54 protein-coding genes and 1 riboswitch (2 of these 55 only partly in view) are annotated in these 57,671 nt (G+C 54.5%); of the genes, 53 read left to right on the forward strand and 1 reads right to left on the reverse strand.

Features of this window, described 5'->3' with window-relative positions:
* From nusA to GT003_RS09630, 44 genes are all read left to right on the forward strand, one after another.
* A protein-coding gene (gene nusA / locus GT003_RS09415) for a transcription termination factor NusA (RefSeq protein ID WP_161696821.1) crosses the window boundary here: on the forward strand, positions 1–401 show its 3' end. Its footprint begins 697 nt before the window's first position; 401 of the gene's 1,098 nt are visible here — the last part of the coding sequence; its start codon lies beyond the left edge, outside the window; it ends in the stop codon at positions 399–401.
* 31 nt (positions 402–432) lie between these two features.
* A complete protein-coding gene (gene rnpM / locus GT003_RS09420; protein WP_161696823.1) occupies positions 433–750 on the forward strand; it encodes an RNase P modulator RnpM in 318 nt (105 codons plus the stop codon).
* Complete coding sequence (locus tag GT003_RS09425; RefSeq protein ID WP_161696824.1) at positions 737–1,066, forward strand: L7Ae/L30e/S12e/Gadd45 family ribosomal protein; 330 nt, start codon at positions 737–739, stop codon at positions 1,064–1,066. Before rnpM ends, GT003_RS09425 begins: the two co-directional genes overlap by 14 nt.
* Positions 1,059–4,040, forward strand: coding sequence for a translation initiation factor IF-2 (gene infB / locus GT003_RS09430; RefSeq protein WP_161696826.1), 2,982 nt, complete (start codon positions 1,059–1,061; stop codon positions 4,038–4,040). The genes GT003_RS09425 and infB overlap by 8 nt, the downstream gene beginning before the upstream one ends.
* A 7-nt stretch (positions 4,041–4,047) precedes the next feature.
* On the forward strand, positions 4,048–4,410 hold the full coding sequence (gene rbfA, locus GT003_RS09435; protein WP_161696828.1) for a 30S ribosome-binding factor RbfA: 363 nt from the start codon (positions 4,048–4,050) through the stop codon (positions 4,408–4,410).
* Positions 4,407–5,414, forward strand: a complete 1,008-nt coding sequence (locus GT003_RS09440) for a DHH family phosphoesterase (RefSeq protein WP_161696830.1) — start codon at positions 4,407–4,409, stop codon at positions 5,412–5,414. Before rbfA ends, GT003_RS09440 begins: the two co-directional genes overlap by 4 nt.
* On the forward strand, positions 5,411–6,334 hold the full coding sequence (gene truB, locus GT003_RS09445; RefSeq protein WP_338045881.1) for a tRNA pseudouridine(55) synthase TruB: 924 nt from the start codon (positions 5,411–5,413) through the stop codon (positions 6,332–6,334). Before GT003_RS09440 ends, truB begins: the two co-directional genes overlap by 4 nt.
* A gap of 90 nt (positions 6,335–6,424) precedes the next feature.
* Positions 6,425–7,381 (forward strand): bifunctional riboflavin kinase/FAD synthetase, encoded by a 957-nt coding sequence (locus tag GT003_RS09450; RefSeq protein ID WP_161696832.1) that lies wholly within the window; start codon positions 6,425–6,427, stop codon positions 7,379–7,381.
* A gap of 163 nt (positions 7,382–7,544) precedes the next feature.
* A complete protein-coding gene (gene rpsO / locus GT003_RS09455; protein ID WP_161696834.1) occupies positions 7,545–7,814 on the forward strand; it encodes a 30S ribosomal protein S15 in 270 nt (89 codons plus the stop codon).
* Between the two features lie 217 nt (positions 7,815–8,031).
* A complete protein-coding gene (pnp, locus tag GT003_RS09460; protein ID WP_161696836.1) occupies positions 8,032–10,137 on the forward strand; it encodes a polyribonucleotide nucleotidyltransferase in 2,106 nt (701 codons plus the stop codon).
* Positions 10,138–10,257: 120 nt separating this feature from the next.
* The gene (locus GT003_RS09465) at positions 10,258–11,256 is read left to right on the forward strand and encodes a polysaccharide deacetylase family protein (protein ID WP_161696838.1); all 999 of its coding nucleotides are present in this window, start codon (positions 10,258–10,260) and stop codon (positions 11,254–11,256) included.
* 54 nt (positions 11,257–11,310) lie between these two features.
* Entirely contained in the window at positions 11,311–12,576 is a 1,266-nt protein-coding gene (locus tag GT003_RS09470) for a M16 family metallopeptidase (RefSeq protein WP_161696840.1), read from the forward strand.
* A 4-nt stretch (positions 12,577–12,580) separates the two neighbouring features.
* The gene (gene dut, locus GT003_RS09475) at positions 12,581–13,000 is read left to right on the forward strand and encodes a dUTP diphosphatase (RefSeq protein ID WP_161697301.1); all 420 of its coding nucleotides are present in this window, start codon (positions 12,581–12,583) and stop codon (positions 12,998–13,000) included.
* Between the two features lie 274 nt (positions 13,001–13,274).
* Entirely contained in the window at positions 13,275–14,174 is a 900-nt protein-coding gene (dpsA, locus tag GT003_RS09480) for a dipicolinate synthase subunit DpsA (RefSeq protein ID WP_161696842.1), read from the forward strand.
* The gene (locus GT003_RS09485) at positions 14,171–14,758 is read left to right on the forward strand and encodes a dipicolinate synthase subunit B (protein WP_161696844.1); all 588 of its coding nucleotides are present in this window, start codon (positions 14,171–14,173) and stop codon (positions 14,756–14,758) included. The genes dpsA and GT003_RS09485 overlap by 4 nt, the downstream gene beginning before the upstream one ends.
* Before the next feature lie 87 nt (positions 14,759–14,845).
* A complete protein-coding gene (locus tag GT003_RS09490; RefSeq protein ID WP_161696846.1) occupies positions 14,846–15,871 on the forward strand; it encodes an aspartate-semialdehyde dehydrogenase in 1,026 nt (341 codons plus the stop codon).
* 72 nt (positions 15,872–15,943) lie between these two features.
* Complete coding sequence (dapG, locus tag GT003_RS09495; RefSeq protein ID WP_161696848.1) at positions 15,944–17,158, forward strand: aspartate kinase; 1,215 nt, start codon at positions 15,944–15,946, stop codon at positions 17,156–17,158.
* Between the two features lie 149 nt (positions 17,159–17,307).
* Positions 17,308–18,174 (forward strand): 4-hydroxy-tetrahydrodipicolinate synthase, encoded by an 867-nt coding sequence (gene dapA / locus GT003_RS09500; RefSeq protein ID WP_161696850.1) that lies wholly within the window; start codon positions 17,308–17,310, stop codon positions 18,172–18,174.
* Between the two features lie 456 nt (positions 18,175–18,630).
* Entirely contained in the window at positions 18,631–20,310 is a 1,680-nt protein-coding gene (locus GT003_RS09505; RefSeq protein WP_161696852.1) for a ribonuclease J, read from the forward strand.
* Positions 20,311–20,511: 201 nt separating this feature from the next.
* Positions 20,512–21,282: a ClpP family protease gene (locus GT003_RS09510; protein ID WP_161696854.1), complete on the forward strand. Its 771-nt coding sequence runs from the start codon at positions 20,512–20,514 to the stop codon at positions 21,280–21,282.
* Complete coding sequence (locus GT003_RS09515; RefSeq protein WP_161696856.1) at positions 21,279–21,503, forward strand: YlzJ-like family protein; 225 nt, start codon at positions 21,279–21,281, stop codon at positions 21,501–21,503. The genes GT003_RS09510 and GT003_RS09515 overlap by 4 nt, the downstream gene beginning before the upstream one ends.
* A gap of 282 nt (positions 21,504–21,785) precedes the next feature.
* Complete coding sequence (locus GT003_RS09520) at positions 21,786–24,212, forward strand: FtsK/SpoIIIE family DNA translocase (protein WP_420831424.1); 2,427 nt, start codon at positions 21,786–21,788, stop codon at positions 24,210–24,212.
* Positions 24,213–24,309: 97 nt separating this feature from the next.
* Positions 24,310–25,104 (forward strand): spore cortex-lytic enzyme, encoded by a 795-nt coding sequence (gene sleB, locus GT003_RS09525; protein WP_161696858.1) that lies wholly within the window; start codon positions 24,310–24,312, stop codon positions 25,102–25,104.
* A gap of 131 nt (positions 25,105–25,235) precedes the next feature.
* Positions 25,236–26,516 (forward strand): EF-P 5-aminopentanol modification-associated protein YfmF, encoded by a 1,281-nt coding sequence (gene yfmF, locus GT003_RS09530; RefSeq protein ID WP_161696860.1) that lies wholly within the window; start codon positions 25,236–25,238, stop codon positions 26,514–26,516.
* A 4-nt stretch (positions 26,517–26,520) separates the two neighbouring features.
* Entirely contained in the window at positions 26,521–27,807 is a 1,287-nt protein-coding gene (gene yfmH, locus GT003_RS09535) for an EF-P 5-aminopentanol modification-associated protein YfmH (RefSeq protein WP_161696862.1), read from the forward strand.
* Positions 27,808–27,821: 14 nt separating this feature from the next.
* Positions 27,822–28,553: an elongation factor P 5-aminopentanone reductase gene (ymfI, locus tag GT003_RS09540; protein WP_161697305.1), complete on the forward strand. Its 732-nt coding sequence runs from the start codon at positions 27,822–27,824 to the stop codon at positions 28,551–28,553.
* A gap of 130 nt (positions 28,554–28,683) precedes the next feature.
* Positions 28,684–28,935, forward strand: a complete 252-nt coding sequence (locus tag GT003_RS09545; protein WP_161696864.1) for a DUF3243 domain-containing protein — start codon at positions 28,684–28,686, stop codon at positions 28,933–28,935.
* A gap of 193 nt (positions 28,936–29,128) precedes the next feature.
* Positions 29,129–29,893 (forward strand): DUF3388 domain-containing protein, encoded by a 765-nt coding sequence (locus tag GT003_RS09550; RefSeq protein WP_161696866.1) that lies wholly within the window; start codon positions 29,129–29,131, stop codon positions 29,891–29,893.
* Between the two features lie 39 nt (positions 29,894–29,932).
* Positions 29,933–30,928 carry a helix-turn-helix domain-containing protein gene (locus tag GT003_RS09555; RefSeq protein WP_161696868.1) on the forward strand — a complete coding sequence of 332 codons (996 nt, stop codon included), beginning with the start codon at positions 29,933–29,935 and terminating at the stop codon, positions 30,926–30,928.
* Positions 30,929–31,052: 124 nt separating this feature from the next.
* Positions 31,053–31,541, forward strand: a complete 489-nt coding sequence (locus GT003_RS09560) for a YajQ family cyclic di-GMP-binding protein (RefSeq protein ID WP_161696870.1) — start codon at positions 31,053–31,055, stop codon at positions 31,539–31,541.
* 150 nt (positions 31,542–31,691) lie between these two features.
* Positions 31,692–33,017, forward strand: coding sequence for a 30S ribosomal protein S12 methylthiotransferase RimO (gene rimO / locus GT003_RS09565; RefSeq protein WP_161696872.1), 1,326 nt, complete (start codon positions 31,692–31,694; stop codon positions 33,015–33,017).
* Positions 33,018–33,602: a CDP-diacylglycerol--glycerol-3-phosphate 3-phosphatidyltransferase gene (gene pgsA, locus GT003_RS09570; RefSeq protein WP_161696874.1), complete on the forward strand. Its 585-nt coding sequence runs from the start codon at positions 33,018–33,020 to the stop codon at positions 33,600–33,602.
* Positions 33,603–33,729: 127 nt separating this feature from the next.
* Entirely contained in the window at positions 33,730–34,989 is a 1,260-nt protein-coding gene (locus GT003_RS09575; protein WP_161696876.1) for a competence/damage-inducible protein A, read from the forward strand.
* Between the two features lie 212 nt (positions 34,990–35,201).
* Positions 35,202–36,260 (forward strand): recombinase RecA, encoded by a 1,059-nt coding sequence (recA, locus tag GT003_RS09580; RefSeq protein ID WP_161696878.1) that lies wholly within the window; start codon positions 35,202–35,204, stop codon positions 36,258–36,260.
* Between the two features lie 85 nt (positions 36,261–36,345).
* Positions 36,346–37,011: a RecX family transcriptional regulator gene (locus GT003_RS09585; protein ID WP_161696880.1), complete on the forward strand. Its 666-nt coding sequence runs from the start codon at positions 36,346–36,348 to the stop codon at positions 37,009–37,011.
* A gap of 173 nt (positions 37,012–37,184) precedes the next feature.
* On the forward strand, positions 37,185–38,726 hold the full coding sequence (rny, locus tag GT003_RS09590) for a ribonuclease Y (RefSeq protein WP_161696882.1): 1,542 nt from the start codon (positions 37,185–37,187) through the stop codon (positions 38,724–38,726).
* A gap of 77 nt (positions 38,727–38,803) precedes the next feature.
* Entirely contained in the window at positions 38,804–39,598 is a 795-nt protein-coding gene (locus GT003_RS09595; protein ID WP_161696884.1) for a TIGR00282 family metallophosphoesterase, read from the forward strand.
* A gap of 267 nt (positions 39,599–39,865) precedes the next feature.
* Complete coding sequence (locus GT003_RS09600) at positions 39,866–40,126, forward strand: stage V sporulation protein S (RefSeq protein ID WP_028597363.1); 261 nt, start codon at positions 39,866–39,868, stop codon at positions 40,124–40,126.
* Between the two features lie 103 nt (positions 40,127–40,229).
* Positions 40,230–41,180, forward strand: a complete 951-nt coding sequence (locus tag GT003_RS09605; protein WP_161696886.1) for a dipeptidase — start codon at positions 40,230–40,232, stop codon at positions 41,178–41,180.
* A gap of 193 nt (positions 41,181–41,373) precedes the next feature.
* Positions 41,374–43,113 (forward strand): 2-oxoacid:acceptor oxidoreductase subunit alpha, encoded by a 1,740-nt coding sequence (locus tag GT003_RS09610; RefSeq protein WP_161696888.1) that lies wholly within the window; start codon positions 41,374–41,376, stop codon positions 43,111–43,113.
* Between the two features lies 1 nt (position 43,114).
* Positions 43,115–43,981, forward strand: coding sequence for a 2-oxoacid:ferredoxin oxidoreductase subunit beta (locus GT003_RS09615; RefSeq protein WP_161696890.1), 867 nt, complete (start codon positions 43,115–43,117; stop codon positions 43,979–43,981).
* A gap of 94 nt (positions 43,982–44,075) precedes the next feature.
* Positions 44,076–44,648 (forward strand): phosphate propanoyltransferase, encoded by a 573-nt coding sequence (locus GT003_RS09620; RefSeq protein ID WP_161696891.1) that lies wholly within the window; start codon positions 44,076–44,078, stop codon positions 44,646–44,648.
* Between the two features lie 189 nt (positions 44,649–44,837).
* The gene (miaB, locus tag GT003_RS09625; protein ID WP_161696893.1) at positions 44,838–46,436 is read left to right on the forward strand and encodes a tRNA (N6-isopentenyl adenosine(37)-C2)-methylthiotransferase MiaB; all 1,599 of its coding nucleotides are present in this window, start codon (positions 44,838–44,840) and stop codon (positions 46,434–46,436) included.
* 21 nt (positions 46,437–46,457) lie between these two features.
* Complete coding sequence (locus GT003_RS09630; protein ID WP_161696896.1) at positions 46,458–46,934, forward strand: YlbF/YmcA family competence regulator; 477 nt, start codon at positions 46,458–46,460, stop codon at positions 46,932–46,934.
* Positions 46,935–47,020: 86 nt separating this feature from the next.
* On the opposite strand, the gene GT003_RS09635 is transcribed toward GT003_RS09630, so the two are convergent.
* Positions 47,021–48,235: an MFS transporter gene (locus GT003_RS09635; protein WP_161696898.1), complete on the reverse strand. Its 1,215-nt coding sequence runs from the start codon at positions 48,233–48,235 to the stop codon at positions 47,021–47,023.
* A gap of 190 nt (positions 48,236–48,425) precedes the next feature.
* Between GT003_RS09635 and lepB the strand changes: the two genes are divergently transcribed.
* From lepB to cobT, 9 genes are all read left to right on the forward strand, one after another.
* The gene (lepB, locus tag GT003_RS09640) at positions 48,426–48,950 is read left to right on the forward strand and encodes a signal peptidase I (protein WP_161696900.1); all 525 of its coding nucleotides are present in this window, start codon (positions 48,426–48,428) and stop codon (positions 48,948–48,950) included.
* Between the two features lie 4 nt (positions 48,951–48,954).
* A complete protein-coding gene (locus GT003_RS09645; RefSeq protein ID WP_161696902.1) occupies positions 48,955–49,980 on the forward strand; it encodes a DUF4184 family protein in 1,026 nt (341 codons plus the stop codon).
* 210 nt (positions 49,981–50,190) lie between these two features.
* On the forward strand, positions 50,191–50,502 hold the full coding sequence (locus tag GT003_RS09650; protein ID WP_161696904.1) for a heavy metal-binding domain-containing protein: 312 nt from the start codon (positions 50,191–50,193) through the stop codon (positions 50,500–50,502).
* 176 nt (positions 50,503–50,678) lie between these two features.
* The gene (locus GT003_RS09655; RefSeq protein ID WP_161696906.1) at positions 50,679–50,987 is read left to right on the forward strand and encodes a rhodanese-like domain-containing protein; all 309 of its coding nucleotides are present in this window, start codon (positions 50,679–50,681) and stop codon (positions 50,985–50,987) included.
* A 157-nt stretch (positions 50,988–51,144) separates the two neighbouring features.
* Positions 51,145–53,355 (forward strand): heavy metal translocating P-type ATPase, encoded by a 2,211-nt coding sequence (locus GT003_RS09660; protein ID WP_161696908.1) that lies wholly within the window; start codon positions 51,145–51,147, stop codon positions 53,353–53,355.
* Between the two features lie 117 nt (positions 53,356–53,472).
* Positions 53,473–53,695, forward strand: a riboswitch (cobalamin riboswitch).
* 218 nt (positions 53,696–53,913) lie between these two features.
* The gene (locus GT003_RS09665) at positions 53,914–54,981 is read left to right on the forward strand and encodes an ABC transporter substrate-binding protein (protein WP_161696910.1); all 1,068 of its coding nucleotides are present in this window, start codon (positions 53,914–53,916) and stop codon (positions 54,979–54,981) included.
* The gene (locus GT003_RS09670) at positions 54,981–56,018 is read left to right on the forward strand and encodes a FecCD family ABC transporter permease (protein ID WP_161696912.1); all 1,038 of its coding nucleotides are present in this window, start codon (positions 54,981–54,983) and stop codon (positions 56,016–56,018) included. The genes GT003_RS09665 and GT003_RS09670 overlap by 1 nt, the downstream gene beginning before the upstream one ends.
* A complete protein-coding gene (locus GT003_RS09675) occupies positions 56,015–56,830 on the forward strand; it encodes a heme ABC transporter ATP-binding protein (protein ID WP_161696914.1) in 816 nt (271 codons plus the stop codon). The genes GT003_RS09670 and GT003_RS09675 overlap by 4 nt, the downstream gene beginning before the upstream one ends.
* Positions 56,827–57,671, forward strand: the 5' portion of a protein-coding gene (gene cobT / locus GT003_RS09680; protein WP_161696916.1) for a nicotinate-nucleotide--dimethylbenzimidazole phosphoribosyltransferase. 211 nt of this gene lie beyond the right edge of the window; 845 of the gene's 1,056 nt are visible here — the first part of the coding sequence; it begins with the start codon at positions 56,827–56,829; its stop codon lies beyond the right edge, outside the window. The genes GT003_RS09675 and cobT overlap by 4 nt, the downstream gene beginning before the upstream one ends.

The raw sequence follows: 57,671 nt of genomic DNA on the forward strand, positions 1-57,671 counted from the left end.
CCAAGATCGCCGTCCACTCCCGCAATCCGGAAGTGGATCCGGTTGGATCCTGCGTAGGCCAGAAGGGCATGCGCGTCCAAACGATCGTGACCGAGTTGAAGGGCGAGAAGATCGATATCGTTCGCTGGTCCGAGAGCGTGGAAGAGTACGTAGCGAATGCGCTGAGTCCATCCAAAGTCATCGAGGTCATCGTATACGAGCAAGAGAAAATGGCGCGCGTCATCGTTCCGGATTATCAACTTTCGCTCGCGATCGGCATCAAAGGACAGAATGCGCGCTTGGCCGCCAAGCTGACGGGCTGGAAAATCGATATTAAGAGCGAAACGCAGGCGGAGCAGGAGTACGGCCGCCCGAAATCTGCAATGAGCACCATGCATCAGGATTCCGTCTCCATCGACTAAGAGCGGGGAAGCGTTCAGGGAGGGATGAATGGTGAGACCGAGAAAAATTCCGCTGCGCAAATGCGTGGCTTGTCAGGAAATGAAGCCCAAGAAGGAATTGATCCGTGTCGTCCGCACGCCGGACGAGGCCGTCCTTATCGACTTAACGGGCAAGAAAGCCGGCCGGGGCGCTTATCTTTGCGGCAAAGTGGAATGCTTTAGGCTGGCAAAGAAGAGCAGAGCGTTGGACCGGGCACTGAAACAAACAGTGGGTACGGAAATATACGATCAGCTCGCGCAGGACTTCATTGCAGTCGAGGACGAGTGGGGCGCAGGCAAGGATGAGATGGATGACGATGAAGAAGCATAAAGCGCTCTCCATGCTCGGGATGTCCATGCGCGCGGGCAAACTGGTGACCGGGGACGAAACCGTGCTGAAAGCCGTCAGGCAAGGAAAGGCGAAACTCGTCATAGTTGCGGCGGATGCATCAGATAATACGAAGAAGAAGTTTCGTGACAAGTGCGCGACGTATAACGTGAATTGCTTGGAGGTATTTGACCGGATTGCGCTGGGAGAGGCGATCGGCAAATCGGAACGCGTCATCCTGGCCTTAACGGATGCGGGCTTCGCCAAGAGCATCGTTCATAGCTTAACTGAACCTTCGGAGGTGGAGTATATTGACTAAACAACAAGACAAAGACAACAAAGACAAATTGCGAGTCTACGAATATGCAAAGTCGCTCAGCATGAGCAGCAAAGAAATCATTACCATTCTCAAACGGCTCAATTTGCCTGTTAATAATCATATGAGCGTCATGGAGAATGAAATGGTTTCGAAAGTGGAAGGCTTCTTCCGTGATATTAAAGCGAATGCGGCAGCCAAACGCGCGCAGGAGAACGCGACAGTTTCGGCAGCACAATCGTCTGGCCGTCCTCAGCAGGGACAACAGGAGCGTAAGCCACAACCAACGCTCAATGCGTCCGTGCAGCAAGGACAAGGCAACAAAAATCCGATAGAAAAACAGGGGAATACGACCATAACACATACAAACGCACCTACAAATACGTCTACAACGACCGCGGCATCATCCGCCAACTCAACGACCAGTCAAGCGCCAGCCTCGAGCTCGGCTTCCAGCACGCCAGCATCAAGTGCATCTTCGCAAGGAACGGAAAACAGAACGAATCAGCCTTCGCAAGGTCAAGGCAGCCAAAACGGCCGTCCGCAAGGCCAAGGCAGCGGTTATCAAGGCAACCGTCCGCAAGGCCAAGGCAGCGGTTATCAAGGCAGCCGTCCGCAGGGCCAAGGCGGCGGCTATCAAGGCAATCGTCCGCAAGGTCAAGGCGGCAGCGGCCAAGGCAGCCGTCCGCAAGGCCAAGGCACGGGATATCAAGGCAACCGCCCGCAAGGCCAAGGCACCGGCTATCAAGGCAGCCGTCCGCAAGGTCAAGGCGGCAGCGGTCAAGGCGGTTATCAAGGCAACCGTCCGGCAGGCGGAACCGGCAGCAGCCAAGGCGGTCAAAGCAGCCGTCCGCAAGGCCAAGGCGGCGGCTATCAAGGCAATCGTCCGGCAGGCGGAGGCCAAGGCGGTTATCAAGGCAACCGTCCGGCAGGCGGAGGCACTGGCGGAGGCCAAGGCGGTTTCCGTTCGTCCGCGCCAGCGCAGGGCGGCCAATCGTCCAACCGCGGGGGCAGCAGCCCGGCTCCGGCACGTACGTTCGATAACAATCGTCCGGCATCCGACGATCGGAGAAGAAACAATCCGAAAGCATCGAACAATACGTATGGCGGCAACAAGCGTTTCGAAGACAACAACCGTTCCGGCAACTTCAGAAATAACAACCGCGGCGGCAAAAACAACCGCAAAGGCGGACAACAACAAGAGCGCCGCGAGAAAGTCGACAATACGCCGAAGAAAATCATCGTTCGCGGTACGGTAACCGTCGGTGATTTGGCTAAGCTGCTGCATAAGGATGCTTCGGAAGTCATCAAGAAGCTCATTATGCTCGGCGTAATGGCGACGATCAACCAAGAGGTGGATTTGGATACGGTTCAACTGATCGCTTCCGAATACGGCGTCGAGGTTGAAGTGAAGATCCCGGTCGAAGAAGATCAATTCGAGACCTTCGAAGAGAAGGACGAAGAAGAACTTCTGGAAGCACGTCCGCCGGTTGTTACGATCATGGGTCACGTCGACCATGGTAAAACGACCCTGCTTGATTCCATTCGCCAAACGAGCGTCACGAGCGGCGAAGCAGGCGGCATTACGCAGCATATCGGTGCGTATCAAGTCGAGATCAACCACAAGAAAATCACGTTCCTCGATACGCCGGGCCACGAAGCGTTCACGCTCATGCGTGCCCGCGGCGCGCAAGTAACGGATATCACGATCATCGTCGTGGCTGCGGATGACGGCGTCATGCCGCAAACGGTTGAAGCCATCAACCATGCAAAAGCGGCTAACGTACCGATCATCGTAGCTGTCAATAAGATCGATAAGCCGGGTTCCGATCCGGACAAAATCAAGCAAAGCTTGACGGAATACGGCCTGGTTCCGGAAGAGTGGGGCGGTGACACGATCTTCGTCAACGTATCCGCTAAGCAGCGCATCGGCTTGGAAGAACTGCTCGAAATGATTCTGCTCGTTGCCGAAATGAACGACTACAAAGCGAACCCGAACAAACGGGCCCGCGGTACCGTCATCGAAGCCGAGCTTGATAAAGGCAAAGGGCCGGTTGCGCGTATCCTCGTTCAACACGGCACGCTGAAGATCGGCGACGCCTTCGTTGCCGGCAATTGCTTCGGCCGCGTCCGCGCCATGGTGAACGACAAGGGCCGCCGCTTAAAAGAAGCAGGTCCGAGCACGCCGATCGAAATCACCGGCTTGACGGAAGTTCCGCAAGCAGGCGATCCGTTCCTGGTGTTCGAAGACGAACGCAAAGCCCGCGCCATTGCGGATCGTCGCGCCATTAAGCATCGTCAAACCGAACTTGGTGCGAATTCGCGCGTAACGCTCGAGGATTTGTACAATCATATTAAAGACGGCGAGATCAAGGATCTTAATGTCATCATCAAAGCCGACGTTCAAGGCTCTTCCGAAGCGCTCAAGGGCTCCCTCGCGAAGATCGATATCGAAGGCGTTCGCGTCAAAATCATTCACAGCGGAGCAGGCGCGATCACGGAATCGGATATCAACCTCGCTGCAGCTTCCAGCGCGATCGTCATCGGCTTTAACGTACGTCCTGAACCGCAGGCGCTCGCGACGGCGGAGCAGGAGAAAGTCGATATCCGTCTCCACAGCATCATTTACAACGTCATCGATGAGATCGAACATGCGATGAAAGGGATGCTGGATCCGGTATTCAAGGAAGTGATCATCGGCCAAGCCGAAGTCCGGAACCTGTTCAAAGTGACCAAAGTTGGCGTAATCGCCGGCTGTATGGTTACTTCCGGCAAGATCACGCGCAACGCGAAAGCCCGTTTGATCCGCAGCAGCGTCGTCGTGTTCGAAGGCGAGATCGAGTCGCTCAAACGGTTCAAGGACGATGCCAAAGAAGTGGCCCAAGGCTACGAATGCGGCATTACGCTCGATAAGTTTAACGACCTCAAAGAAGGCGACGTAATCGAAGCCTTCATCATGGAGTCCGTGGAGAGGTGATTGACCGATGGCCAAAGTCCGCGTAGGACGTGTAGGTGAACAGATCAAGAAAGAGCTCAGCACGATTATTCAAACGGAGCTGAAGGATCCGCGCATCGGTTTCATTACGGTGACAGGTGTTGAAATCACGAACGACCTGTCCCAGGCGCGGGTGTACCTTAGCGTGCTTGGCAGCGATGAGCAGAAGGAAGAAACGCTCAAAGCGCTGGGTCGCGGCACTGGCTTTATCCGTTCGGAGCTGGGCAAGCGCATTCGATTCCGCCATACGCCGGAGCTGATCTTCAAATTCGACAGTAGTATCGAATACGGCAGCCGGATCGAATCGCTGCTTAACGATATCAATGCCGGCGGCGGCAGAGGCGTCAAATGATTGCGGCAAACGAAGCCTTTTCTGCCTCCTATCGGAAGCAGTTGCAGGCAGCGCTGGACTTCATGCGAGACGGCAGTAAGTTTCTTGTTGTCTCGCATGTCCAACCGGACGGAGACGCCATCAGTTCGACGCTTGTCGTCGGCTGGTTCCTTCGTCAGCTGGGCAAAGAGGCCGTACTGATCAATGAAGGCGCGGTCCCTGTCCGTCTCAACTATCTGGAAGGCTCGGATCGCGTTATCCATTACGGCAAGCAGCCTCCTGAAGAGAAGTTTGATCGTATTATTGCGGTAGATTGTGCGGATTTTCGCCGGATCGGTCTCGTACAGGGCAGCTTCGCCGACCAAGCGCAGCTGCTTAATATTGACCACCATCCGACGAACGATGCTTTCGGGACTCATAACATCATCCGGCCGGATGCTGCGGCAACGGTCGAAATTTTATATGATTTGATTGCATTCGCCGGCATTCCGTTCGATTACGAATCGGCGACGGCGATATATACCGGCTTGCTGACGGACACAGGCGGATTCCGGTATTCCAATACCAGTCCGTATGTGATGCAAATCGCATCGCGCATGCTGGAAGAGAACGTAAATGGGCCTTGGATTGCAAATCACCTGCTCGAGCGCATGACGAAACCGCAGCTGCTTCTGCTGCAGCGCGGGCTGAATCGGTTGACCTTCTCGGATGATAATCAGATTGCTTGGCTGTACGTGTCTTTTGCTGATATGGCGGAGACGGGAGCTGTCGGGGACGATCTGGAAGGGCTTGTCAACTATGCGCTCAACGTCGACGGCGTGGAAGTCGGAATCTTGTTCAAAGAAACCGAGAATGGCGATGTGAAAGTCAGTATGCGGTCCTCGGGCAAAGCAGATGTTTCGGCGATCGCGCAATCGTTCGGCGGCGGCGGACATGTGCGTGCCGCAGGCTGTCGGCTGCAGCAAGGCATCCAAGAATGTTCCGTATCCGTCATTCAAGCCGTAAGAGAGGCGCTGGATCAATGATGGATGGCATTTTGGCAGTTTGGAAGCCCGCAGGCTGGACTTCTCATGATGTGGTAGCAAAAGTCAGAGGTATCTTGAAGGTGAAGCGGATCGGACATACAGGTACGCTCGATCCTCAAGTGACAGGCGTTCTTCCGCTCTGTATTGGAAGGGCGACGAGGGTAGTGGAGTACGTGCAGGAGCGTCCCAAGTCGTATGAAGCCGTCATGCAGTTCGGCCTTGCGACGGATACCGAGGATTTGACGGGCACGATTACGGAAGAGCTGCCTTCGGTCCTGCTAGACGAGGCGCAAATTCGCGAGGTGTTGGCGTCCTTCATCGGTGAAATCGATCAGGTGCCACCGATGTTCTCGGCGGTACGCGTCGACGGCAAACGGTTGTACGAGCTGGCTAGGGAAGGGCAAGTGATTGAACGGCAGGCCCGTAAAGTAACGATCTACGGGCTTGAACTTCTCGAAGTTCAACTGAATCAGCCTCATCCCGTCATTCGTTTCTCCGTCGTCTGTTCGAAAGGGACGTATATCCGCACGTTATGCGTCGATATCGGCCAAGCTCTGCATGTACCAGCCGTCATGGTGAAGCTTACAAGAACCATGTCGGGCGGATTCACGCAGGAGGATTGCCTGACCCTGGAGCAAATTGCGGAGCTGAAAGCTTCCGGTGCGATAGCGGACAAGCTGACGGCTGCAAGCGAAGCGTTGGATCATTTTCCGCGGATCACGATTAGCGCGGCGGACGTTCAGCGAGCATTTCAAGGAAAACGGGTTTCGCTTGCTAATATAGTGGCGCAAGATCCGTTTGCGAACCATTCCTTGCTTCGTGTATATGGCGAAGACGGAATGTTCGCTGGTGTATTCCAACCGGATGAAGATTCCGGCACTTTGAAAGCCGTTAAGGTGTTTACGCCAACGGCAGACTAGGCTGGTCGTACCAGGTGCGAGATGATCTCTCGCATTTGGGTTACCGCTCGCCTATGCATCCAAGCAAGATGATAAAGCAGGTGTGGCTGCGTGGAAATCATATCTTTACAGTACCCGATCGCAGATTCGGAAGCCGTCCTTCGGGCAAAGCCCAAGACGCTGGCCATAGGACATTTCGACGGCGTTCATCGCGGTCATCAGAATGTCATTTCGCAAGCGATTGCGTCTGCGCGCGCTTCCGGTCTTCAAGGGGCTGTGATGACGTTTCATCCCCATCCCAAAGAAGTGCTCGGACGAAACGGACAATACCAGTCCAGTCTGACTCCGCTTACCGACAAGGTAGAGTGCTTCCGCAAGCTGGGGGTGGAGGTCGTTTATATCGTTCAATTTGATTTGGACTTCGCCGGAGTGACGCCGGCCGAGTTTGTCGACCGCGTTCTGCGGCCGCTGCAGGTGAAACGGGCCATTGTCGGCTTCGATTTTACATTCGGCGCCAGAGGGGCAGGCAAACCGGAAACGTTAGGAGCGCTTGGCGAACCGGATATCGGGGTGGAAATTGTGGAACCATTCATGCAAGACGGCGATAAAGTGAGCAGCACGCGTATCCGCGAAGCCCTTCTCGGGGGACGTCCCGAGGAAGCCGCGGAACTGCTGGGTGAACCTTATGAGGTTCGCGGAGTTGTGGTACAAGGAGAAGGCAGGGGGCGGAAGCTCGGCTACCCTACGGCGAACATTCAACAGGAAGCGGGGTTCTTCATTCCGCGGCAAGGCGTATACGCGATCATGGCAAAGGTTGAAGGCCAGCGTATTCCGGGCGTGTTGAACATCGGCGTGAAGCCGACGTTTCACGACCATTTGCCCGAGCCGGTCATGGAAGCGCATCTGTTTGATTTCAACGGCGATTTGTACGGCAAGACGGTATCCATTCAATTTATTGCATTTTTGCGGATGGAGAAGAAATTCGGTTCTATCGAAGAGCTAGTTGCCCAGATTCATTCCGACGGGGATGAGGCGCGCGCCTTGCTCACGACTTACAATAAGAAATAGCAACCGCATTTACTTCTTGCGTCCAGATATGTTATACTCTTAGACGTTGCGTAGTCATCGCCTAGATCCAGCACGCGCAACGCGAACCTTAGCTTGGCCTGTCCGTCATTCACCGGGCGGTGGCGAGGCTAACGGCGATTAAGATACAAGGAGGTGAACACGGATGGCACTTACGCAAGAACGCAAACATCAATTGATCGATGAGCACAAAACCCACGCGAACGATACGGGATCCCCGGAAGTTCAAATCGCTATCCTGACGCAAAACATCGTCAATTTGACAGATCATCTTCGGACGCACAAGAAAGATCACCACTCGCGCCGCGGTCTGCTCAAAATGGTCGGTCAACGCCGTAAATTGTTGGCTTACCTGAAAAACAAAGACGTACGACGTTACAGCGCATTGATCGAAAAACTCGGCCTTCGCCGATAATAGATGCGGGGATAAAAGCAACCTGGTTGTTACGCCGCCCGGGAATCACGGGCATGGCTGCGCCGGGTTGCTTTTTATAAATCCGCATCGATTGGATACATAATTGCAGTAAAAGCTCCAGGAGACTCGGGTTTTTTCTGTCCAACATATGAGAAATAGAATGCTGACGATGGGGCATTTTTTCTAGATTGCCGCCATTGCAATGAGGAGGAATTATATGCTGCAACGCGTAGAAACAACATTGGGCGGCCGTCCGTTCATTATGGAAATCGGGCGTTTGGCGAAACAAGCCAACGCGGCGGTAACGGTCAAATACGGCGAAACCGTCGTGCTTTGTACCGTCGTTTCGTCCACGGAACCGAAAAATCTCGATTTCTTCCCGCTTACGGTCAATTACGAAGAGCGTTTGTATGCCGTAGGCAAAATTCCAGGCGGCTTCATCAAACGCGAAGGACGTCCGAGCGAGAAGGCCATTTTGGCCAGCCGCCTGACCGACCGTCCGATTCGTCCGCTTTTCCCTGAAGGATTCCGTAATGAAGTGCAAATCGCCAATATCGTCATGAGCGTCGATCAGGATTGCACGCCCGAAATCGCGGCCATGATCGGCACGTCGGCTGCGCTGACGCTGTCGGACATTCCGTTTAACGGACCGATCGGCGGCGTTATCGTCGGCCGCATCGATGGTCAATTCATCATTAACCCAACCGTTGAGCAAGAAACGAAGAGTGACATTCATCTGGTTGTTGCCGGTACGAAAGATGCCATCATGATGGTAGAAGCGGAAGCCGACGAAGTATCGGAAGAAGTGATCTTGGAAGCCATCATGTTCGGGCATGACGAGATCCGCCGAATCGTTGCTTCGATCGAAGAGCTTCAAGGACTTGCCGGCAAACCGAAAATCGAAGTCAAGTTGCACGCCGTTAACGAAGCCGTTAATGCAGCGGTTCGCGCTTTTGCGCAGCCGCGATTGGTTGAAGCGGTCCGCGTGATGGAGAAACATGCGCGCCAAGAAGCAATCGATGCCGTGAACAGCGACGCCGTTGCTCACTTCGAGATCGAATATGCAGAGAATCCTGAACTGCTCGGCGATGTCAAAGAAGTGCTGTACGATATTGTCAAAGAAGAAGTTCGCCGCCTGATTACGCACGATAAAGTTCGTCCTGATGGACGAGCACTCGGCGAAATCCGTCCGATCGAGTGCGATGTCGCTCTTCTGCCGCGTACGCACGGCTCCGGTTTGTTCACGCGCGGTCAGACGCAGGCGCTCAGCATCTGTACGCTTGGCGCGCTTGGCGACGTGCAAATTCTCGACGGTATCGATTTGACGGAAACGAAGCGCTTCATGCATCATTATAACTTCCCGCCGTTCAGCGTAGGCGAAGCTAGACCGCTGCGTCCTCCGGGCCGCCGCGAAATCGGCCATGGCGCACTTGGCGAGCGGGCGCTTTCGAAAGTCATTCCGAGCGAAGCGGAATTCCCGTATACGATTCGTCTGGTATCCGAAGTATTGGAATCCAACGGTTCAACGAGCCAAGCTAGTATTTGCGCGAGCACGCTGGCGATGATGGATGCGGGCGTACCGATCAAAGCACCGGTTGCTGGGATCGCAATGGGCTTGATCAAGGACGGCGATCACTTCTCCATCCTTTCGGATATTCAAGGCATGGAAGATCACCTTGGCGATATGGACTTTAAGGTTGCGGGAACGGCAGCAGGCGTGACAGCGATCCAAATGGACATCAAGATCGACGGTATCGACCGTGCGATTCTGTCGCAATCGCTGGAGCAGGCACGTGAAGGCCGTTTGCATATCCTCGGCAAAATGAACGAAGTCATGCAAACGCCTCGTACAAGCTTGTCGAAGTATGCGCCGAAAATCGTCATCATGAAAATCAACCCGGATAAAATCCGCGACGTTATCGGCTCCGGCGGTAAAATCATCAACAAGATCATCGATGAGACCGGCGTGAAAATCGATATCGAGCAGGATGGTACGGTCTTCATCGCGTCTTCGAACGCGGAAGCGAACGAACGCGCAAAACAAATCATCGAAGGCATCGTTCGCGAAGTCATCGTCGGCGAAGTTTACCTGGGTACCGTTAAGCGCATCGAGAAATTCGGCTGCTTCGTTGAGATTCTGCCGAACAAAGACGGACTCGTCCACATATCGCAAGTCTCCACGGAGCGTGTTGCGAAGGTCGAAGACGTGCTCAAAATCGGCGATCAAATTACGGTTAAAGTTACGGAAATCGATGGGCAAGGCCGGATTAACTTGTCTCGCAAAGCGGTACTGGCTCCAGAAGTACCTGCGCAGCAATCTTAATCGCATACGGTCAAACAAGGAGGCAGGGGATCCTGTCTCTTTTTTTATTGGCCGTATTTTTTCTTCTTCTCATATTGTGGGCCGAGCCATAATAAGATGAAGGAGAAGGAGGGGCTTGCCATGAGGTTGAAGAAAGGAATCGTCATGCTGCTCGTCATGAGCGCGCTGCTGATCGCGATTAAGCTTAACGGTCCGCTGTCGGCATATGTGTTCGCGATGAAGCAAGGGGATGCGGCCGTTCTGGCGATATCAAGGCTGGAGCCCTCCGCACAAGGGAAAGCGTCGCTGCTTGAGATGATACAAGCCGAAGCCGCAAAGAAACGAGTTGCCCCCGTAGATGCACGCGTCGACAGGGTATGGAAGGCCATCCCCGGCTACAACGGACTTGAAGTGGATGTCGATCGTACCTATCGGCTCATGCTGCATGCCCCGGTAAACGAGCCGATCCGCTGGATGTATCGGGAAGTGGCGCCGAAGGTCGGCTTGGACGATCTCGGCCGCGTACCGATATATAAGGGTAACCCGAACAAACCGATGGTGGCATTGATGATCAATGTCGCTTGGGGAAATGAGTACATTCCGTTCATGCTGCAAACGCTGAAGAAGGAGAATGTGAAGGCGACGTTCTTCTTTGACGGTTCCTGGCTGAAGAAAAACACGACGCTCGCCAAAGAGATTCAAGCCGAAGGCCACGAATTATCGAACCATGCTTACACGCATCCGAATATGAGTCAACTCGATCGCAATGCGGCATTCAATCAAATTGCCAAGACGGAAGCGCTGCTGAAGTCCACGCTGCATGTCACGAATCATTGGTTTGCGCCTCCTTCAGGCGATTTTAACCAAATGACGGTCGACGTTGCGGCCGAGCAGGGGTTGAAGACCGTCCTCTGGACGCTCGATACGGTCGATTGGAAACATCCGCCGGCGTATTCCATCATTCAGAAGGTGCGCACGCGCGTGGAGCCGGGTTCGCTGATTCTCATGCATCCGACGGATTCGTCCAGTTCGGCGCTTAAGGGAATAATCGCGGCAATCAAAGGAAAAGGACTCTTGCTCGGCACCGTCAGCGAGACGCTTTCATCCGACAGAGCCTCCTTAGTTGAGGCGCAACCATAATTTTGTTATAGTGAAGTCATTAATTTCATGCTGTTGCTTTAGGAGGAGTCAGGATTGAATAACTATACGCTAAGTAACGGCCTGAGGGTGGTTGTGGAATACATTCCGACCTGTCGTTCCGTGTCTTTCGGAATATGGGTAAAGACCGGTTCGCGCAACGAAACTCCAGAGAACAACGGCATCTCGCATTTTATCGAGCACATGCTGTTCAAGGGGACAGAGCGTCACAGCGCGAAGGATATTGCCGATTTGTTCGACGGTATCGGCGGCAACGTAAATGCGTTTACGGCGAAAGAGTACACGTGTTATTTTGCCAAGGTGCTGGATCAGCATCTGCCGATTGCGGTGGATGCACTCGCGGATATGTTTTTTAATTCGAAGATGGATCCGACGGAGCTGGGAAAAGAAAAAAACGTGATTTTGGAAGAAATCTCGATGTATGAAGACACGCCGGACGATAAAGTGCATGATGAAGCGTCCAGAGCTGCTTATGGCGATCATCCGCTGGCCTACTCCATTCTCGGCTTGGAAGAACGGCTTAACGCGATGGACGGCGATACGCTCCGGAGATATATGAATGGTCATTACCGGATCGACAATACGGTGATTGCTGTTGCAGGCAATGTGGAGGAAGCGCCGCTGCTCGAGCTGCTGGAGAAGCATTTCGGCGCATTCAAGACGACCGGTTCCGAGCCGGCGCTTGCGTCTCCTGCCTTCAACGGGAATTATTTGTTTCATAAGAAGAAGACCGAACAGAATCACATCTGCATTTCCTTCCCGGGCTGTTCCATTGCGGATCCCTTGCAGTATGCGATGATTCTGCTGAACAATGCGATCGGCGGCGGAATGAGCTCGCGGCTGTTTCAAGAGATTCGGGAGAAGCGGGGACTTGCTTATTCCGTCTATTCGTATCACACCTCGTATGCGGACAGCGGCTTGTTTACGGTCTATGCGGGAACAGCGCCGAAGCAGACGAAAGAGGTGCTGGACCTGACGCTTGAGCAATTACACGATCTTGCCGTGCAAGGCTTGACGGACGTTGAGCTGAGCCGCGGAAAAGAGCAGCTGAAAGGCAGCTTGATCCTCAGCTTGGAGAGCACGAGCAGCCGAATGAACCGATTGGGCAAGAACGAGCTGATGCTTGGCCGTCACTATACGCTGGATCAAATGCTGGAGCGGATCGATGCGGTTCAAATGGCCGACATCCGCGAAGTGACCAAACGCATGTTGGCCGTCCCGTTCGCGGTTGCGATGGTTGGCAGCAACGACAAAGCGGCAGCGGCCATCGGGAGGGACTCGCTTGTTTCAAGTAGCATTTAAGCGCATGCCCGGCAACGAGGACATTCAGCTTCCGCGCAAAATGTCGGAGCTGGCTGCCGGCTTCGATCTTCATGCGGCCGTAACCGAACCCGAGACGCTTCAACCCGGCGAGCGCAAGCTGATCCCGACGGGCTTCGCGATGGCAATGCCCGCTGAGCTCGAAGCGCAGATTCGCCCGCGAAGCGGATTGGCATTCAAACATGGCGTTACATGTTTGAACTCGCCGGGAACGATCGATGCCGATTATCGCGGCGAGGTCAAAGTCCTGCTGATTAATCATGGTCAGCAGCCGTTCGTTATTGAACGCGGCGAGCGCATCGCGCAAATGCTCTTCCAAATCGTTCCGGATGTCGAGATTGCGGAGACGGAGGAATTGCCCGAGACGGTGCGCGGAGCCGGCGGCTTCGGACATACGGGCGTATAATTGAGGAATGGAAACAGACCGATTACCATTGTACCAAGTAAATAGATCTAGCAGCACCGGGGCTTATGCTCCGGTGCTTTTTCATTTTGCTCAAAAGGGCGATTTCATTTTCACCACGACCTGGGCGGATGCATAAGATGGTCTATAACCAAGAGCGCACACTGTTCAATCGGGCGGCCCATACAAGGCTGACGGTTTCAGTTTGTACTGCCGACCGAACCGCCGGACTGCACCGGCGTGAATCGGTCTGCTGTTAAAAAGGAGTGATACCCTTATGCTGACAGGAGTTCAGGTCGTGCTGCTCGGCGGCGACGCTCGGGGACTGGAGGTCATCCGGAAGCTGACCGAGCTCGATGCAACGGTTACCGTCGCTGGATTCGACCAGCTGCATTCGTCCTTGGACGGCGCAGTCAGGGCCGAAATGAGCGATGAACTGTTCGCCAGTGCCGATGCGCTAATATTGCCGGCGGTCGGAACCGACGACGAAGGCCGAATCTTAGCCGTTTTCAGCGACCGCGAGCTGGTGTTAACCGACGAATACGTTTCTAAGCTGCCGAAGCATTGCAAGGTTTACGCGGGCATGGCCAAACCTTTTTTACGTGATCTTTGCCAGAAGCACGCCATTGAATTGGTAGAACTGTTCGACCGCGATGACGTAGCGATTTATAACTCGATACCGACCGCGGAGGGCGCCGTCATGATGGCGATTCAGAACACGGATATTACGATACACGGATCTTCCTGCATGGTGCTCGGAATCGGTCGGACCGGTCTTACTTTAGCTCGGACTCTGCAGGGTCTTGGGGCGAAAGTGAAGGTCGGCGTGCGTCGTGAAGAGCATTTCGCGAGGTCCTTCGAGATGGGCTTCGAGCCCTTCTACATCAAGCATTTGCTGCAGTATGTGGGCAATATTGACTTGCTTTTTAATACAATTCCGACTATGATAGTCACAGCGCAAATTATAGCAAATTTGCCCTCGCGAGCGGTCATTATCGACCTTGCATCCAAGCCCGGCGGAACGGATTTTCGCTTTGCCGAGAAGCGCGGAATCAAGGCTCTGCTTGCCCCCGGCCTCCCAGGAATCGTCGCACCCAAAACAGCTGGACGCATCATAGCGGATTGCTTAAGTCGATTGATTATGGAAGATACCAGGTTACGGGGGAATGAGCAATGAAATGGCAAGGCAAAACGGTGGGCTATGCGCTCTCCGGTTCTCACTGTACGTTTGCAGAGGTTATGCCGGTCATCCAGCGGTTTGTGGACGAGGGAGCGAATGTGGTTCCGATCGTAACGCAGACGCTCATTACAACGGATACCCGGTTCGGAACCGCAGAAGAATGGCAACGACAGCTGAAATCCATTACGGGAAACAACATCATTTCGACAATTGTCGACGCAGAGCCCCTGGGGCCATCGAAACTGCTCGACGTACTCGTCATTGCTCCCTGCACGGGCAATACGACCAGCAAGCTTGCGAATGCCATGACGGACAGTCCTGTTCTCATGGCGGCCAAATCGCAAATGCGGAATCAACGTCCGCTTGTGCTGGCCATCTCGACGAATGACGGGCTTGGCTTGAATGCGGCAAATATCGCGAAGCTGCTTGTTTGCAAAAACGTATATTTCGTTCCGTTCGGCCAGGATAATCCGATTCAAAAGCCGAATTCGCTTGTCGCCAGAATGGATCTCATTCCTGAGGCTTGCGAGGCTGCTTTAACCGGCCAACAGCTTCAACCGATGCTGGTCGAACGCGCTTAACCAATTCCAATCCTTCGCAATATGCAAATGGAGCTATCCTTGACATAAGCTTTTGAGGGGAGACGACAACCAATTTCACAGCAGAAGATGTTTAACGTCGCCGTTGTCGGTGCGACAGGCGCAGTAGGGGAACAGATTATCGGGTTGCTCGAGAAGCGCGATTTTCCGATCGCAGCGCTTAAATTACTTTCCTCGGCACGTTCGGCAGGGAAGAAAATCACGTTTAAAGGCAAGGAATATACAGTCGAAGAAGCAACACCGGAAAGCTTCAAAGGCGTTGAGATCGCTTTGTTCAGCGCGGGCGGCGATGTGACTCGTGCACTTGCCCCCCATGCTGTGGAGCATGGGGCGGTTTGCATCGATAATACGAACGCTTACCGCATGGATCCGGACACGCCGCTTGTCGTCCCGGAATTGAACATCGACAAGGTCAGCGAACATAGGGGCATAATTGCGAATCCGAACTGCTCCACGATCCAATTGGTTGCAGCATTGAAGCCGATTCAGGTTCGATACGGCATTTCCCGGATTATCGTTTCTACGTATCAAGCCGTATCGGGTGCAGGCAGCCGCGCGATTGACGAGCTGCTTCGCCAAACCCGAGCCGTGCTTGACGGCAATGACGTCAATCCTGAACTTTTGCCCGTCGGAGCCCTGCCGGTCAAACATCAGATCGCGTTTAATGCCATTCCCCAAATCGATAAATTCCAAGAGAACGGCTATACGTTGGAAGAAATGAAAATGGTTCGCGAAACGAAAAAGATCTTGGACGACGAGTCCATTGACGTCACCGCGACCTGTGTTCGAATTCCAGTCGTATACGGCCATTCGGAATCGGTATATGTAGAACTTCAAAACGATTACGAACTGGAAGACGTCAAGAAACTGCTTGCTGAAGCGCCAGGCGTTGTGCTGGCCGACGACCCTGAAGGGCAATTGTACCCGCTCGCAACAGAAGCGGCCGGCAAGCCCGAAGTTTTCGTTGGTCGACTGCGCCGTGACCTGGGTCATGCACGCGGCCTCAACTTATGGATCGTATCGGATAATCTGCTCAAAGGCGCAGCATGGAATGCTGTCCAAATCGCAGAATATATCGCAATCGAGAAGCAGTAATCTTCACAGCATGAGCAGGTTGTCAAGCGTGACGATTCGGCGGGCTTCACAGTCGGATACGGAGGTTTGACAATGCGCATCCTCGTACAAAAGTTCGGCGGCACTTCGTTGTCATCGGATGAAGGCAGGCAACTGGTCATCAAGCATATCCAACGAGAACGGCAACGACAGTACGGACTAGTCGTTGTCGTCTCTGCAATGGGGCGGAAGGGCGATCCGTACGCAACGGACACGCTGCTGGCGCTCATCGCGCAGCACGGCGATTCTTTGCCTGCCAAGGAGAAGGATATGCTCCAAGGCTGCGGCGAAATCATATCCGCCTCGGTTCTTTGCAGCCTGCTGCGTGCCCGTGATATACCTGCCGTTGCCCTTACGGGCGGCGGAGCGGGAATCATAACGGATCACCAGTTCGGCAAGGCGCGAATATTGGAAATCCGCACGGAGCGCATGCATCAGGCGCTGCGGGAAGGTCATGTCGTTATCGTGACCGGTTTCCAAGGGGTTACGGAATCAGGAGATTTCACAACTCTAGGCAGAGGCGGGAGCGACACGTCGGCGACGGCGCTGGGCGCGGCGCTGCATGCGGAGCGAGTTGATATCTATACAGACGTGAACGGGATTCTTACCGCGGATCCCCGAATCGTCAAGGATGCTAGGGCATTATCCGTCATCAGTTATTCGGAAGTGGGCAATATGGCTAGGCAAGGCGCGAAGGTCATTCACCCGAGGGCCGTTGAAATCGCACAGCAGGCGCGTATTCCGATTCGCGTTCGTTCTACCTTCTCCGAGGATGAAGGTACGCTCGTAACGGATTTGGCGGACGTGTTGAACGCGTCATCGGTACGAGACAGGCATGTGACGGGCGTCGCGCATGTCAGCGGCGTGACTCAAATTACCGTTCAAGCGCAAGAGGGACCTTCCGATGTACAGTTGCAGGTGTTTCAAGCCATGGCCAAACATCATATCAGCGTCGACTTTATTAACGTGAATCCAGGCGGAGCGGTGTATACCGTTTTCGACCATGATGCGGACAAAGCCGTTACGGTACTGCAAGAGATCGGCTACATGCCGAAAGCCGTGAACGGATGCGCCAAAATATCCGTGATCGGCGGAGGCATGAACGGCGTTCCCGGCATCATGGCGCGAATCGTTGAAGCGTTGACTGAACAAGGGATACCGATACTTCAGTCCGCGGATTCGAATACGACCATCTGGGTCTTGGTGCAGGAAAGCGATATGGCGATTGCGCTTCAGGCGCTGCATGCCAAGTTTTCGCTGCATGAATAAGGATAGGCTGTTCTTTTTACATGCTTGCGATGTTGAATGCTGCTTCGCAAAATGGAGATTATGCTTACGATACGAATTTTGCTGCGCAAAATTCAAGATTATGCTTACGATGAGAATTTTGCTACGTAAAATTCGGAGGAGGAATCGTTTTGGATTTCGGACGTTTAGTCACTGCCATGGTTACCCCGTTCTCTGCGGACGGTTCGATCGACTGGGACACGACAGGACGGTTAGTGGAATATTTAATCGAGGATCAACTGAGCGATAGTATCGTAGTTTGCGGTACGACGGGCGAATCTCCGACTTTGAACGACGAAGAGAAGCAGGCCATGTTCTCGTTCGTGGTCAAACAGGCCGGGGGCCGCTGCAAGGTCATTGCGGGTACGGGCAGCAACGATACGGCCCATTCCGTGCATTTGACGAAAGTCGCCGAACAATGCGGCGTGGATGCGATACTGCTTGTTGCACCGTATTATAACAAACCGACGCAAGAAGGACTTTATCAGCATTTTAAAGCGATTGCGGAATCGACCGCTTTGCCGGTCATGCTATATAACGTGCCGGGCCGGACAATCGTGAGCCTATCGGCGGCGACGACGCTTCGTTTGGCTCAGCTGCCTAACGTCATTGCAACCAAAGAATGTGCTTCGCTGGATCAAGTGGCGGAAATCGTTGCAGGTGCGCCTGATGGTTTCCTCGTATACAGCGGAGATGACAGCGCTGGGCTGCCGGCTATGTCCGTCGGAGCTTACGGCATCGTGAGCGTTGCCAGCCATGTCGTAGGCAAACCGATGAAAGCGATGATTCAGGCTTATTTGGAAGGTCAGGTTGCCCAAGCAGCGAAGCTGCATGGCGAGAATCTTCCGATTTTCAAAGGTCTGTTTGAATTGCCGAATCCCGTTCTCGTAAAGGCGGCACTAGCGCTCCGCGGATTACCTGTAGGCGGCGTGCGTCTTCCATTAGTAGCCGCGGATGAGAGTGAAGTTGCAGCGCTTCGTCATTTATTGACCCTTTGATGATTGCCGCTTCTCAGCAAATAGCAGCTGCGTTTACCAAAAACCGGTGCGCTTGCATCGGTTTTTTGTTTGAGTTTTTGCTTTTTCGTGCAAGCCCTTATTAAGCCAATATGGACAAGCCTTACCTGTATATCAAGAGGAAAGCGTTCACACTTCGCGTGTCGTCTCAAAGCGTTGATCGTAACCGTTACTTGTGTTTCTTAATTTCAATCATGTATAATGGATGCAAGTGACGGTGTGCGGCAAAATTTAGAAAAAGTGTAACGCCTAGGATTGGCGTTCGACATGCACTAGTTATGAATTACATGCAGCGGCGTTCCCGAGGGTGGAAACAGCTGCCATGTAATTTGCGTTCGGACTATAAAAAACAGATGAAACGTAGTGTCTCTACCTGCTATTTTTTGAGCAGGCGGGGTACATCTTGTTTCGTACTACGATTAGGAGGTATGGATTCACTTGTCTAAGAAGAATATCCAGGATAAGCTGCTTGTTTTTGCACTAGGCGGCGTTGGTGAAATCGGAAAGAACATGTACGTCGTTCAATACGCAAATGATATCGTTGTGGTAGATGCAGGCCTTAAATTCCCTGAAGAAGATATGCTCGGTATCGATATTGTCATCCCAGACATTACGTATTTGACAGAGAATCGCGATAAAGTAAGAGGCATTCTGATTACGCATGGCCACGAGGATCACATCGGTGGACTGCCTTACGTTCTGAAGCATCTAAATGTGCCGCTGTATGCGACGAAGCTGACGCTTGGTCTCATTGAAGGCAAATTGAAAGAAGCGGGACTCCTCGGAGAGACGAAGCGTATTCTGATCAATGCAGAGAGCGAAGTACAACTCGGCGCGATCAAAGCTTCCTTCTTCAAAACGAACCACAGTATTCCGGATTCGGTCGGCGTTTGTTTGGACACGCCCGAGGGCACGGTCGTGCATACGGGCGACTTTAAGTTCGATCATACGCCGGTTAATAATCAATACGCGGACTTGCAGCGGATTGCCGATATCGGCCGCCGCGGCGTGTTGGCGCTTCTGTCGGACAGCACCAACGCGGAACGCGCGGGCTTTACGCCGTCCGAGAGCAATATCGGTTCGGAGCTGGAGGATATCTTCCGCAAAGCGACGCAGCGTGTCGTAGTGGCAACGTTCGCTTCCAACGTGCATCGTATTCAGCAAGTCGTGAATGCGGCAACCGCAACGAAGCGCAAGATCGCCGTCGTCGGACGCAGCATGGTCAACGTCGTAACGATAGCTTCCGAGCTGGGTTATTTGAACATTCCGGAAGGCACGATTATCGAGCCTGAAGAGATTAATAAGATGGCAGCCGACCGTGTAGCCGTGCTTTGTACGGGCAGCCAAGGCGAGCCGATGTCCGCACTGACGCGTATGGCACGCTCTACGCACCGGAAGATCGATATTATGCCGGGTGATACCGTTATCATCGCAGCGACGCCGATCCCTGGTAATGAGCGCTATGTAGGACGTACGGTGGATGAACTTTTCCGTCTGGGCGCGAAAGTCATTTACGGTCCAGGTTCTGTTTCCGGCGTTCACGTTTCCGGTCACGGCAGCCAGGAAGAGCTCAAACTGATGCTTAACCTGATCCGTCCGAAGTACTTCATTCCGATTCACGGTGAATACCGGATGCTCCGCCAGCATGCTTTGCTCGGTGAGGCTGTAGGCATTGAACGCGAAAATATTTTCGTCATCGATAATGGCGATACCGTGGAGTTCCAAAGCGGAGCGGCGCGTAAAGGCAGCAAGGTGCCTGCAGGCAATGTTCTGATCGATGGCTTGGGGGTCGGTGACGTAGGCAATATCGTCCTTCGCGACCGGAAGCTGTTGTCGCAGGACGGCATTCTAGTGGTTGTTGTTACGCTCAGCAAGCAAGACGGCGCGATATTGTCCGGTCCGGATATCATTTCCCGCGGTTTCGTCTATGTGCGCGAATCGGAAGGCCTGCTTGAAGAGGCGAACCGGATCGTAACCTCGACGCTGCATAAACTGATGAACGATAAAGTCAATGAATGGGCGTCGCTCAAGACGAACGTGAAGGATGCGCTCGGCCGTTTCTTGTACGAGCAGACTCGCCGCCGTCCGATGATTTTGCCGATTATCATGGAAGTTTAATAGTCCCGACTACGTAAATTAGACGGTCTTTGGCTAAGCGCAAGCTTACGCCGAAGGCCGTTTTTTGGTGCGCAATTCGGAAGTGTCGACCGAGAGAGCATGCCGTTCTTTCTAGACCCTGCATAAATCCCTAGACAGATTCCATACTATGCAGAGCCAGCCATGGCAATGCATAACAAGCAGAACGAAGGAGGTCAGGAAATGTGGGAAGAAACTTTCAAATCCGAGCAGCCGGAGCCGCCGGCCGGAGAGCGTAAAGTGCAGATCGGCAACCCCGTCGTTGAAGCGATACAGCAGCTGGGAACGACGCAGACGCCGACAGCGGAATCCAATATATTTTGCATGACGATCATCGGTCAGGTAGAGGGCCATCTCGTGCTGCCGCCGCAAAATAAAACGACCAAGTACGAGCATTTGATTCCTCAACTGGTAGCCGCGGAGCAAAACGCAAAAATAGAAGGCATCATGATCGTCCTGAATACGGTCGGCGGAGACGTAGAGGCGGGTCTTGCCATCGCAGAGATGATCTCTTCGTTGACGAAACCGACGGTGACGCTCGTATTGGGCGGCGGGCATTCCATCGGCGTACCGATCGCGGTTGCCGGCAATACGTCCTTTATCGCCGAAACCGCAACGATGACCATTCACCCGATTCGGTTGAACGGCCTCGTCATCGGCGTTCCGCAGACGTTTGAATACTTGGATAAAATGCAGGAGCGGGTCGTGAGGTTCGTGACATCGCATTCCAATGTGACCGAGGAGACATTCAAGGAGCTCATGTTCAAAACAGGCGAGCTGACGCGCGATATCGGCACGACGGTCATCGGCACCGACGCGGTTAAGCATGGGCTGATCGATAAGGTTGGCGGAATCGGACAGGCGCTTCGCGAGCTTAACCTCCTGATCGAGGCGAGGAGGCAATCGATGGGAACGGCAGCGGCGACGGCGGCAGCGGGAGGGCTGACGCAATGACGATTTATACAACGATGCCCATGGAGCTTGTATTCGAAGGCATTCATGAGCAGCCTGGCCCTTATGTATCCGTTCAAGTCGGGGATGTTCGCCTGCAAATCGAAGCATTATCGCCGGGCATAGGACGGATCGTGAGGCTGATGGATGGGCCGTTGGATGCCTATTTGCGGCCGGAACTCACGCCCGGAACGGTGGTAGCTTACGGCCCTTCGGCGCCGTAAGCGGCGCCGCTGCTGGATAATAGTAACACATCGTACCCTGCTCCTATGGTATAATAAGGACCAGAGGTGACGATTTTGGCTAAGAAAAAGAAGAGAAGAAAGAGCTCAGTCGGGACGAGCCTTAAATACGAAGTATACGGAATCTTGCTTATTACGGTCTCTGTTATCGCACTGTCGGGGGAAGCAACGGTCGGCCGTGCATTATCGAAGTTATTCGGACTTGTATTAGGCAAGTTCTATTTTGTATTGGCGTTAGTCGGGATTTACGTCGGATTAGCCGTGATGATTAAGCGTACGTGGCCTTCGGGCTGGTCGAGCCGCAAGACGGGCGTGCTCCTGCTTGTCCTGGCATGCACGTTATGGAGCTCGATGGCTGTCATGGATCAGAAGACGGAGCCGACGGGGGGCTTATCGTCCTCGTTCATTTTATCGCAGCTCGGAAGCGATATTCGCGGTTCGCTCATGGAGCCATCCGCGGAAGATCAGCTGAACGGGGTCGTGCACTCGGCGAGCGGCGGTTATGCAGGCGCGATTCAATACACCCTGCTGTACTGGCTGTTCGGTTATTTCGGCGCGAAATTCATTATGATCGTCATGTTTGCCATCTCGGTCATGTTGATGACGGGCAAATCCTACGTGGATTTGCTGCGGTCCATGCGTGTCCGCGGCGGCAGATTCTGGTCCCTGCTTCGAATGAAATTCGCTTCTAGACGCCAAGCGTTGGCGACATCGGGATCTAGGGCGGCAGTCAAGCCCGTCGTGGCCATGGACGATTTGGACGATGATGACGATGACGATTACGCAGTGACGATGAACGCTCGCGCGCGGAAGAAGCGCTCCCCGATATTTTCCTGGTTTAATGACGTTTCGAAGCCGAATGAGCACGAACAAAGCGACGGCGATAACGAATGGCAGCTCGTAGACGACAATGCCGGCGAAGCCTTCGACGGCAAATCAGATCGTTCTTCGGCTGTATGGCAGAGCGACGAGGAAGATGAGCCGACTTCCGAAGCATGGCAGACTTCTGTTCATAACGGAGATACGGCGGTTGACGAGTTCCCCGCTTCCAACCCGCAGTGGACGCCAATGGAACCCGATCCTACTCTTCGACATGCAGGCGAGACGCCGGTCGATTTGGGCGATGAAGGGGATGACGCCGATAACGATCCTGACGAATTCGCAGAAGCAAACGTACAGTCGCCTCCGCGCAGTCCGGCCATCGCTTCTCCCGACGAAGAAGACGGAGTAGACGGTCCGGGAAGCATCGTCAAGCCTCCGACGGAGAAGCCGTATCTGCTCCCGTCACTCGCACTGCTGCAGAAACCGAGCGGCGGGGGCAAGTCGGGGGACAGTGCGGATTCCGTTGAATCGCGGCGCAAGCTGGAAGCTACGTTGGAAAGCTTCGGCGTTCGCGCGAAAGTGCTGGATGTCGTACGCGGTCCGGCAGTGACGCGCTATGAAGTGCAGCCGGCAACCGGCGTCAAGGTCAGCCGCATCGTCGGCCTCACGGACGATATCGCGCTTGCGCTCGCCGCGAAGGATATCCGGATGGAGGCGCCGATTCCCGGCAAATCCGCGATCGGCATAGAGGTGCCGAATACGGAGGTATCCATCGTCACGATGCGCGAAGTGATGGAGACGCCTTCGTTTCAGAATGCAACGTCACGGATGTCCATTGCGTTCGGCCGCGACATTTCCGGACAGCCGATCGTCGGCAATTTGGCCAAGATGCCCCATTTGCTCGTTGCCGGAGCGACGGGTTCGGGGAAATCCGTTTGCATTAACGGGATCATTACGAGCATCTTGTACAAAGCAAGACCGGATGAAGTGAAGCTGCTCATGATCGATCCGAAGATGGTAGAGCTGAACATGTATAACGGGATTCCTCATCTATTGGCACCGGTCGTTACGGATCCTAGGCGCGCATCGCTAGCGCTTAAGAAGATCGTCGTGGAGATGGAGAAACGGTACGAATTGTTCTCGAAATCGGGTACGCGTAACATCGAAGGCTACAATACGCTCATGGCAGAGAACCCTTCCGCCGTCCTGCCGTATATCGTCGTCATCGTCGACGAGCTAGCCGACCTGATGATGGTTGCGGCCAACGACGTGGAAGACGCCATCTGTCGACTCGCTCAAATGGCGCGTGCTTCGGGCATTCATCTGATCATCGCTACGCAGCGGCCATCCGTCGATGTCATTACGGGCGTCATTAAGGCCAATATTCCTTCCCGCATCGCTTTCGGCGTCTCCTCGCAGGTCGATTCCCGTACGATCCTGGATATGGCTGGCGCGGAGAAGCTGCTGGGTCGCGGAGACATGCTCTTCCTGCCTGTGGGCATGTCCAAGCCGATCCGGGTCCAAGGCGCGTTCCTCTCCGATCAAGAGGTAGAGGCTATCGTAAACTATGCCCGCGGACAAGGAGAAGCGGAATACAAGGAAGATCTCGTTCCGGAGATCGATGACTCGGTTAACGAGAACGAAGAGATATTGGACGAACTGTACGAACAAGCCGTCCGTATCGTCATCGAAGCGAAGCAAGCGTCGGTATCGCTGCTCCAGCGCCGCATGCGCATCGGTTATACGCGCGCCGCAAGGTTGATCGACCAGATGGAGGCGCGTAGCATCGTCGGACCGTACGAAGGCAGCAAACCGCGTGAAGTGCTTCTGACGATGGACCAGTACGAGGCCGGAAGGATCAGCTCATAATCCAAATGCATGCATAGTTGTTCCCTCGTTTTCTCATAATAGGAATATGCTTCGCTTGCTTTGCAAATCCAATTGCAAGAGAAAGGCAGATCCTAAGATGAGAAATCGTTTGATCGCGGTGACGATGGTCATCGTTCTTCTGTTGTTCGGCGCATTCACACTCAAGAACGCGCATTTCGGCAAAACGACCGAGACGTTCAGCAGCGCAATTCTGAAGGTCGGTTCCTCGGGCAAAGACGTGACGGAGCTTCAAGGACGGCTCAAATTCCTGGGCTATTTCGACGGGAAGATCGACGGACAGTTCGGTTCCGGCACTAAGCAAGCCGTGACGTGGTTTCAGTGGAAATTCGGCCTGAAATCCGATGGCATCGTCGGTGCGAAGACGAAGTTGAAGCTATGGGAGGCGACCAAGAACTGGGCGCCGTCCGCAGCCGATAACGCCGGTTCGACTAACGCAGGCGGAGGGACGGCATCCGGCGGATCTACATCCGGCGGGAACGCATCCTCGGACGTAACCAAGTCCAACAACCTCGGGCTATCCGCCAATGATCTGAAGTTGATGGCCAATGCCGTGTATGGCGAGTCCCGCGGCGAACCGTACATAGGTCAGGTGGCGGTCGCGGCCGTTATTCTGAACCGCGTGAAGTCGCCAAGCTTTCCGAATACGGTATCCGGCGTTATTTTTCAGCCGGGAGCTTTCACGGCCGTCGCCGACGGGCAAATTTGGCTGACGCCGAACGAGAATGCCAAACGAGCGGTGCAGGACGCACTGAACGGGATGGATCCGACCGGCGGATGCATCTACTACTTCAATCCGGAGACGGCGACATCCAAATGGATTTGGTCGCGCCCGCAGGTGAAGACGATCGGAAAACATATTTTCTGCATGTAGCATTCGGCCGAAGCAGCCCGCCAATGAGCGCGGGTTGCTTCTTCCATTTCCGATCGGGTAGAATGTGAATAGATCGATGGGAATTGGAATAGATTGACTTTATATATTAGAGCGGAAGGGGACGTGAACGCGTGAGCAACACGTCATTTCAACGAGGTCAGTTGAATCGCATTCGACTGCATGTGCTGCCGACCAAACGTTTCAAAACCTTTTCTATTTCTTTGTATGCGGGACTGCCGCTTCATGAGTCGACCGTTACATCGGCGGCATTAATTCCTTTCGTGCTGCGAAGAGGGACCGCTTCCACGCCGGAGACGATCGCATTCCGCGAACGATTGGACGAATTGTACGGCGCGGGCTTCGGCTTTGACGTCTACAAACGCGGGGACGCCCAAATTATCCAGTTCCGCATGGATGTCATCAATGATCGATTCGTTTCATCGGACCAACCGCTGTTGGCCGCATCGCTGAAGTTGCTTGGGGAAGTCGTTACGGATCCGGTTATGGACGACGGCAAACTCCGCAGCAAGTACGTCGAAGCGGAGAAGCAAACGCTGAGCAAACGGTTGGAAGCGATCATTAACGATAAGATCCGCTACGCGGCCGAGCGCTGTCTGGAGGTCATGTGCGAGGATGAGCCGTACAGGCTTCATCCGCTGGGTCGCATGGAAGACATCGGCGCCATTACACCGGTATCGATCACGCAAGCCTATCACGAGTGGCTCAAGACTGCCGCGTTTGATCTCTATGTCGTAGGGGACACTTCGTTGGACGAAGTAAAAGCGCTCGTTGCCGAAGCTTTCCGTCAAAATGAAGGCGAGCCGGCTGCATACAGCTTGCCGCAGGTAGGCATACCGGTCAAAGAAGTGAAGAACGTCGTCGAGCGCATGGATGTCACCCAGGGCAAATTAAATCTGGGACTCCGAATCCATGCAGCCTATGGGGACGACGATTATCCTGCCGCGCTGATGTACAACGGGATACTGGGCGGTTATCCGCATTCCAAGCTGTTCCTCAACGTTCGGGAGAAAGCGAGTCTCGCGTATTATGCGGCATCGCGCCTGGACGGCCATAAAGGGATTTGTACGATCCAATCCGGCATCGAGTTCGGCAACTACGATAAAGCGAAGACCATTATCCAAGAGCAGCTGGAAGAGATGCGCAGCGGCTCGTACAGCGAGCTTGAGATGAATCAGACCAAGGCAATGATCGCCAATCATTTGCGGGAGCTTCAGGATTCCGCGAACGAAATGATCGGCTTCGATTTTAATGCGGTTCTGTCCAAACGCGAGCGCACCGCCATGGGGCTGCTCGAAGAGGTTCAGGCCGTTACGGCCGAGCAGATCGCGGCGATCGCGCGCAAAACCGAGCTGGATACGATCTACTTCCTGCGTGATAGAAAGGAGGGCTGAGCCGATGGAAACGTTAGCTTACCCAGGCGTTCAAGAGACGTTATACCGCGAACTCATGCCGAACGGGCTAGAGGTGGTCGTACTTCCGAAGCAAGGCTTCAGCAAGACGTACGCCACGTTCTCGACCAAGTATGGATCCGTCGACAATCGTTTCGCGGTCGGCAGCCAGGAGCCCATCTCGGTACCGGACGGCATCGCCCATTTCCTGGAGCACAAAATGTTCGAAGAGCCGACGGGCGATATATTCGCAACCTTTGCTTCGCAAGGCGCGTCTGCTAATGCGTTCACGAGTTTTGACCGCACGGTGTATTTATTCTCGGCTACCGAGCAGATTGAAGCCAACTTGGAGACTTTGATCGATTTTGTCCAAAATCCTTATTTTACGGACGAAAACGTAGAAAAAGAAAAGGGCATTATCGAGCAGGAGATCAACATGTATCGCGATAATGCGGATTGGCGCGTTTATTTCGGGCTGATCGATGCGCTTTATCACAAGCATCCGATCCATATCGACATCGCAGGCACGGTGGAATCGATTCGCCAGATCGATAAAGAAACGCTTTACCGCTGCTATGAAACGTTCTATCACCCGTCCAACATGTTTCTGTTCGTTGTCGGCGGAGTAGAACCGGAAGCCGTCATGAAGCTCGTTCGCGACAATCAGGCGCGCAAGACATTCGAGCCGCAGGGCGCCATCGAGCGTTTCTTCGAACCGGAACCGGGCACCGTGAAAGAACCGATCAAGAAGACAGCGCTGCCTGTCTCGATGCCGAAATGCATGATCGGCTTCAAAGAGAGTCGCGGCTCGGACGATCCGGAAGAAATGCTGCGCACGGAATTGACCATGAAATTGATGCTGGATGCGCTTCTCGGTTCGAGCTCGCCGATTTACCACGCGTTGTACGACGATACCTTGATTACCGATTCATTCGGACATGAGTTCAACAGCAGCGAGGATTATGCGTTCTCCGTCATCGGCGGCGAAACGCGCGATCCGGACGAATTGCTGCGCAGGCTGCGCGAAGCTATCGAAGCCGCCCAAGCGAAAGGGCTGGACCAAGAAGCCTTCGAGCGGACGAAACGCAAAAAAATCGGCGGTTACCTTCGTATGCTCAATTCCCCCGAAGCGATTGCCAGCGAATTTACCCGTTACCGTTTCCGCGGTGCCGACCTGTTCAAGCTGCTTCCGGTCTATGAAGAGATCACGCTCGAAGAAGCCAATGCCCGGCTTCGCAGTCATTTTGACTGGAGCCGAATGGCCGTTTCGATCGTGGCGAAGGACGAGGTGTGAAAACATTGAAGGAAATGACGGTGCTCGTTACCGGGGGAAGCCGCGGCATCGGCGCAGCCATTGCGCGCCGATTCGCGGTGGAGAATATGAACATCGTCATTCATTATAATCAAGCGCATGAGGCTGCGAACGAAACCGCTCGCAGCTGCATGCGGCTTGGCGCCGAGAACGTGCTTACCGTATCGGCGGATATTCGCTCTCGGGAACAGCTGCTCCGCATGCGGGAGAAGCTGGAACTGCGGGGCATGCTGCCCGATATCGTCGTCAACAATGCGGGCGTCGCGCATTATTCCATGCTTGCCGACGTCACCGACGAGATATGGGATGATGTCATGAACGTCAACTTGAAGGGCATGTTCCTGTGCACGCAGATCTTTATGCCTGGCATGGTGCAGCAGCGATTTGGACGCATAATTAACGTATCTTCGATTTGGGGATTGTCCGGCGCCTCGTGCGAAGTGTTGTATTCGACGAGCAAAGGCGGCATGAACGCCTTTACGAAAGCGCTGGCAAAGGAACTCGCTCCATCCGGCGTAACCGTGAATGCGGTAGCGCCCGGCGCTGTCGATACGGTCATGTTGGACAACCTTAACGCCGAGGAGAAACAGGCGCTGGAGTCGGAAATACCGGTAGGCCGCTTCGCGCAGCCGGAAGAAATCGCTTCGCTCGTTTATTTTCTCGCCTTGCCGGAGTCTGCATATATTACAGGCCAAATCATCAGTCCGAACGGCGGCTGGCTGACTTAACGGCATAACGGAAGGCCTTATAGCTACATTTATTTGCACGACATCGCAGCGAAGAATAAATTCCGTCCCTTGCGTTAACAATACGGTTGTTGCTGATCAACAGCCAACACGCAAAGGAGGAACAACACCAATGTCAAACGTCCTTTCTAACTTCAGTTCTTGGAAAGAGTTTCTGTCGAGCCGCGTGGAACAAGCGAAAGACATGGGTTTGAACGAAGACACCATTTCAAACCTTGCTTATGAGATTGGCTCTTTCCTGGACGAGAAAGTCGATCCGAAAAACGAACAACAACGGACGCTCAAGGAACTATGGGATGTGGGCGATGAATCGGAACGCAAAGCGATTGCTGGCCTGATGGTCAAGCTTGTCCAAAAATCGTAGCCTTTCTGGAAAAGCCTCCCCCGCGGAGGCTTTTCTGTAATGTTTGCATTGGAGTTGCAGGATATTGACGAATATTGTAGAATAAACTTTTTATAGCTTCCTTCCTGTAAACTTCTTTTCGATACTTGCTGAATTCATATTCACGATCATAACCCTTTTATTCATGAAATCATTCCTCCAGCTGAGGTGGCATATGGAATTTAAACAATGGTATATGGAATACAAAATACATAAGAACCGTCCCGGCCTGCTTGGCGATATCGCGTCGCTGCTCGGTATGCTCGAAGTCAATATCCTTACCATTAACGGGGTCGAGAACCGTACGCGCGGCATGCTGCTGCAAACCAATGATGACGAGAAAATCGAAATTCTGGGGCGCATGCTCCAAAAAGTCGACAACATTACCGTGCTGAAGCTTCGCGAGCCCAAGCTCGTCGACATCCTCGCCGTGCGGCATGGACGCTACATCGAACGCGACTCCGACGACCGCAAGACGTTCCGTTTCACGCGGGATGAGCTCGGCATGCTGGTTGACTTTCTGGGCGAAGTATTCAAGCGCGACGGCAATCAGGTCATCGGCCTTCGCGGCATGCCGCGGGTCGGGAAGACGGAATCTATTATCGCCGGAAGCGTATGCTCGAATAAACGCTGGACCTTCGTATCCTCGACGCTGCTGAGACAAACGGTTCGCAGCCAGCTCTCCGAGGAAGAAATGACGCCGAACAATATTTATATCATCGACGGGATTGTCAGCACCATTCGCTCCAACGAGAAGCATCACGCGTTATTGCAGGAGATCATGGCGATGCCTTCTACCAAAGTTATCGAGCATCCGGATATTTTCGTGAAAGAATCCGCGTTCGAATACAGCGATTTTGATTATATTATCGAGCTTCGCAATACGCCCGACGAGGAAATCTCGTACGAATCGTTTACGATGGGCTTCAATGATTTCTAAATGACGAACTAGTTGGCAAAATGACAAGGAGGTGTGGTCATGTCGGATTTGGGCGCATTGCTTAAGAAAGCGAGGGAGCAGCGAAACCTGTCCTTGGACGATATCCAGGATTTGACGAAAATCCGCAAACGATATCTTGAAGCGATCGAGGAAGGCAATTACAGCGTTCTGCCGGGTTCCTTCTACGTGAGAGCTTTCGTGAAAAATTATGCCGAGTCCGTCGGGCTTGATGCCGAAGAGGTACTGCGGTTATATAATAAGGAAATTCCTTCGGGCGTGCCCGAGCAGCCAGTCATCGAACCCGTTCAGCGGCCGCGCCGAGCGCAGACGCAGACGTCCGACCGCGTCAGCAGATGGGGCTTCCGGGTATTGATATGGTCCTTTTTGCTCCTTATCATCGTGCTTGTTTATGTTTTCGCGATCAAACAGCCGAATGATAACCAAGTCGATTCCGCGGATCAAGGTAAAATGACGGATCAGACGACGCCGCCTGCAACGAACCCGGATAAGGGAACGGTGAAAGACGGGGAAGGCAATACCGCGACGGATGGAGAGAACGGAACCAACGGCACGAATGGCAACGCCGGTACGAATGGCACGAATGGAACGGACCAGACGCCTCAGGAGCCTGATGCACCGGTGGAACCGCCGCCTGCGACGACGACGTTAACGCTGGATAAAACAGTCAGAACGACGGATTTCTATAATGTTTCTCCTGGCGGCAAGCATAACCTGGAGATAAAATCGACGGGACATGCCTGGGTCGGCATCTATCAAGGGACGAGCACTCACGGCAAGATGCTGCTAAGCCAAACCATGGAGAACGGCGTGACCGCAACGGTGGAAGCGGAAGGCCAAGTGTTTATATCCATTGGTCGGGCTGATTTCGTGGATGTCACGGTTGACGGCGTGCTTATAGACGACGGCAATAAGTCTGGCGGCTCGCGGAAATTGCAATTGAACCCGGTTGAAGGCGATGCCGGAACGGCGGATCAGACTACGACCGATTCCGGAAACGCGGCCGGTACACAATAAGAGCCATTAAGATCGGGGCATCGGGACTGAAGCAATTCGGTCCTGGATGCCTTTTCTTGTGAAGCGCGATACGTTATAATACGTGACATGTAATGGATTAGGATAATTAAAGGAGCTGTTGCGCATGGCTGAACATTCATTCGACATCGTATCTAAAGTCGATATGCAGGAATTAAACAATGCGATTACGCAGGCGGAGCGCGAGATAGAAACTCGCTTTGACTTTAAAGGAACGAAGAGCAGCTTCGCCCTGGAGAAGAGCGATCTCGTCGTCGTCTCGGACGATGAGTACAAGCTCAAGAGCGTCGTCGATATTTTGCAATCCAAGATGATCAAACGCGGCGTGCCCATCAAGAACATGGAGTTCGGCAAGATTGAAGCGGCTTCCTTGGGAACGGTCCGCCAAAAAATCAAGCTGAAACAGGGGATCGAGCAGGATAGCTCGAAAAAAATCAACGTTCTGATCCGGGACTCCAAGATCAAGGTGAAAAGTCAAATTCAAGGCGATTCGATCCGGGTTACCGGCAAAAGCCTCGACGATCTTCAAGCTGTCATGGCGCTTCTGCGAGGCGCGGATTTGCAAATCGACCTGCAATTTACGAACTACAAATAAGTCCCAATACGGCGTTAAGCGTACATAGAACGAGGTCCCTTTCGCTGCGCGAGACGCGGCTGAACGGGACTTTTTCCAGTTTTGACACTGCCTAGACCTTGTATTATACTTGGTTAGATAGCTTTTCGGAGGGGTTTGGGGGATACATCGATGACTGAAAGAGTGAAAGTCGTAACATTGGGCTGCGAGAAAAACCTCGTTGATTCCGAGATTATGTCGGGGTTGATTGATGCCAGAGGATACCAGCTTGTGGACCAGGCTGACGACGCTACCGTAATCATTGTCAACACCTGCGGTTTTATAGATGCCGCGAAGGAAGAGTCCGTCAATACGATTTTGGATATGGCTGAATTTAAGCAAACGGGTCGTTTGAAGGCGCTCATCGTATCGGGCTGCTTGACGCAGCGTTATAAGAAACAGCTCATGGAGGAAATGCCCGAAATTGACGGCATTGTCGGAACGGGCGATTTTCATCACATTACGGACATTGTCGACGAGGCGCTTCGCGGCAAACGTCCCGTAAAGGTCGGCAACCCGGCTTTCGATTACGATCAGAAGCTGCCGCGCCTAGTTACGACGCCGCGTTATACGGCGTACGTGAAGATCGCGGAAGGCTGCGATAATGCATGTACGTTCTGTTCAATTCCGATCATGCGCGGCAAATTCCGCAGCCGTTCGATGGATTCGATCGTTGCCGAAGTGCAGCAGCTTGCCGATCAAGGCGTTAGAGAAGTTAGCTTGATCGCGCAGGATTCCACGAATTATGGCACCGATCTGTATGATAAGTTCATGCTGCCCGAGCTGCTGAATCGTGTCAGCGAAGTGGATGGAATCTCGTGGGTGCGCCTGCACTATGCGTATCCGGGCTTCTTTTCGGATGAACTGATCGCGACGATCGCGGCAAATCCGAAAGTATGCAACTATATCGATATGCCTTTGCAGCACAGCGAAGATTCGATCCTGAAGCGCATGCGTCGTCCCGGTCGTCAGCGCGACACGCGCGAGCTTGTCTCCCGCATTCGTGCCAGCATTCCTGACGTTGCACTGCGTACCTCGATTATTGTCGGTTTCCCGGGTGAAACGGAAGAGGATTTCAATCGTTTGTGCGATTTCGTTCGCGAGATGAAATTCGACCGTCTTGGCGTCTTTACCTATTCCCCGGAAGAGGATACGCCTGCCGTTCGTTTACCGGACGCCGTGCCGGATGACGTGAAGGAATGGCGTTCCAATACGCTGATGGAAATTCAGCGCGAAGTATCCAAGGAACTGAGCGGCAAGCACATCGGCAAAGAAATCGATGTGTTGGTTGAACGCTATGACGGTCGAAGCGACGTATACGTCGGCCGTTCGCCGTACGATGCACCTGAAATCGACGGCGAGGTGTTCATTTCCAACTGCAAAGCGGCGATCGGGGAAATTCAAAGGGTGCGGATTACGCATGCTTACGAATTTGATATGTCCGGGGAGGGGCTATAGTTGAATTTAGCCAACCGCATCACGCTCGCACGCATCTTTTTGGTGCCCATCATTATGGTGCTGCTGCTTATTAATGTGGATTTGAAGCCGCTCACGTTCGACAACTCGGATTTCTCGATTACGTGGAATCAGATTTTGGCCGCGATCGTATTTATCGTCGCGGCGAGCACGGACGGTCTTGACGGCTATATCGCGCGCAAGAACAAAATCGTCACCAACCTCGGCAAGCTGCTGGATCCGCTGGCGGATAAGCTGCTCGTCGCAGCCGTGCTTATTTCCCTTGTGGAGATGGAGAAGCTGCATGCCTGGATCGCCATCGTTATCATCAGCCGGGAGTTTGCGGTGACGGGCTTGCGGCAGATCGCCTTGCTGGAAGGCTCCGTAGTCGCTGCGAGCACGTGGGGCAAGTGGAAGACAGCCGTGCAAATCACGATGATCATCGACTTGCTGCTCAACAATTTCCCGTTCGCGTTCCTCGACTTTCCGTTCGATCAAATCTCGATCTATGCGGCGGCGCTCATCACGGTGTACTCCGGGATCGATTATTTCGTCAAAAATAAAAACCTTATTCCGCTTACCGCATAGCACGGCAGCAGGCATCACTCCTTCGCTTTTCATGGATAGAGAGTGATGCTTTGCTTTTCCCTGGCAAGTCTGTCATCGTTGACCGTATTTGCCTTCTATCCTGTACATAAGAAATGGAGCTGTTCAGATGCGTGCAGAAATCATAGCTGTCGGGACGGAGCTGCTGCTCGGTCAAACGGTCAATACGAATGCGACTTATTTGTCGCAAGGATTGGCCGAGCTCGGAATCGACGTTTATTTTCAAACGGTTGTCGGCGACAATGCCGGCCGCATTCGCGAGGCGATTACCTTGGCCAGATCCCGCGCGGATTTGATCTTATTTACGGGCGGATTGGGACCGACGATGGACGATTTGACGAAGGACGCCCTGGCTGAGTTGCTGGGCAGATCCATCGAGGAACATGAGCCGAGCATGGTGAAGATCGAAGCCATGTTCACCTCGCGAGGCATCCATATGGTGGAGAGCAACCGCAGGCAGGCGAACTTGATCGAAGGCAGCGATCCCCTGGACAACGAAGCGGGGCTCGCCGTAGGCAACGCGCTTACGGTGGAAGGGACGCATTACGTGCTGCTCCCGGGTCCTCCGCGCGAGATGAAGCCGATGTTCGACGGGCCCGCGAAGACTTGGCTGCGCGGCGTAATGAACGAGGAGAGACGACTGTATTCGCGCCTCCTCAAGTTTGCCGGGATCGGGGAGTCCTCGCTCGAGCAAGCGCTGATCGACTTGATTGAGACGCAGACCGACCCTTCCATAGCCCCGTATGCCAAAGAAGGCGAAGTAGCGATCAGGGTATCCACCAAAGCGCTCAGCGAGCTCGAAGCGAACGCCAGATTGGATGCGGCGGAGCAGCAAATCAAGGAACGCGTAGGACAGTTCCTGTACGCCCGTGAAGACATCGCGCTGGAGGAAGCGGTCATCCGTCTGCTCCGGGCATCCAGACGAACGCTCGCAAGCGCAGAGAGCTTAACGGGCGGCCTGTTCGCGCAGCTCATTACCCGGATCCCGGGAAGCAGCGGCGAGTTTACGGGCGGCGTCGTGACGTACACGAATTTAATGAAACACCGCCTGCTCAGCATTCCGTTGTCGCAGTTGGAAGGCACGGGCGCGCCGGGGGCGATCAGCGAATCAACGGCCGCACTGATGGCGGAGCGGGTCCGGGAGCTGACCGACAGCGATTTCGGCGTTTCGCTGACCGGCGTCGCGGGTCCTTCGGAGTCGGAAGGCAAGCCCGTGGGTCTTGTCTATTTTGGATTGGCAGAGCGAGGCCAGCAGACGAAAGTCTATACGGCCAACATGAACGGCAACCGCGAGATGATCCGCGTACGTGCCGCAAAGTCGCTTCTTTATCGACTCTGGCAAGCTTTGTCGGGTCATGAAGGAATGTAGCGGCATCTAAAATAAAAGCTTGTCAACGTTTTCTCGATCGACTATAATCGACTTTATACGGAAGAACCGTGGCGAAGATTACTTTGCTGCGGTTCTTTTTTTTGTCTCTCTGTTGGCCAATAGAGAATAAGAATATATGTTCGTAAAAATGCTTGTCAAAGCTATCGAAACAGGGTATCATGAGAATATAAATTATGAGGGATGTGAGTTCGTTGGCGGATCGTAAAGCTGCGCTTGAAATGGCTCTGCGTCAAATAGAGAAGCAATTTGGTAAAGGCTCCATCATGAAACTCGGAGAATCGACACATATGCAAGTAGAGGTCGTATCCAGCGGCGCGCTCGCGTTGGATATCGCGCTTGGAATCGGCGGATTCCCGCGCGGCCGTGTTATCGAAGTATATGGACCGGAGTCTTCCGGTAAGACGACCGTAGCGCTGCACGCGATCGCCGAAGTACAGCGCGCTGGCGGACAAGCCGCTTTCATCGACGCCGAGCATGCGCTCGATCCGTCGTATGCTAGTAAGCTGGGCGTTAATATCGACGAACTGCTTCTGTCGCAGCCCGATACGGGCGAGCAAGCGCTCGAAATCGCCGAGGCGCTCGTACGCAGCGGCGCGGTGGACATCGTTGTCGTTGACTCCGTTGCGGCTCTCGTGCCTAAGGCCGAGATCGAAGGCGACATGGGAGATTCCCACGTCGGTCTTCAAGCCCGTCTGATGTCGCAAGCTCTTCGTAAGCTTTCAGGTGCGATCAGCAAATCGAAGACAATCGCCATTTTCATTAACCAATTGCGTGAGAAAGTCGGCGTTATGTTCGGTAATCCGGAGACGACGCCAGGCGGCCGCGCTTTGAAATTCTATTCCTCGGTACGTCTTGACGTTCGTCGGATCGAATCGATCAAGCAAGGCAATGATGTGGTCGGCAACCGGACACGGATTAAAGTCGTGAAGAATAAGGTTGCGCCTCCGTTCAAGCAGGCCGAAGTTGATATCATGTACGGCGAAGGCATTTCCAAAGAAGGCAGCATCGTCGATATCGGAGTCGAGCACGATATTATCCAGAAGAGCGGTGCCTGGTTCTCCTTTAACGGGGAGCGTCTGGGACAAGGCCGCGAGAATGCGAAGCAGTTCTTGAAGGAACGCAAAGATATTTCTTCCGTTATCGAGCAGCAAATTCGCGAAGTCAGCAACGTTGCAGCCGCGGCGACAGCTGGCGCTGCGTTCAGCGAGGACGAGGGAACCGAGGACGAATTGGAACTCGACATCGAATAACATCGGTTTGCATTTCATCGACTAATGCATATAGTTAAGCACCTGCGAAGGGTGCTTTTCTTTTTTATAGGGGAGTTGGACAAGCTTGCTGACGATTACCGGCGTAGAACAGGTTCCGAAGAAGAAACAGCGGTATTATTTATATGTCAATGATGCGAAGGAACCGTTTACGGACGTTCATGAGGATCTATTGATCAAATTCCGACTGCTGAAGGGGCGGGAAATCGACGCCGAAGAGTTAAAGCAAATCGTGCTGGAAGATAGTCATCATCGTGCCTATATATTGGCGCTTGCCTATCTGGGAGCCAGACAGCGGACGGAGAAGGAAATCACCCGATACTTGTCTAAGAAAGAACTGGACGAGCAGTCGGCCCAGAAAGCGATCGAACGGCTTCGTAAGGAAGGTCTCGTCAACGACCCGCAATATGCGGAGCTTTATGCCGCTCAGCGAATGCGCACGCAGCTGAAAGGGAGACGTCTCCTGCAGCAGGAATTGCTTCAGAGGGGCATCAAGCGGGATACGGCCAAGGAAGCCGCGGCGAAGCTGAGCCCGGAATCGGAGACGGAGATGGCGGTTCGTGCCGCGCTGAAGAAATGGCCATCTATAAAGGGAGAAGAGCGTGAGAGAAAGCAGAAGCTGGCGGTCTTCTTGCTGCGCAGAGGGTTCCCTTCTTCGATCGTCCGGGAAGCAGTAAAAGCGGCATCCGAAGGGGAGCTGGACGACGAAGATGGGCAGATGCTTGACAATTGATTTTCACAAAAGATAAAATGAGTTTGTATTCTTTCTTCCAGAATCGATTTTCCTTCCAAAAATTGATTCAAAACGATTATTTTCGTCAAATTAAGCATGCACGTTAAAAACCGGCTGGAAAACCAAATACTGTCCCAAGCGTTTGCTTAGGTGAACAACGAGGAGGTGAGATAATGCCAATCTGGGCAACTATCCTGATCGCTCTCGTTGTTGGTGCAATTTTCTTTGGTGTCGGTTATTTTATTCGAAAATCGATCGCCGAGGCCAAAATTTCTAGTGCCGAGCAAGCCGCTAGTCAGATCGTTGACAATGCGAGGAAAGATGCGGAAGCGCTTAAGAAAGAAACGGTTCTCGAAGCGAAAGATGAAGTCCACAAGCTCCGTACCGAGGCTGAGAGAGATATTCGCGAACGTCGCAATGAGGTACAGCGTCTTGAAAGACGACTGATTCAGAAAGAAGAGTCGTTGGATAAAAAAATAGAAGCGCTGGAACGCAAAGAAGAACAAGTAGCCAACAAAGAGAAGCGGATCGAGGAAACACAAGAGCAGATCGATTCACTCTACAAGCAGCAGCTTCATGAACTGGAACGGATTTCGAACTTGACGATGGAGGATGCGAAGCAAGTCATCCTGACCAACGTCGAACAAGAGGTTCGTCATGAAACGGCGCAAATGATCAAAGAGATCGAGTCGCAGGCGAAAGAAGAAGCGGATAAGAAAGCTCGTGATATTATCTCGCTTGCTATTCAACGCTGTGCCGCCGATCATGTGGCAGAGACGACGGTATCCGTCGTTGCGCTGCCGAACGAAGAAATGAAAGGCCGCATTATCGGCCGCGAAGGCCGCAACATCCGTGCACTGGAGACGTTGACCGGTATCGATCTCATCATCGACGATACACCGGAAGCGGTCATCTTGTCCGGTTTCGATCCTATTCGCCGCGAAATTGCCCGCACTTCCCTCGAGAAGCTTGTCGCGGATGGACGTATCCATCCTGCGCGAATCGAGGAAATGGTCGAGAAATCTCGTAAGGAAGTGGACGAGCGCATCCGTGAATACGGAGAGCAGGCGACGTATGAAGTCGGCGTACACGGTTTACACCCAGACTTGATCAAAATTCTTGGCCGCTTGAAATACCGTACCAGCTATGGACAAAATGTGTTGAAGCATTCCATGGAAGTTGCGTATTTGACCGGTCTCATGGCTGCCGAGCTGGGCGAAGACATTACGTTGGCAAGAAGAGCAGGATTACTGCACGATATCGGCAAAGCGCTTGACCACGAAGTGGAAGGGTCGCATGTCGAGATCGGCGTCGAGCTGGCGAAGAAATACAAAGAGCATCCGGTCGTCATCAACAGTATCGCTTCTCACCATGGCGACTGCGAAGCGACTTCGGTTATCGCCATGCTGGTCGGCGCAGCAGATGCATTATCGGCTGCACGCCCAGGGGCAAGAAGAGAGACGCTCGAAACGTATATCAAGCGCCTGGAGAAGCTGGAGGGCATTTCGGAATCGTTCGAAGGCGTCGAGAAATCGTACGCCATCCAAGCCGGACGCGAGGTTCGCGTCATGGTTCAACCGGACAAAATCGACGATACGGAAGCGTTCCGCCTAGCGCGCGACATTACGAAGAAGATCGAGAGCGAACTCGATTATCCGGGTCATATCAAAGTGACGGTCATCCGCGAGACGCGCGCCGTCGAATACGCCAAATAACAGCATAGCAATCAACACGAGAAAAGTGGCTGCCTGTCAGCCACTTTTCTGGTCTAAACAGAAAGGTTTGGAAGAGCATGAACGTATTATTTATCGGCGATATCGTTGGCAACGTGGGCCGCACGGCGGTCAAGAAAGTGCTGCCTGCACTGAAATCGAAATACAACCCGCATATCATCATCGCGAATGGGGAGAATGCCGCAGCAGGAAGAGGCATAACGGCAGCGATCGTAAAGGAACTGCTGGAGGCCGGCGTGCATGGCATTACGATGGGGAACCACACCTGGGACAATAAGGACATCTTCGAATGGATCGACGATCAACCCCGCATCGTTCGTCCGGCTAACTTTGCGCCGGAAGCGCCGGGTCAAGGGGCAACCGTCATCAAAGCCAATGGAAAAGAACTGGCCATCATAAATTTGCAGGGCCGGACATTCCTGCCGCCGATCGACTGTCCGTTCCGGTACGCGGACGAGCTGATCGAGCATTACCAGCAGGAGACGAAAAATATCCTCGTCGATTTTCACGCGGAAGCCACTTCGGAGAAAATCGCCATGGGCTGGCATTTGGATGGGAAAGCGTCGATCGTGCTCGGTACCCATACGCATGTGCAGACGAATGACGACCGGATTCTTCCGAATGGTACGGCATATATTACGGACGTCGGCATGGTCGGTCCGATGGATGGCGTGCTCGGAATGGAGAAGGGACCTGTCCTTCATAAGTTCTTGACCCAACTGCCAGTACGGTTCGTGGTCGACGAAGGAAATTGGCATTTGCACGGCATATCGGTTGAAATCGACGATGCGACGGGCAAAGCGAAAAAAATCCAAAAAATCCGGCTGACGGAAACGGAATGGCTGCTCATGTAGCAGCCATTTTTTTTATTTCCGATCACGGTTGTCCGCTCGCGCGCAGAAGCGAGTTTAGCCTTTCATCATTTATGTCTAATAGTATCAAGGGAGAATTGCATTTCGCGTTCCAAAGCACTGCGCGTTGGTATTTTCTTGCTCTATGAAAATTCTTGCAATTCAGAAGATTTCGCCAACATAGCGCAAGAAAGAAGGAATTATTTCTTCTCTCTCGAATACTTATCGTAATAGCGGTATTCATCCATCATTCCCGAGGAGGTCACTTTCATGGATGTCTTAAAAGTTTCAGCAAAGTCCAATCCAAATTCTGTTGCAGGAGCTCTGGCTGGCGTGCTGCGTGAGCGCGGAGCGGCTGAATTGCAAGCAATCGGGGCTGGTGCGTTGAATCAAGCGGTAAAGGCGGTTGCGATCGCACGAGGTTTCGTCGCGCCGAGCGGGGTAGACCTTATTTGCATCCCGGCATTTACGGACATTGTCATCGATGGAGAAGACCGAACGGCCATCAAGCTCATCGTCGAACCCAGATAGAACCGGGATCCAGAAGCGGTATGTAAAGAATTAAACCTGTTTACGTCGTAGGCAGGTTTTTTTGCATGGAAAAAATCGAAAACGGGCGGAGGCTGATAAGCTGATGGGAAACTTGCGTAAGGTGGATTTTCACTGCGATGTCTTGTGGAAGCTGCTTGAGAACCCGGCGTTAACGTTCAACGGGGGCGATCAACGAAATCTTGACGTCACGCTGCCAAGGTTGAAGCAGGCGGATTCGATATTTCAGACCTTTGCCATCTATATACCGGAGCGAATGGATAAAACAATGGTCCCGATCCTACAAAGCATCGATTTATTCTATCGCAAGGTGCTCACCCATCCCGAGATGGCCTTTATACGCACGTCAAGGGATATTCTGGCGCTTCGCCAACAATCAGGTGTCATTGGAGCCATGCTGTCCCTCGAGGGCGCAGACGGCCTTCAGGGCGACCCTGCTATGGTGCGGATCCTGTTCGCGCTCGGCGTGCGTGCGGCGGGGCTGACGTGGAATAACGCGAATTGGGCCGCGGACGGCGTTCTGGAGACGCGAGGAGGCGGGTTAACAAAAAAAGGACGCGCCTTCGTAGAAGAATGTAATAGATTGGGTATACTGTTGGATGTGTCCCATCTGAGCGATCGCGCTTTCTGGGATATGCTGCAGGTGTCGACGAAACCGATCATCGCATCCCATTCCAACTGCCGCTTCCTTTGTCCGCATCCGCGCAATCTGGAGGACGATCAAATCAAAGCGCTTCTGGCGGGCGGGGGACTGATCGGCGTCACGTACGTGCCGCAATTCGTATCGTCGCGCGTTCCTGCCGGCATTGCTGACGTGCTGCGTCACGTAGAGCGGATTTGCGAGTTTGGCGGCGTGAGCCAGCTGATGTTCGGTTCGGATTTCGACGGTATCGACCATCACGTGGAGGGGCTGACCCATCCTGGCGAGCTGCATCAGCTGCAGGACGCGCTCCTGGCGCGCTATCCGGAAGAGGTAGTAAAAGCGTTTTTCGAAACGAATGCGCTCGATTTTCTAGCGAAGCATCTGCCTCATTGATCAATAATTCCTTAACAATCTCGCTGCGATATGGGTATAATCGAAAAGAACTATTCGAGAAAATGGCCGGAACAGCTTGCATTTTAGTACTTAGAGACATAAAATTTATTTGATTATACGATAGGAATGTTGGATCACTTGTTTAATGTTGTCGAAAATATTGCAGGTTTATTCAAAAGAGGAGATGGGCATTTTGATTAGTCAATTGTCTTGGAAAATCGGGGGACAACAAGGGGAAGGCGTTGAGAGTACCGACCGTATTTTCTCGACAGCGCTTAACCGTCTTGGCTACTACTTGTATGGGTACCGCCACTTTTCATCGCGGATCAAAGGCGGTCACACGAACAATAAAATTAGAATCAGCACGCAGCCGAAGCTCGCCATTTCGGACGATCTTGATATTTTGGTCGCGTTCGACCAAGAAAGCATCGATTTGAACGCACATGAATTGCGTGCGGGCGGCGTGGTCGTAGCTGACGCCAAGTTTAACCCGGTACTTCCGGAAGGCATCAATGCTCGTCTATTCCCGGTTCCAATTACTTCGATCGCAGAGGACCTGGGCACTTCGCTCATGAAAAACATGGTGGCGTCCGGTGCTTCTTGGGCGCTTCTTGGTCTGCCGGTCGACGTTTTCAATAAAGCGGTCGAAGAAGAGTTCGGTCGCAAAGGCGCAGCTATCGTCGAGAAAAACATCGAAGCCGTCAAACGCGGCTCCGACTTCGTGCTCGAGCTTGCGGGCGGACCGCTGGAAGAATTCCAGCTTGAACCGGCCGACGGCAAGCAAAAGCTGTTCATGATCGGCAACGAAGCGATCGGCCTCGGAGCCGTAGCAGGCGGCTGCCGTCTCATGTCCGCGTATCCGATTACGCCGGCTTCCGAAATCATGGAATATTTGATCAAGAAACTTCCGAAATTCGGCGGAACCGTCGTTCAAACGGAAGACGAAATCGCGGCGGTAACGATGGCGATCGGCGCCAACTATGCCGGCGTTCGCACGATGACCGCATCCGCGGGTCCCGGTCTGTCGCTTATGATGGAAGCCATCGGCCTTGCCGGCATGACGGAAACGCCGCTCGTGATCGTGGATACGCAGCGCGGCGGTCCTTCGACAGGCTTGCCGACCAAACAAGAACAATCCGACTTGAACGCGATGGTATACGGCACGCACGGTGAAATTCCGAAAATCGTCATTGCGCCTGCAAGCTTGGAAGATTGCTTCTACGATACGATCGAATCTTTCAATCTCTCGGAACAATACCAAGTTCCGGTTATTCTAATGACAGACCTTCAGCTCTCGCTGGGCAAGCAGTCCTGCGAGCCGCTGGATCTCAATAAAATGCCGATCAACCGCGGCAAGCTGGTACGCGAGAGCGAGCTTCCGTCGCTGGAGACGAACGAACTGTTCAAGCGTTACGAGCTGACGGACGACGGCGTATCGCCGCGCGTCATTCCAGGCGATAAATTCGGCCTGCATCACGTCACGGGCGTCGAGCACGATGAGACGGGCCGTCCTTCCGAAAGCGCGATTAACCGCAAACGGATGATGGATAAACGACTGACGAAGCTTGACGGCATGTATATCCGCGATGCTGTCCGCGCGGACGCTCCATATGCGGAAGCAGACCTGCTTATCATCGGCATGGGCTCGACGGGCGGTACGATCGACGAAGCGCGCGTTCGTTTGGAAAGCGACGGCTTGAAAACCAACCATATTACGATTCGCCAAATTCATCCGTTCCCGGCCGAATTGGTAGAGCCTTACCTGAACGGCGCAGCTAAAGTCGTCGTGCTCGAGAACAACGCGACGGGACAGCTGGCCGACCAAGTGAAGCTGCACGCCGGCCATGCGAACAAAATCAAAAGCGTTCTGAAATACGACGGTAATCCGTTCCTGCCTTCCGAAGTGCACAAAGCATGCAAGGAGTTGGTCTAAGATGGCGACATTTAAAGAGTTTCGCAATAACGTAAAACCGAACTGGTGCCCAGGCTGCGGAGACTTCTCCGTCCAAGCCGCGATTCAGCGTGCTGCAGCCAATGCAGGCCTAGAGCCCGAGAAATTGGCAGTCGTATCGGGTATCGGATGCTCGGGCCGGATTTCCGGTTATATTAACGCCTACGGTCTGCACGGCATTCACGGCCGCGCGCTCCCGATCGCCCAAGGCGTGAAGCTGGCAAACCGCGAGCTGACGGTCATCGCTTCCGGCGGTGACGGCGACGGCTTCGCGATCGGCATGGGTCATACGGTCCACGCGATTCGCCGTAACATCGACTTGACGTATATCGTCATGGATAACCAAATCTACGGTCTGACCAAAGGGCAAACGTCGCCGCGCAGCGCGGAAGGCTTCAAGACGAAATCGACGCCCGAAGGCTCCATCGAGTCGACGTTGTCTCCGCTCGAGATCGCGATGTCTGCCGGCGCAACGTTCATCGCGCAGTCTTTCTCCAGCGATCTGAAGCAGCTGACGGCGCTGATCGAAGCGGGCTTGAACCACAAAGGCTTCTCGCTGATCAACGTATTCAGCCCTTGCGTTACGTTCAACAAAGTGAATACGTACGATTGGTTCAAAGAAAACATCGTCAACCTGGATCAGTTCCCGGATTATGATCCGTCCAACCGGATCGCGGCCATGAACAAAATCATGGAAACGAACGGCATGCTTACCGGCCTGATCTATCAAAACAAAGAGCGTCAAGCGTACGAATCCATGATCAGCGGCTTCCAGCCGGAAGGTCTTGCAAACCAAGACCTGTCGCTGTCGCAAGAGCAGTTTGACAAGCTCGTCGCCGAGTTCAAATAATCGCGTTTTCTTTCAGTGAATATTAAAGCAGGCATACCGTTCAATGTGACGGTATGCCTTTCTTACGACATTGAAGAGAAAGAAGGGAAGCCAAATGACATTTAAGGTTCCTGTCGGCGTATCCGCCCGGCATATTCATCTAGCGCAAGAGCATGTTGAACGTTTATTCGGACCGGGTGCCGAGCTGACGGTATTCAAGCCGCTGTCTCAGCCCGGCCAGTATGCGGCTAACGAAACGGTCGAGGTAACCGGCCCGAAAGGAAGCTTCGGCAAGGTTCGGATTCTCGGACCCGTACGCAAGCGCACGCAGCTTGAGGTATCGCGCACGGATGCCTTTACGCTCGGAATCAACCCGCCGGTACGCGAGTCGGGCGATATCGCCGGTTCGGCTGGCATCACCATTAAGGGACCCGCAGGCGAAATCGCCATTGAAGAAGGCGTCATCGTCGCAGCGCGTCATATTCATTTTCATACAAGCGATGCGGAGCGCATGGGCATCGCGGACAAGCAGCGACTGTCGGTTCGCCTTCACGGGGAACGCGGCGTTATCTTGGAGAACGTCATCGCGCGCGTATCGCCGGAGTTCGCGCTCGACATGCATATCGATACCGACGAAGCGAATGCCGCAGGCGCCAAAACCGGCGACGAGGCCGAGATTATCGGTTAGCTCCAAGCCTTCATGGACCCCTATTTCCGCTTGCAGCCGGAGTAGGGGTTTTTGAGTCTCCTGAATAGGGCGGACATTGGAGCCGACAATGGAAGCCGTTTCCCATACGGCAGCGGATTTCGCAAGCCGACCGGTGCAACTGGTAATGGAGGCGCATTTTTCTTTCTAATCGCGATGGATTTTGATATAATGCTGGAATGGACACGTATAGAGAGGGGACGTGAAGCAGTGGGCGGCACCGAGAAGGACTTCTCCAAATATTTCGATTTTTCGGGTGCGAAAGTGTTGAAAGAAGCGGATGGCAAAACGACCTACCGGATCAGCGGTAGAGATATAACGATAAATGCAGCGCCAAGCTACAAAGACGAGAAGCGACGGGGCAGGGAAGAAATACAGGTTCACTACGAATCCTCGATTCCTCCCGATCTGCAGCAGCTTGGGAAAGGCAAAACCTACCACATCACGACGTACGGCTGCCAGATGAACGAGCATGACACCGAAGTGATCAAAGGGATTTTCGAGCAGATGGGCTATCTGCCGACCGAGAATCGCAACGATGCGGACGTAATCCTGCTTAACACGTGCGCGGTTCGCGAGAATGCGGAAGACAAGGTGTTCGGCGAGCTCGGGCATTTGAAGCACCTGAAGCTCGAGAAGCCGGATCTTATTCTTGGCGTATGCGGCTGCATGTCGCAGGAAGAGTCCGTCGTCGGCCGAATCATGCAGAAGCACAGCTTCGTCGATTTGATCTTTGGCACGCACAACATCCACCGGCTGCCGTATTTGCTGCAGGATGCGCTCTTCGGTAAAGAGATGGTCGTGGAAGTATGGTCCAAGGAAGGCGACATCATCGAGAATTTGCCGAAGAAGCGCGAAGGCATGCGCGGCTGGGTGAACATCATGTACGGCTGCGATAAGTTCTGCACCTACTGCATCGTGCCGTATACGCGCGGCAAGGAGCGCAGCAGGCGTCCGGAGGACGTCATCGCCGAGGTTCGGGAGCTGGCGCGGCAGGGCTTTAAAGAGATTACGCTGCTCGGTCAGAATGTAAATGCCTACGGCAAGGACTTCGAAGACATCGATTATCGGTTCGGAGATCTGATGGCGGATATGTCGAAGATCGATCTTCCCCGGATCCGCTTTACGACGAGCCATCCGCGCGACTTCGACGATCACCTCATCCAAGTGTTGGCAACCAGAGGGAACCTCGTCGAACATATTCATCTGCCCGTACAGTCCGGCAGTACGGAAGTGTTGAAGCGGATGAGCCGTAAGTACTCGCGGGAGCTGTATCTGGAGCTTGTCGGCAAAATCAAGGGGATCATTCCGGACGTCGCGCTGACGACCGACATCATCGTCGGGTTCCCGGGCGAGACGGAGGAGCAGTTCGAAGAGACGCTGTCGCTGATGAGGGAAGTCGGATTTTCCTCGGCGTACACGTTCATTTACTCCCCGCGCGAAGGGACGCCTGCTGCGGATATGGAAGATAATATTCCGGCGAGCGTCAAAAAATCGCGGCTGGCGCGGCTGAACGAAGTCGTAGCCGAGCAGAGCCTGCGAAGCAATCGGCTCCTGATCAACCAAACCGTCGAGGTGCTGGTCGAAGGACAAAGCAAGAACAATCCGGAGGTGCTCGCCGGACGAACGCGCACGAATAAGCTTGTACACATGACAGGTCCTGCTTCATGGATCGGACAATTTATCGAGGCGCGCGTGACGGACGTGCAAACGTGGTATATCAAAGCAGAACCGGTAATGGAAGAGCGCGAGCAAGAAGCAGTATCTTAACGATTAGAGGAGCGAAAGACAATGGCAAACGAACAACAAGCGAAGCACGACCACGATCATGATCACGATGCAGGGTGCGCAGTACCGAAATTCAACACGGAGGACATCATCGTACGCGCCGACATCATGGCCAAAACGAAGGAACTTGCGTCGATGATTTTCACGTCCGAGGAAGTACAGCAATTCCAGCGCGCCGAGAAGCAAATTCAAGGCAATGAGCGCGTTCAAGGCTTGATCGCCAAAATCAAGAAGAAGCAAAAGGAAGTCGTTGCCTTCGAAACGACCTTCAAAAACGCCGACATGGTCGCCAAAATCGAGAAAGAAATCGAAGTGCTCCAAGACGAGCTGGACGGCATTCCGATCATCACGGAGTTCCAGCAAAGCCAAGCGGACATCAACTACTTGCTGCAATCGGTCGTTTCCGTCATTCGGGATACGGTTGCGGAGAAAATCACGATCGAAGATGCGCAGACGGAAGATCCGGAAGAGTGCATGTAGGAAGCGAACTCAAAAACACCTGCCGAATCGACGCGTTTGCGTGCGCTCGGCAGGTGTTTTCTATAGAAGAGCGTTAGTAGGTCAAGCTAGGAAGAAGACCATGATCGGGCGCTGGCGCGTTTCCATATCAGCGTAAGCAGCAGTGCGGTTGCGGCAAACGCGCCGCCGAGCCAGAAACCGTAATCCCGTCCGAGCATGTCATTCACGAAGCCGGCGAGGAACGGACCCGCGAACATGCCGATGGAGTAGATCGCCTGGTAGAAGCCCATTGCCGTCGCTCGCTTGGACGACTCGAACGGCTGGATGGCGAGCCCGAGCAGAATGGGCAGATGCATGCCCTGCGCGAAGCCGTTCAGCACCTGCGTGAGCGCGAGCATCCCCAGATTCGGCGCGAACGCGATGGCTACCGTGAAGATGCCGCTGAGTAAATAGGCAGTGCCGATGACATTCCATGTTCCGAAACGCGGCACGAGCCACCTGCCCGTGATGAGCGAGGCAAGGCCATGCGGTACCATAAAGGCGATCACGATCAGCGTGAGCTGCCCATTCGATGCGCCGAGCGATGTCGCTTTCAGCGGCGTGAAGCCGAACATCGTGATGAATAAGACGCAATGGGCGAGAATCGAGAGCATCGAGACCTGCTGCAGCGACGGCGTCCGTACGACCTCCCGCAAGTGACGGAGCGAGATCGGCGCCCGCGCTACGCCTTCTCGCGGTTCCTTGATCGCGAAGGCAAGGCCTAACCCGGCGAGGCCGATGAAAATACCGGCGGTGAAGGCGGCATTCCAGCTGTACGTATCGGCGAGCCAGCCGCTCAGGATCATGCCGATCAGCTGTCCGGATACGGTCAGGAAGCTGATGTTGCTCATCGCTTTCGTCGCTTCGGACGAGGCGAAGTAGGCGGCGTACAGCACGGTGAACGCGACCCATGACGAGGCGCATACGCCCGACATCATGCGTCCAGCGAGCGGCCATATCCACGAGCCGGGAATCATGAACAGGAGGCAGCTGAGGGTGCCGGTGATCATGCCGAGCATCAGAAACGGCTTTCGCTTCTGCAGCTTATCGGACAGCAGGCCCAGCGGGAAACGGACGAACATTTGAACGAACCCGTAGCTGCCGAGCACGATGCCGATCAGCACGTCGGAGTAGCCGCCGCTCTTCAAGAACGGGGATAAGATCGGGACATACACGTAAAGCGTGGACCAGTACAGCAGCGTAACGACGACGAAAATGATATGGTCCGAACGGGTCGTCGGGATTAATGCCGATTGCTCGCGCGAATTCGCTTCTGCGGACAAAGGAACCTTCACTCCTCCGAATGTAATTAAGATGTCAGCTTTCTTAATGTATAATAGGCCGATAGGAAGAGCAATCCTTTTTAAGCAATCCGTCCCTGTTTAAGAAACTTATTGGCATCAAAAATCGTATTCATTAGCAGGAAGGTTGGACAAGCGAAGTCATTGGGAAGCCGGGAAGGAGTCGAAAAGATTGAAGAAACCATGGATACGAGAATTGCGGGACTGGTGCGTGACGCTGGGTATCGCGATTACGGCGGCGCTTCTGATTCAGAATTACGCGTTTGCGCAAACCGAGGTCAAAAATATTTCGATGCAAAAAACGCTCGTCGACGGACAACGACTTATCGAGGACAAGCTCAGCTACCATTTCGAATCGCCGCATCGAGGGGACATCGTCATCATCGACGGGCCGGAAAGCGACAGGCGGCTCATTAAACGGGTCATCGGACTGCCGGGCGACGTGATTGACTTTACGACCGACGGCCATGTGCTGGTGAACGATAACGTACTACTGGAACCATATGTGAAAGGCTTATCGTTCTCCAACGGCATGCAGGTGCCGTTTACGGTACCTGCCAAGTCCGTATTCGTCATGGGCGACAATCGCGAGAACAGCCAAGACAGCCGGATGCTTGGCCCGATCGCGATCTCAAGCTTGGAAGGAAGAGCCGTGTTCCGGCTGTGGCCGCTGAGCAAGTTCGGCCAATTGGATTAATCCTATGCCTTTTACTTTCTCGCATCCGCTGTTCTCGGTACCGCTGAAGCGCATCGCGCCGAATTGGCTTAGCGTGACCGGACTTGTGCTGGGCAGCATGGTTCCGGACATGGAATATTTCATGGCGATGGAATCCTACCAGACGATCGGCCATTCGCTGCGCGGATTCTTGCTTCAGGGCTTGCCGCTCAGCATCGCTTTCGCATATACCTTTCATCGCGTCGTGAAGCCGGTGCTTCCGAAGTTCCTGCCATCGGTCGGAGGGCTCGACCAATTCGCCAAGCACATGACGTCCGAAGAGTGGCGTCTGAATACATTGCGTACGTGGATGGTGTTCCTCGTCTCGCTGCTCATCGGGTATTGGACGCATATGTTCATGGATGCCTGGACGCATTCGTCCGGCGTGTTCGTCGAATGGTTCCCGTTCCTGCATAACAAAATCAACGACGAGCCTCTTTATCAGCACATGCAAATTGGATTATCGTTGATCGGCATCGGTGTTCCGGGCCTCATGCTGATCTACCGGTACATACGGTGGCATAAGCAGGCAGGTGCGGCAAGGCAGCCTTCCCTGTCTGCTTCGGGAACCAAGATGCTGTTATGGCTGGCAGCCTTCGTCTTCGGATTCGTCTTGTTTGCGGGAAAAATGCTGTCGTCGGTGAATCGGACTTACTGGGTCAGCGACTTGGTCGTGGCGCCGTTGTCCTCCGCGCTCTTCGGGATTTTCTGCGCCTGCCTGTTCTATCAGGCTGCCAAGAAACGCAAGCTGACCCAAGCGCTCGGTCTCGTAGCGTTAACGTTCGTTGCTATCGTGGCGTTCAATGCCCTTCTGTATTTACGGATGCCGGACCAGGCCTTTCATTACTCGCGGTTCTTGGGACATCCGCCCAGAGGGCATTCCCAAGCCTTGTGGAACGGGTACTTATGGTGCTGGTCCTCGCTGCTGCTGCTCGGCAGCATCGTGATCGGCGGTGATCGCGGAAGCGGGCAACGGACGGTCGCAGGCAAGCGGCATACGTCTTCGTTATAAGCGGACAGTTCCGTTGGATTTGTGCATCATGCTCGCAGAAGGAACTGCATAAGACGGGATTCTATTGGTCATTCTACTGCGGAACAACGGCGGTTGCGGCTAAGAGGGACTGCGGCTTGCGCATCCGTTTGGAGAATTGGATCCTGGGGTAATGAATCTTTTGAGCATGATGAAACGTATGACGCTACATACCGATTGGGAGGGATTACGATGATTTTCTCGACTACACCGACGATTGAAGGTCAGCCGATTCAACAATATCTTGGCGTGGTAACCGGCGAGGCGATCATGGGCGCGAATATCGTCCGCGATTTGTTCGCCTCCATCACGGACATTGTCGGCGGGCGATCCGGTGCCTACGAGACGAAGCTGAAGGAAGCGCGCGACGTGGCGTTCAACGAAATGTCCAGTCAAGCTTCCCGCCTCGGCGCCAACGCGATCGTCGGCATCGACATCGATTATGAAGTCGTTCGCGAAGGCATGCTAATGGTAGCGGTCAGCGGCACGGCGGTTCGCGTCTAGCTTGATTATCCGGTGAAACAGCATTCGCGTCTGCGAATGCTGTTTGTTCGTTCGTTCGCATGTTCGTTCGCATGTTCGTTCGTCTGTTCGTGGGCGGCTGGACATGGCAGGCTGCCGGAAGGTAAAATGCTAGGTAGAATCGCAATTATGAAGCTTGAAGGAGCGGTAAGTGGATTATGGGAGAAATTACGGCAAGCGAACTGGAAACCCGTCTTCGGGAAGGCGAGAAGCTCAGCGTCATTGACGTTCGGGAACCGGATGAATGGGAGTCCGGCCATATCAAAGAAGCAGTCAGCATCCCGCTGTCCGTCTTCGTCGAGCGGGTGGGCGAATTGAACGGATTCGAGGAGCCGCTCTATATGGTATGCCGCAGCGGCAACCGCAGCGGAAAAGCATGCGACTACTTGTCGGCGCAAGGCTACGAGGTCGTCAACGTGCTTGGCGGCATGCTCAGCTGGCCGGGCGATGTAGCGACGGGCAAGTAATCGTGTCTTGAAGATCGTCGAAGACAAGGCACTTTCGTATTTCTATACGAAGGTGCTTTTTTTGTATCATGCGGCATGTCTTGGCGCCATATAGTGGAGAGTAGGACAGCTTGGGCCAGACGGCCAAGCTGACCGAGCTGGGCGAAGGAGGGCGGCCATGCAGCCTCAAGGCGAGGAAGAAGTGCTCGATCTGCGCATTCACGGTATGAGCTGCACCGCATGCGCGACAAGGATCGAGCGAGCCGTCGGCAAGCTGTCCGGCGTCTCGACGGTGTCGGTTCATTACGCGGCGAAGTCCGCCTATATTACGTATGATGCCGGCGCCGCCACGCCGGCAGGCATTATCGAGCGCATCAGTCAGATCGGCTTCCAAGCGTTTCCGCACGGTCGGGACGGCAGCGGGGGTTCGGAGATCGATGCGCTAAAGCTGCGCGTATTCGTTGGCATGCTGCTGACGCTGCCGCTGCTATGGACGATGGCGCATCATTATTCGGTGCTGAGCTTCATTCCCGTACCTGCTTTTATCGAGGACCCGATCCTGCAGCTGCTGCTGGCATCGATCGTTCAGTTTTTTATCGGGATGCCGTTTTATTTTGGCGCTTATTACGCGCTGCGCGAACGAACGGCTAATATGGACGTGCTGGTGGCGATCGGCACGTCGGCCGCGTATGTGTACAGCTATGCGGCCATGCTGACGGGAGGCGCGCTCTATTTCGAAACGTCGGCCGTCGTCATTACGGCGGTGCTGGTCGGCAAGCTGCTGGAGGCAGCCGCCTCGGAGCGGGTCATGAAGGAAGGCGACGGATATGCATCGCTGCAGGCCAAGGAAGCCATCGTGGTGCGCGGCGGCAAGACGGAACGAATCCCGCTTGACCGGCTCCGGATCGGCGATCAGCTCATCGTGGAATCGAACGAGCATCTGCCCGCCGACGGATTGATCGTGGAAGGAGAATCCACGCTGGATGAATCGTTTCTGACCGGGGAGAGCGGACTCGTGAAACGAACGGCCGGCGAGCACGTGTACGCCGGTACGACCGTGAGGGGGCAGCCGCTGCGGCTGCAAGTGCTCGCAACGGGACGAGATACGATGCTGAGCCGGATCGCGGCGATGACGCGCCAAGCGCAGGCGACCAAATCGTCGATCGGCCGAAGGGTGGACCGAATGTCGGCGGTGTTCGTGCCGGTCATGATGCTGCTGTCGTTCAGCACGCTGCTGCTGTGGCTGCTCTGGCTCGATCCGGGCAACTGGAAGACGGCATCCATCCATGCGCTGGCGGTTCTTCTCGCGGCTTGTCCATGCGCACTCGGTCTGGCGGCTCCAATCTCGCTCGTATTGGCTACGGGCAAGCTCGCACGGCGCGGCATCGTCCTGAAGGAGGCCGGCGCACTGGAGAGACTGGCGTCGCTGGATCTTATCGTATTGGATAAGACGGGCACGTTAACGGAGGGAAAGCCGGCGGTGACGGGCATATCGGCGTTAAACGGCGCCCCGAACGCGCTGCTGCGGCTAGCGGCAGCGGCCGAGGAACGTTCGCAGCATCCGTTCGCGGCAGCGATGCGGGAGTCTGCCCGGCGAGCCGGTCTGGTCGTTCCTGCATCGACAGCGTATGACTCCTACCCGGGCAAAGGCATCGAGGCGCTCGTGGAAGGCAAATCGATTGCGATCGGGAACGCAGGCTTCGCCGCCGAACGGGCGTGGGTAATCCACCGCTCGCTTCAGGGATTTGCCGGTCGCAAGGAGGAAGCGGGCGAAACCGTGATCTATGCGTTCATCGATGGCCTATGCGCCGGTGCCTTCTCGCTGTCCGATTCCGTGAAGCGTACGTCCAAGGAAGCGGTGGAAGGTTTGCTTGCCGAAGGGGTAAGCGTGCTTCTGGCCACAGGCGATCATCCGTCCGCCGCGTCGAAGGCGGCGGCCATGACCGGCATCAAGAACGTACATGCATCCTTGCTGCCGGAGCAAAAAGCGGCCTTGATCCGCAAGCTGCAGAATGAGGGGCTTGCGGTCGCGATGGCGGGCGACGGCTGGAACGATGCGCCCGCGCTCGCGGCGGCTGACGTCGGAATCGCGATGGGCGGAGGGACGGAGGCAGCGCTCGACGCCGGCGATATGACGCTGCTCCGTTCGCGGCTTACCGGCATCTCCGAAGCGCTGTTAATCAGTCGTTTGACCGTGCGCAACATCCGGCAAAACCTCGCTTTTGCCTTCTTGTACAACGCCGTCGTCATTCCGTTCGCCGCCATTGGCGGCATCGAGCCGTGGATGGCCGGCACGGCGATGGCGCTCAGTTCCGTATCGGTCGTCGGGAATGCGCTTCGCCTGAACGGACAGATGCGACGGCAGCTGGACCGACCCCTGTCGACCTAGTTCGTTCGTTACGAGGGCGGCTAATCCGATGCGTCTTCATGCTGCCCGATGTGCCCATAATCCTCGCTGCCGTGTAGACAACCCCGTTCAACGATGGTATAGTTACTCGGAAACAATTACATAGCTGTTGTTACAGGTGCTGATATCGCGGTTGCCGCGCGTTCAGCTTAATAGGGAAGACCGGTGAGAAACCGGCACGGACCCGCCACTGTAAGGAGTGCCAAGGCTGTTCACGCAGCCCGGCAATGTCTCATGACAAGTCACTGAACGCGCTGTCGTTCGGGAAGACCATGAGGCATCTGCTCCAAGTCAGGAGACCTGCCTGTAACGGATAACGCTACCTACGAGGACTTAGGGGAGTGTTAGAAATTGGCCATGCCACCGATTCGATCGCGAATCCCCGCCTTGTCGGCAGGATAGGTTTGGGCCGCTGTTCATTGAGACATGAGCATTTCTGACACGACCGTCGGGGATGCTTTTTTTGTTTGGGTCAAACCCCCGGATGCAGCAAAGATGCAAGAGATTTCGCAAGAATAATGACATTGGGAGCGAGAAAACATGAACACGAACCGCAAGAAATCATCCTTCGCATGGAAATCGATCTTCGCCATGATGATCGTGGCCATCCTGCTTGCAGCTTCGGCATGCGGCGCCAAGAAAGCCAACGATAACGACGAAGCGGGGGCCGCTGCCAATACGCCGGCATCGAATGCTGCCGATGCGCCTGATGCTTCCAACAATGCGGAGGCAAACGGCAATGGGACAGCCAATTCCGGTGCTGCCGGAAACGCGGCGCAAGCTACCGTTTATCCGCTTACGGTTAAGGACGTCACAGGAACCGAACTGACGTTCAATGCCGCACCCGAGCGTATCGTCACGCTGGTGCCGAGCGAGACCGAGATCGTGTACGCGCTTGGCGCTGGCGAGTCGGTCGTTGCCGTGGACAACTATTCGAATTATCCGGGCGAGGCGGCGGACAAGCCGAAGATCGGCGACATGAATGCCGATATCGAGAAGATCGTATCGCTCAAACCGGATCTGGTTCTGGCGTCGTACACGATGAGCCAAGCGGTCGTCGACAAGCTTCGTTCGTTGAAGCTGCCCGTCTACGCGACGGATCCGAAAACTTACGATGCCGTCATGGATAAAGTGAAGCAGATCGGCGCGATTCTCGACAAAACGAAAGAATCGGATGCAGTGGCCGGTCATATGGAAGAAGTTCGGAAGCAAGTGGTCGATGCGGTCAAGGATGCGCCGAAACCGAACGTCTACCTGGAATTCGCGCCGGGCTGGACCGTCGGCAAAGGGGAGTTCCTCGACGAGCTCATCACGCTGGCAGGCGGAACGAACGTCGCAACGGGTACGGGATGGTACGAAATCGATCCGGAGGCAGTGGTTAAGGCCAACCCTGATGATATCGTTTATGCGTCGATGACGGTCAACGAAGGGGAGAAAAATCCGATTCTCGCCGCGATCGAGAGCCGGCCTGGCTGGAACGTCATGAACGCCATTAAAAACAAAAAAGTATTCGAGGTCGACCAGGATCCGCTGACGCGCGTCGGACCGCGTCTTGCCGAAGGACTGCTGGAAATCGCGGCAAAGCTGCACCCGGATCTGTTCAAATAATGCGTAAGAAACTATTCCTGTACGGAGGGGCAGCGATGCTCCTCTTACTTGCATCTATCGTCGTTAGTTTGTCGATCGGCTCCGCGGGTTTGCCGCTGCGGGACGTATGGGGCATTCTTATTCATCAGCTGCCCTGGATGCCGAGCGCCGATACCAAGTGGGATGCTTCCGACATTGTCATCGTAACGCAGCTGAGGCTGTCCCGCATTATTCTCGGCGTGCTGGTCGGCGCATGCTTGGCGCTTGCGGGAGCGGGCTTTCAAGGCGTGCTTCGAAATCCGCTTGCCGATCCGTTCACGCTTGGCGTCGCTTCGGGCTGCTCCGTAGGGGCGGCCTTCATGATCGTGTTCGGTCTGCAAGCGGTGCTCGGCTTATGGACGGTGCCGCTCGTTGCTTTCGTGACGGGCATGGCGACATTGCTGGCCGTATTCGGTTTGTCGCGCGCAAGAGGCGGCATGAACGTCGAGACGCTCATATTATCCGGCGTGATCGTGCAAGCCTTTCTGGGCGCCGTCGTCTCGTTCATCGTCATGATGTCGCAGGATGTCGTCAATGCGGCGATGTTTTGGCTGATGGGCAGCCTCAGCGCGCGGAGCTGGGAGCATGTGCGGCTCATCGCGCCGTTTCTGATTATCGGGCTGCCCGTCATGATCCGGTACGCCCAGCATCTGAATCTGTTCGTATTCGGCGAGCGCCACGCGGCGCATCTCGGCGTCAACGTCGAGCGCACGAAGCTCATCGTCCTCGTTACTTGCACGCTCCTGACGGCAGTGGCCGTATCCATCGCAGGCGTGGTCGGGTTCGTCGGGCTGGTCGTTCCGCATCTGATCCGATTGCTCGTCGGGCCGGACTATCGCATTATCGTCCCCTTATCGGCACTTGGCGGCGGCTTCTACATGGTATGGGCGGATACGCTGGCCAGGACGGTCCTGAGTCCGAAGGAAATAGCGCTCGGCATCGTGACGGCATTCATCGGCGCTCCGTTCTTTGCCTACTTGCTCTATCGGCATAAAGTGCAGCAGGGAGGTGCCGCATGATCGAAGCGAAGGCAGTCTCCTTGGCCATTGCGGGGCGGAATATACTCCATGACGTTCATTTCGAAATGGAAAGCGGCGCGATGTACGGAATTATAGGTCCGAATGGCGTCGGTAAATCCACGTTGCTGCGATTGCTATCCGGAACGGAAAAGCCGACGACGGGCACCGTGCTGTTCGCTGGCCGGCCGGTCTCGGGTTACAAACGCAAGGAGTTGGCCAAACAAGTAGCCGTGCTTCAGCAAGGCGGCTTGCCGGCAGTCGGGTTTACGGTTCGCGAGGCGGTGCGGATGGGGCGCTTCCCCTACCAGAATTGGCTCGGCGAGGAGCCGCATGCCGGCGAGCAATTCATTGAACGGGTACTGGCGGATATGGGGCTTCGCGGGCTTGAAGACCGACGGGTCGATGGCTTAAGCGGAGGCGAGCGGCAGCGCGTCGCCTTGGCGAAGGTCATGGCTCAGGAGCCGGAGCTGCTGCTGCTGGATGAGCCCACGACTTATTTGGATATCGGGTATCAGATTCAATTGCTGGATACGGTCAAGCGCTGGCAGGCCGAACGCCGGTTGACGGTGATTGCCGTGCTGCATGACCTGAACCTGGCGGCGCATTATTGCGACAAGCTGCTGATCCTGCGGGAAGGAACGGTCGAAGCGTTCGGTTCGCCGCAGAAGGTTATGAATTCCGAGATGATCAAGCGCGTATTCGACGCGAACGCCGTCATCCTGCCGCATCCGGAAACGGGCGTGCCTCAGCTGCTGCTTCGGCCGGAAGCGATGTCGTCGGAACAGCGAATAAGAAAGGAAGCGAAACGATGAGCGAACAAAAGTTGATGTCATTGATTGCATCCATTGGAGAATTGGATGCCGCTGCCATGGCTGCGGCGGAGCAGCATGTCAACAGCCTAACGAAACCGCCAGGCAGTTTGGGCCGGCTTGAAGGCATTGCCATCCAAGCCGCGGGCATCACCGGGGAATTGGCTGCCGATGTCTCGAAGCGCGCCGTCATCGTGATGGCCGGCGACCACGGCGTCTGCGAGGAAGGCGTCAGCGCATTTCCGGCAGAGGTAACGCCGCAGATGGTAATGAATTTCTTGGCCGGAGGCGCGGCCGTGAACGTACTCGCGCGCGGTGCCGGTGCCGATGTGTTTTGCGTCGATATGGGCGTTAACGCGGATCTGGAGCATGCCGAATTGATTACGTGCAAGACGCGCAAAGGGACTGCGAACATGGCACGGGAAGCGGCCATGTCCAGGGACGACGCGACAGCCGCCCTGCTTGGCGGTTTCGATCTCGCTGCACGATTAGCCGCTGACGGTTATCGAATGTTCGCAACGGGAGATATGGGCATCGGCAATACGACGGCCAGCGCAGCGCTTTGCGCCGTGCTCGGCGGGATGACGGCTGACGAGGCCGTCGGGCTTGGAACGGGAATCAACGAAGAACGCCGCCTGCATAAAGTCGAGGTCGTCAAACGGGCGCTGAGCTGCAATCGGCCGGATGCCGCTGATCCGATCGATACGCTGGCGAAAGTCGGCGGGCTCGAAATCGCAGGGCTGGCCGGCGTCATTCTCGGGGCGGCTGCGAACCGCAGCATCGTCGTGGTCGACGGCTTTATCTCTTCGGCGGCCGCCTTGGTCGCCGTCTCGCTCGCGCCGCA

The organism is Paenibacillus sacheonensis (assembly GCF_009909195.1).
Classification (GTDB): Bacteria; Bacillota; Bacilli; order Paenibacillales; family Paenibacillaceae; genus Paenibacillus_Z; species Paenibacillus_Z sacheonensis.

Bases quoted from the DNA above. Each gene is read 5' to 3' on its own strand.
- rbfA (WP_161696828.1), top strand. From the start codon at position 4,048: ATGGCCAAAGTCCGCGTAGGACGTGTAGGTGAACAGATCAAGAAAGAG.
- GT003_RS09555 (WP_161696868.1), top strand. From the start codon at position 29,933: ATGTCGGATTTGGGCGCATTGCTTAAGAAAGCGAGGGAGCAGCGAAAC.
- rny (WP_161696882.1), top strand. From the start codon at position 37,185: ATGCCAATCTGGGCAACTATCCTGATCGCTCTCGTTGTTGGTGCAATT.
- GT003_RS09595 (WP_161696884.1), top strand. From the start codon at position 38,804: ATGAACGTATTATTTATCGGCGATATCGTTGGCAACGTGGGCCGCACG.
- GT003_RS09440 (WP_161696830.1), top strand. From the start codon at position 4,407: ATGATTGCGGCAAACGAAGCCTTTTCTGCCTCCTATCGGAAGCAGTTG.
- GT003_RS09545 (WP_161696864.1), top strand. From the start codon at position 28,684: ATGTCAAACGTCCTTTCTAACTTCAGTTCTTGGAAAGAGTTTCTGTCG.
- ymfI (WP_161697305.1), top strand. From the start codon at position 27,822: ATGACGGTGCTCGTTACCGGGGGAAGCCGCGGCATCGGCGCAGCCATT.
- sleB (WP_161696858.1), top strand. From the start codon at position 24,310: ATGAGAAATCGTTTGATCGCGGTGACGATGGTCATCGTTCTTCTGTTG.
- rpsO (WP_161696834.1), top strand. From the start codon at position 7,545: ATGGCACTTACGCAAGAACGCAAACATCAATTGATCGATGAGCACAAA.
- miaB (WP_161696893.1), top strand. From the start codon at position 44,838: ATGCTGGAATGGACACGTATAGAGAGGGGACGTGAAGCAGTGGGCGGC.
- GT003_RS09605 (WP_161696886.1), top strand. From the start codon at position 40,230: ATGGGAAACTTGCGTAAGGTGGATTTTCACTGCGATGTCTTGTGGAAG.
- GT003_RS09465 (WP_161696838.1), top strand. From the start codon at position 10,258: ATGAGGTTGAAGAAAGGAATCGTCATGCTGCTCGTCATGAGCGCGCTG.
- dapG (WP_161696848.1), top strand. From the start codon at position 15,944: ATGCGCATCCTCGTACAAAAGTTCGGCGGCACTTCGTTGTCATCGGAT.
- GT003_RS09515 (WP_161696856.1), top strand. From the start codon at position 21,279: ATGACGATTTATACAACGATGCCCATGGAGCTTGTATTCGAAGGCATT.
- GT003_RS09425 (WP_161696824.1), top strand. From the start codon at position 737: ATGAAGAAGCATAAAGCGCTCTCCATGCTCGGGATGTCCATGCGCGCG.
- GT003_RS09660 (WP_161696908.1), top strand. From the start codon at position 51,145: ATGCAGCCTCAAGGCGAGGAAGAAGTGCTCGATCTGCGCATTCACGGT.
- GT003_RS09645 (WP_161696902.1), top strand. From the start codon at position 48,955: ATGCCTTTTACTTTCTCGCATCCGCTGTTCTCGGTACCGCTGAAGCGC.
- GT003_RS09670 (WP_161696912.1), top strand. From the start codon at position 54,981: ATGCGTAAGAAACTATTCCTGTACGGAGGGGCAGCGATGCTCCTCTTA.
- GT003_RS09520 (WP_420831424.1), top strand. From the start codon at position 21,786: ATGATTAAGCGTACGTGGCCTTCGGGCTGGTCGAGCCGCAAGACGGGC.
- GT003_RS09560 (WP_161696870.1), top strand. From the start codon at position 31,053: ATGGCTGAACATTCATTCGACATCGTATCTAAAGTCGATATGCAGGAA.
- GT003_RS09600 (WP_028597363.1), top strand. From the start codon at position 39,866: ATGGATGTCTTAAAAGTTTCAGCAAAGTCCAATCCAAATTCTGTTGCA.
- truB (WP_338045881.1), top strand. From the start codon at position 5,411: ATGATGGATGGCATTTTGGCAGTTTGGAAGCCCGCAGGCTGGACTTCT.
- GT003_RS09620 (WP_161696891.1), top strand. From the start codon at position 44,076: ATGACATTTAAGGTTCCTGTCGGCGTATCCGCCCGGCATATTCATCTA.
- GT003_RS09485 (WP_161696844.1), top strand. From the start codon at position 14,171: ATGAAATGGCAAGGCAAAACGGTGGGCTATGCGCTCTCCGGTTCTCAC.
- dut (WP_161697301.1), top strand. From the start codon at position 12,581: ATGCCCGGCAACGAGGACATTCAGCTTCCGCGCAAAATGTCGGAGCTG.
- GT003_RS09655 (WP_161696906.1), top strand. From the start codon at position 50,679: ATGGGAGAAATTACGGCAAGCGAACTGGAAACCCGTCTTCGGGAAGGC.
- rimO (WP_161696872.1), top strand. From the start codon at position 31,692: ATGACTGAAAGAGTGAAAGTCGTAACATTGGGCTGCGAGAAAAACCTC.
- dpsA (WP_161696842.1), top strand. From the start codon at position 13,275: ATGCTGACAGGAGTTCAGGTCGTGCTGCTCGGCGGCGACGCTCGGGGA.
- GT003_RS09550 (WP_161696866.1), top strand. From the start codon at position 29,129: ATGGAATTTAAACAATGGTATATGGAATACAAAATACATAAGAACCGT.
- pnp (WP_161696836.1), top strand. From the start codon at position 8,032: ATGCTGCAACGCGTAGAAACAACATTGGGCGGCCGTCCGTTCATTATG.
- GT003_RS09490 (WP_161696846.1), top strand. From the start codon at position 14,846: ATGTTTAACGTCGCCGTTGTCGGTGCGACAGGCGCAGTAGGGGAACAG.
- GT003_RS09675 (WP_161696914.1), top strand. From the start codon at position 56,015: ATGATCGAAGCGAAGGCAGTCTCCTTGGCCATTGCGGGGCGGAATATA.
- GT003_RS09615 (WP_161696890.1), top strand. From the start codon at position 43,115: ATGGCGACATTTAAAGAGTTTCGCAATAACGTAAAACCGAACTGGTGC.
- GT003_RS09510 (WP_161696854.1), top strand. From the start codon at position 20,512: ATGTGGGAAGAAACTTTCAAATCCGAGCAGCCGGAGCCGCCGGCCGGA.
- GT003_RS09630 (WP_161696896.1), top strand. From the start codon at position 46,458: ATGGCAAACGAACAACAAGCGAAGCACGACCACGATCATGATCACGAT.
- yfmH (WP_161696862.1), top strand. From the start codon at position 26,521: ATGGAAACGTTAGCTTACCCAGGCGTTCAAGAGACGTTATACCGCGAA.
- GT003_RS09650 (WP_161696904.1), top strand. From the start codon at position 50,191: ATGATTTTCTCGACTACACCGACGATTGAAGGTCAGCCGATTCAACAA.
- GT003_RS09575 (WP_161696876.1), top strand. From the start codon at position 33,730: ATGCGTGCAGAAATCATAGCTGTCGGGACGGAGCTGCTGCTCGGTCAA.
- GT003_RS09665 (WP_161696910.1), top strand. From the start codon at position 53,914: ATGAACACGAACCGCAAGAAATCATCCTTCGCATGGAAATCGATCTTC.